Source organism: Acidovorax sp. GW101-11A03 (assembly GCF_059424825.1).
In genome coordinates, this window is the sequence record NZ_JBWKZU010000008.1 from 56,085 (window position 1) to 111,643 (window position 55,559).

The 55,559-nt window shown below is 67.6% G+C and carries 53 protein-coding genes (2 of these 53 cut by a window edge); 34 read left to right on the top strand and 19 right to left on the bottom strand.

Annotation, left to right across the window (positions count from 1 at the left end; genetic code table 11):
* The 6 genes from AC07Z7_RS05745 to AC07Z7_RS05770 form a co-directional block, all read left to right on the top strand.
* A protein-coding gene (locus AC07Z7_RS05745; RefSeq protein ID WP_494765625.1) for a DUF748 domain-containing protein crosses the window boundary here: on the top strand, nt 1-2,127 show its 3' portion. 1,728 nt of this gene lie to the left of the window's left edge; only the last 2,127 of its 3,855 coding nucleotides appear in the window; its start codon lies beyond the left edge, outside the window; it ends in the stop codon at nt 2,125-2,127.
* A 114-nt stretch (nt 2,128-2,241) separates the two neighbouring features.
* Nucleotides 2,242-4,494 (top strand): protein-disulfide reductase DsbD family protein, encoded by a 2,253-nt coding sequence (locus AC07Z7_RS05750; protein ID WP_494765626.1) that lies wholly within the window; start codon nt 2,242-2,244, stop codon nt 4,492-4,494.
* 46 nt (nt 4,495-4,540) lie between these two features.
* On the top strand, nt 4,541-5,149 hold the full coding sequence (locus tag AC07Z7_RS05755) for a thioredoxin family protein (protein ID WP_494765627.1): 609 nt from the start codon (nt 4,541-4,543) through the stop codon (nt 5,147-5,149).
* Nucleotides 5,150-5,232: 83 nt separating this feature from the next.
* A complete protein-coding gene (locus AC07Z7_RS05760) occupies nt 5,233-5,886 on the top strand; it encodes a hypothetical protein (RefSeq protein WP_494765628.1) in 654 nt (217 codons plus the stop codon).
* A gap of 57 nt (nt 5,887-5,943) precedes the next feature.
* Complete coding sequence (locus tag AC07Z7_RS05765; protein ID WP_494765629.1) at nt 5,944-6,459, top strand: CoA-binding protein; 516 nt, start codon at nt 5,944-5,946, stop codon at nt 6,457-6,459.
* A 61-nt stretch (nt 6,460-6,520) separates the two neighbouring features.
* On the top strand, nt 6,521-7,843 hold the full coding sequence (locus AC07Z7_RS05770; protein ID WP_494765630.1) for an O-acetylhomoserine aminocarboxypropyltransferase/cysteine synthase family protein: 1,323 nt from the start codon (nt 6,521-6,523) through the stop codon (nt 7,841-7,843).
* Nucleotides 7,844-7,855: 12 nt separating this feature from the next.
* Here the strand turns inward: AC07Z7_RS05770 and AC07Z7_RS05775 are convergent, their stop codons facing one another.
* Complete coding sequence (locus tag AC07Z7_RS05775) at nt 7,856-8,665, bottom strand: IclR family transcriptional regulator (RefSeq protein ID WP_494765631.1); 810 nt, start codon at nt 8,663-8,665, stop codon at nt 7,856-7,858.
* 142 nt (nt 8,666-8,807) lie between these two features.
* Between AC07Z7_RS05775 and AC07Z7_RS05780 the strand changes: the two genes are divergently transcribed.
* From AC07Z7_RS05780 to AC07Z7_RS05795, 4 genes are all read left to right on the top strand, one after another.
* On the top strand, nt 8,808-9,767 hold the full coding sequence (locus tag AC07Z7_RS05780; protein ID WP_343735621.1) for an MBL fold metallo-hydrolase: 960 nt from the start codon (nt 8,808-8,810) through the stop codon (nt 9,765-9,767).
* A gap of 27 nt (nt 9,768-9,794) precedes the next feature.
* On the top strand, nt 9,795-11,447 hold the full coding sequence (locus AC07Z7_RS05785; protein WP_494765632.1) for an FAD-dependent oxidoreductase: 1,653 nt from the start codon (nt 9,795-9,797) through the stop codon (nt 11,445-11,447).
* Nucleotides 11,448-11,473: 26 nt separating this feature from the next.
* The gene (locus AC07Z7_RS05790; RefSeq protein WP_015015947.1) at nt 11,474-11,731 is read left to right on the top strand and encodes a DUF2783 domain-containing protein; all 258 of its coding nucleotides are present in this window, start codon (nt 11,474-11,476) and stop codon (nt 11,729-11,731) included.
* 93 nt (nt 11,732-11,824) lie between these two features.
* Complete coding sequence (locus tag AC07Z7_RS05795; RefSeq protein ID WP_494765633.1) at nt 11,825-12,793, top strand: Bug family tripartite tricarboxylate transporter substrate binding protein; 969 nt, start codon at nt 11,825-11,827, stop codon at nt 12,791-12,793.
* A 125-nt stretch (nt 12,794-12,918) separates the two neighbouring features.
* Here AC07Z7_RS05795 and AC07Z7_RS05800 read toward each other — a convergent pair whose 3' ends face one another.
* Genes AC07Z7_RS05800 through AC07Z7_RS05810 form a run of 3 tightly spaced genes read right to left on the bottom strand, consistent with a single transcriptional unit; the run spans nt 12,919 to nt 14,613 of the window.
* Nucleotides 12,919-13,446: a DUF2062 domain-containing protein gene (locus tag AC07Z7_RS05800; protein ID WP_494765634.1), complete on the bottom strand. Its 528-nt coding sequence runs from the start codon at nt 13,444-13,446 to the stop codon at nt 12,919-12,921.
* 8 nt (nt 13,447-13,454) lie between these two features.
* On the bottom strand, nt 13,455-13,616 hold the full coding sequence (locus tag AC07Z7_RS05805; RefSeq protein WP_165773919.1) for a hypothetical protein: 162 nt from the start codon (nt 13,614-13,616) through the stop codon (nt 13,455-13,457).
* A gap of 16 nt (nt 13,617-13,632) precedes the next feature.
* On the bottom strand, nt 13,633-14,613 hold the full coding sequence (locus AC07Z7_RS05810) for a TerC family protein (RefSeq protein ID WP_252658794.1): 981 nt from the start codon (nt 14,611-14,613) through the stop codon (nt 13,633-13,635).
* 152 nt (nt 14,614-14,765) lie between these two features.
* Between AC07Z7_RS05810 and AC07Z7_RS05815 the strand changes: the two genes are divergently transcribed.
* On the top strand, nt 14,766-15,671 hold the full coding sequence (locus AC07Z7_RS05815; RefSeq protein WP_494765635.1) for a LysR family transcriptional regulator: 906 nt from the start codon (nt 14,766-14,768) through the stop codon (nt 15,669-15,671).
* A gap of 88 nt (nt 15,672-15,759) precedes the next feature.
* Here AC07Z7_RS05815 and AC07Z7_RS05820 read toward each other — a convergent pair whose 3' ends face one another.
* Both AC07Z7_RS05820 and AC07Z7_RS05825 read right to left on the bottom strand, forming a co-directional pair.
* Nucleotides 15,760-17,088: a sulfatase family protein gene (locus tag AC07Z7_RS05820; protein WP_494765636.1), complete on the bottom strand. Its 1,329-nt coding sequence runs from the start codon at nt 17,086-17,088 to the stop codon at nt 15,760-15,762.
* Nucleotides 17,085-18,038 (bottom strand): Bug family tripartite tricarboxylate transporter substrate binding protein, encoded by a 954-nt coding sequence (locus AC07Z7_RS05825; RefSeq protein WP_494765637.1) that lies wholly within the window; start codon nt 18,036-18,038, stop codon nt 17,085-17,087. Before AC07Z7_RS05825 ends, AC07Z7_RS05820 begins: the two co-directional genes overlap by 4 nt.
* A gap of 100 nt (nt 18,039-18,138) precedes the next feature.
* On the opposite strand from AC07Z7_RS05825, the gene AC07Z7_RS05830 reads away from it, so the two are divergent.
* From AC07Z7_RS05830 to hemE, 3 genes are all read left to right on the top strand, one after another.
* Nucleotides 18,139-18,717, top strand: coding sequence for a MarR family winged helix-turn-helix transcriptional regulator (locus AC07Z7_RS05830; RefSeq protein ID WP_494765638.1), 579 nt, complete (start codon nt 18,139-18,141; stop codon nt 18,715-18,717).
* 128 nt (nt 18,718-18,845) lie between these two features.
* On the top strand, nt 18,846-20,426 hold the full coding sequence (locus AC07Z7_RS05835) for an MFS transporter (protein WP_094290445.1): 1,581 nt from the start codon (nt 18,846-18,848) through the stop codon (nt 20,424-20,426).
* Between the two features lie 101 nt (nt 20,427-20,527).
* Nucleotides 20,528-21,643, top strand: coding sequence for a uroporphyrinogen decarboxylase (gene hemE, locus AC07Z7_RS05840; protein ID WP_494765639.1), 1,116 nt, complete (start codon nt 20,528-20,530; stop codon nt 21,641-21,643).
* Nucleotides 21,644-21,754: 111 nt separating this feature from the next.
* Here the strand turns inward: hemE and AC07Z7_RS05845 are convergent, their stop codons facing one another.
* On the bottom strand, nt 21,755-21,931 hold the full coding sequence (locus tag AC07Z7_RS05845) for a hypothetical protein (RefSeq protein WP_494765640.1): 177 nt from the start codon (nt 21,929-21,931) through the stop codon (nt 21,755-21,757).
* A 465-nt stretch (nt 21,932-22,396) separates the two neighbouring features.
* On the opposite strand from AC07Z7_RS05845, the gene priA reads away from it, so the two are divergent.
* The 3 genes from priA to rbp all read left to right on the top strand — a co-directional run bounded on the left by priA (nt 22,397) and on the right by rbp (nt 25,557).
* The gene (gene priA / locus AC07Z7_RS05850; protein ID WP_494765660.1) at nt 22,397-24,526 is read left to right on the top strand and encodes a replication restart helicase PriA; all 2,130 of its coding nucleotides are present in this window, start codon (nt 22,397-22,399) and stop codon (nt 24,524-24,526) included.
* 367 nt (nt 24,527-24,893) lie between these two features.
* On the top strand, nt 24,894-25,103 hold the full coding sequence (locus AC07Z7_RS05855; protein ID WP_462387761.1) for a hypothetical protein: 210 nt from the start codon (nt 24,894-24,896) through the stop codon (nt 25,101-25,103).
* Between the two features lie 118 nt (nt 25,104-25,221).
* Entirely contained in the window at nt 25,222-25,557 is a 336-nt protein-coding gene (gene rbp / locus AC07Z7_RS05860) for an RNA-binding regulator (protein WP_108616623.1), read from the top strand.
* Nucleotides 25,558-25,687: 130 nt separating this feature from the next.
* Here rbp and AC07Z7_RS05865 read toward each other — a convergent pair whose 3' ends face one another.
* Together AC07Z7_RS05865 and AC07Z7_RS05870 are read right to left on the bottom strand one after the other, a co-directional pair.
* On the bottom strand, nt 25,688-26,641 hold the full coding sequence (locus AC07Z7_RS05865) for an AEC family transporter (protein ID WP_094290314.1): 954 nt from the start codon (nt 26,639-26,641) through the stop codon (nt 25,688-25,690).
* Nucleotides 26,642-26,753: 112 nt separating this feature from the next.
* Nucleotides 26,754-28,040, bottom strand: a complete 1,287-nt coding sequence (locus tag AC07Z7_RS05870; protein WP_252658801.1) for an ABC transporter substrate-binding protein — start codon at nt 28,038-28,040, stop codon at nt 26,754-26,756.
* A gap of 319 nt (nt 28,041-28,359) precedes the next feature.
* Here AC07Z7_RS05870 and AC07Z7_RS05875 point away from each other — a divergent pair, with 319 nt between their 5' ends.
* The 4 genes from AC07Z7_RS05875 to AC07Z7_RS05890 all read left to right on the top strand — a co-directional run bounded on the left by AC07Z7_RS05875 (nt 28,360) and on the right by AC07Z7_RS05890 (nt 32,929).
* Nucleotides 28,360-30,435: an ATP-dependent helicase gene (locus AC07Z7_RS05875; RefSeq protein WP_094290315.1), complete on the top strand. Its 2,076-nt coding sequence runs from the start codon at nt 28,360-28,362 to the stop codon at nt 30,433-30,435.
* Nucleotides 30,436-30,441: 6 nt separating this feature from the next.
* Nucleotides 30,442-30,966 carry a hypothetical protein gene (locus tag AC07Z7_RS05880; protein WP_494765641.1) on the top strand — a complete coding sequence of 175 codons (525 nt, stop codon included), beginning with the start codon at nt 30,442-30,444 and terminating at the stop codon, nt 30,964-30,966.
* The gene (locus AC07Z7_RS05885) at nt 30,966-32,171 is read left to right on the top strand and encodes a phospholipase A (protein WP_494765642.1); all 1,206 of its coding nucleotides are present in this window, start codon (nt 30,966-30,968) and stop codon (nt 32,169-32,171) included. Before AC07Z7_RS05880 ends, AC07Z7_RS05885 begins: the two co-directional genes overlap by 1 nt.
* Nucleotides 32,172-32,539: 368 nt before the next feature.
* Nucleotides 32,540-32,929, top strand: a complete 390-nt coding sequence (locus AC07Z7_RS05890) for a hypothetical protein (RefSeq protein ID WP_252658805.1) — start codon at nt 32,540-32,542, stop codon at nt 32,927-32,929.
* A gap of 74 nt (nt 32,930-33,003) precedes the next feature.
* Here the strand turns inward: AC07Z7_RS05890 and AC07Z7_RS05895 are convergent, their stop codons facing one another.
* Nucleotides 33,004-33,483: a universal stress protein gene (locus AC07Z7_RS05895; protein ID WP_094290448.1), complete on the bottom strand. Its 480-nt coding sequence runs from the start codon at nt 33,481-33,483 to the stop codon at nt 33,004-33,006.
* A 113-nt stretch (nt 33,484-33,596) separates the two neighbouring features.
* Here AC07Z7_RS05895 and tgt point away from each other — a divergent pair, with 113 nt between their 5' ends.
* From tgt to AC07Z7_RS05915, 4 genes are all read left to right on the top strand, one after another.
* Nucleotides 33,597-34,769, top strand: coding sequence for a tRNA guanosine(34) transglycosylase Tgt (gene tgt, locus AC07Z7_RS05900; protein ID WP_094290449.1), 1,173 nt, complete (start codon nt 33,597-33,599; stop codon nt 34,767-34,769).
* A gap of 119 nt (nt 34,770-34,888) precedes the next feature.
* Nucleotides 34,889-35,356 (top strand): hypothetical protein, encoded by a 468-nt coding sequence (locus AC07Z7_RS05905; protein ID WP_240515737.1) that lies wholly within the window; start codon nt 34,889-34,891, stop codon nt 35,354-35,356.
* A 131-nt stretch (nt 35,357-35,487) separates the two neighbouring features.
* Nucleotides 35,488-36,630 carry a GGDEF domain-containing protein gene (locus tag AC07Z7_RS05910; RefSeq protein ID WP_494765643.1) on the top strand — a complete coding sequence of 381 codons (1,143 nt, stop codon included), beginning with the start codon at nt 35,488-35,490 and terminating at the stop codon, nt 36,628-36,630.
* A 240-nt stretch (nt 36,631-36,870) separates the two neighbouring features.
* The gene (locus AC07Z7_RS05915; protein WP_494765644.1) at nt 36,871-38,289 is read left to right on the top strand and encodes a GGDEF domain-containing protein; all 1,419 of its coding nucleotides are present in this window, start codon (nt 36,871-36,873) and stop codon (nt 38,287-38,289) included.
* Between the two features lie 175 nt (nt 38,290-38,464).
* On the opposite strand, the gene AC07Z7_RS05920 is transcribed toward AC07Z7_RS05915, so the two are convergent.
* The 5 genes from AC07Z7_RS05920 to AC07Z7_RS05940 form a co-directional block, all read right to left on the bottom strand.
* Complete coding sequence (locus AC07Z7_RS05920) at nt 38,465-39,892, bottom strand: FAD-binding oxidoreductase (protein ID WP_494765645.1); 1,428 nt, start codon at nt 39,890-39,892, stop codon at nt 38,465-38,467.
* A gap of 7 nt (nt 39,893-39,899) precedes the next feature.
* Complete coding sequence (locus AC07Z7_RS05925) at nt 39,900-40,955, bottom strand: serine endopeptidase (RefSeq protein ID WP_494765646.1); 1,056 nt, start codon at nt 40,953-40,955, stop codon at nt 39,900-39,902.
* A gap of 77 nt (nt 40,956-41,032) precedes the next feature.
* Entirely contained in the window at nt 41,033-41,827 is a 795-nt protein-coding gene (locus AC07Z7_RS05930; protein ID WP_494765661.1) for a DUF2145 domain-containing protein, read from the bottom strand.
* A gap of 71 nt (nt 41,828-41,898) precedes the next feature.
* Nucleotides 41,899-42,384: a hypothetical protein gene (locus AC07Z7_RS05935; protein WP_494765647.1), complete on the bottom strand. Its 486-nt coding sequence runs from the start codon at nt 42,382-42,384 to the stop codon at nt 41,899-41,901.
* 122 nt (nt 42,385-42,506) lie between these two features.
* Nucleotides 42,507-42,995, bottom strand: coding sequence for a YiaA/YiaB family inner membrane protein (locus tag AC07Z7_RS05940; RefSeq protein ID WP_494765648.1), 489 nt, complete (start codon nt 42,993-42,995; stop codon nt 42,507-42,509).
* 292 nt (nt 42,996-43,287) lie between these two features.
* On the opposite strand from AC07Z7_RS05940, the gene AC07Z7_RS05945 reads away from it, so the two are divergent.
* Nucleotides 43,288-44,469 carry a saccharopine dehydrogenase family protein gene (locus AC07Z7_RS05945; RefSeq protein WP_094290323.1) on the top strand — a complete coding sequence of 394 codons (1,182 nt, stop codon included), beginning with the start codon at nt 43,288-43,290 and terminating at the stop codon, nt 44,467-44,469.
* 103 nt (nt 44,470-44,572) lie between these two features.
* Nucleotides 44,573-45,475, top strand: a complete 903-nt coding sequence (locus AC07Z7_RS05950) for an EamA family transporter (RefSeq protein WP_494765662.1) — start codon at nt 44,573-44,575, stop codon at nt 45,473-45,475.
* Nucleotides 45,476-45,502: 27 nt separating this feature from the next.
* Here the strand turns inward: AC07Z7_RS05950 and AC07Z7_RS05955 are convergent, their stop codons facing one another.
* Complete coding sequence (locus AC07Z7_RS05955; protein WP_494765649.1) at nt 45,503-46,018, bottom strand: Lrp/AsnC family transcriptional regulator; 516 nt, start codon at nt 46,016-46,018, stop codon at nt 45,503-45,505.
* Between the two features lie 161 nt (nt 46,019-46,179).
* Between AC07Z7_RS05955 and AC07Z7_RS05960 the strand changes: the two genes are divergently transcribed.
* Complete coding sequence (locus tag AC07Z7_RS05960; RefSeq protein WP_494765650.1) at nt 46,180-47,196, top strand: 1-aminocyclopropane-1-carboxylate deaminase; 1,017 nt, start codon at nt 46,180-46,182, stop codon at nt 47,194-47,196.
* Nucleotides 47,197-47,291: 95 nt separating this feature from the next.
* On the opposite strand, the gene AC07Z7_RS05965 is transcribed toward AC07Z7_RS05960, so the two are convergent.
* On the bottom strand, nt 47,292-49,232 hold the full coding sequence (locus AC07Z7_RS05965) for an MFS transporter (protein WP_494765651.1): 1,941 nt from the start codon (nt 49,230-49,232) through the stop codon (nt 47,292-47,294).
* Nucleotides 49,233-49,287: 55 nt separating this feature from the next.
* Nucleotides 49,288-50,130: a hypothetical protein gene (locus tag AC07Z7_RS05970; RefSeq protein ID WP_494765652.1), complete on the bottom strand. Its 843-nt coding sequence runs from the start codon at nt 50,128-50,130 to the stop codon at nt 49,288-49,290.
* A gap of 152 nt (nt 50,131-50,282) precedes the next feature.
* Here AC07Z7_RS05970 and AC07Z7_RS05975 point away from each other — a divergent pair, with 152 nt between their 5' ends.
* From AC07Z7_RS05975 to AC07Z7_RS06000, 6 genes are all read left to right on the top strand, one after another.
* Nucleotides 50,283-51,014, top strand: coding sequence for a helix-turn-helix domain-containing protein (locus AC07Z7_RS05975; RefSeq protein WP_094290327.1), 732 nt, complete (start codon nt 50,283-50,285; stop codon nt 51,012-51,014).
* A gap of 180 nt (nt 51,015-51,194) precedes the next feature.
* A complete protein-coding gene (locus AC07Z7_RS05980; protein WP_494765653.1) occupies nt 51,195-52,052 on the top strand; it encodes a TetR/AcrR family transcriptional regulator in 858 nt (285 codons plus the stop codon).
* Entirely contained in the window at nt 52,049-52,624 is a 576-nt protein-coding gene (locus tag AC07Z7_RS05985) for a DUF2867 domain-containing protein (protein ID WP_494765654.1), read from the top strand. The genes AC07Z7_RS05980 and AC07Z7_RS05985 overlap by 4 nt, the downstream gene beginning before the upstream one ends.
* Entirely contained in the window at nt 52,611-53,951 is a 1,341-nt protein-coding gene (locus AC07Z7_RS05990; protein ID WP_494765655.1) for an ABC1 kinase family protein, read from the top strand. Before AC07Z7_RS05985 ends, AC07Z7_RS05990 begins: the two co-directional genes overlap by 14 nt.
* Before the next feature lie 44 nt (nt 53,952-53,995).
* The gene (locus tag AC07Z7_RS05995; RefSeq protein ID WP_094290331.1) at nt 53,996-54,376 is read left to right on the top strand and encodes a hypothetical protein; all 381 of its coding nucleotides are present in this window, start codon (nt 53,996-53,998) and stop codon (nt 54,374-54,376) included.
* A gap of 159 nt (nt 54,377-54,535) precedes the next feature.
* On the top strand, nt 54,536-54,991 hold the full coding sequence (locus AC07Z7_RS06000) for a hypothetical protein (RefSeq protein WP_252658821.1): 456 nt from the start codon (nt 54,536-54,538) through the stop codon (nt 54,989-54,991).
* A 12-nt stretch (nt 54,992-55,003) separates the two neighbouring features.
* Here the strand turns inward: AC07Z7_RS06000 and AC07Z7_RS06005 are convergent, their stop codons facing one another.
* Nucleotides 55,004-55,559 carry the 3' portion of a 2-keto-4-pentenoate hydratase gene (locus AC07Z7_RS06005; protein WP_494765656.1) on the bottom strand. 230 nt of this gene lie beyond the right edge of the window, so only the last 556 of its 786 coding nucleotides appear in the window; its start codon lies off the right edge, out of view; the stop codon is at nt 55,004-55,006.

Consider the following 55,559-nt stretch of genomic DNA (forward strand, 5'->3'; position numbering starts at 1 on the left):
AGCCAGCCGCAACTGGCGGTGGAGCGCGGCGCGGACGGGCGCTGGATGTTCGAGCGCTGGCTGAAGACGCCTCCGACTGCGCAAGGCAGCACAACGGCAACGGGGGCAACAGCCGACGCAGCCCCCGCCAGCAACGCCGCACCCTGGAAGCTGCGCGTGGCCGATTTCTCGGTGCAGGGCGGCACCGTCTCGCTGGCCGACAACGCCCAGCCACGGCCCGTGGCTCTGGACGTGACGGCCCTGGGCATCACCGCCCGCAACCTGGCCAGCGACGGCAGCAAACCCGAGGCCTTCACGCTCACCGCCCGCGCCGCCGCGCCCGGCAAGGGCAACAACAAGGCCGCGCCCGGCAAGATCGACTACCAGGGCACGCTGGCCCTGCAGCCCCTGGCGGCCCAGGGCCAGCTGGAGGCTACGCGCCTGCCGTTGCATGCGCTGGACGGCTACCTGGCCAGCCAGCTGTCGGTGGAGCTGCTGCGCGCCAACGTGGGCTACCGGGGCCAGGTGGCACTGGCGCAGTCCGACAAGGGCGTCAGCCTGCGCCTGGCGGGCGATGCGGTGGTCGAAGACCTGCAGGCCAACAGCACGGCCGCCTTCACCCCCAAGACCGAGGCCCAGGTGGGCGAGGAACTGCTGGCCTGGAAGAGCCTGAACCTGCGCGGCCTGGCCGTGGCCACCGCCCCCGGCACCGCGCCGCGCGTGGAGGTGAAGGAAACCAGCCTGGTGGACTTTTTTGCGCGCATTACCGTGAACGAGGTGGGCCGCATCAACCTGAGCGACATCGCAAAAACGCCTGAAGAAGCACGCGCCGCCAATGCGGCCAGTGCGTCGGCCAATACCAGCAGCGCCGCCGCCGCTGCATCCCCCCAGGCAGCGGCAAGCGCTGCGCCTGCAGCGCCAGCCGCCACTGCCCCGGCCTCCGCCGCCATCGCCCAGGCCAACCCGCTCGCCCCCGTGGTGCAGTTCGGCCCTGTGAGCCTGGTCAATGGCCGGGTGGCGTTTTCGGACTTTTTCATCAAGCCCAATTACGCAGCCAACCTCTCGGAGCTGACCGGCAAGCTCAGCGCGTTCTCGTCGCAGGCGCCCGGTGGCGATCCCGTGCTGGCCGACCTGGAACTGCGCGGTCGCGCCGAAGGCTCGGCCTCGCTCGAAATCACCGGCAAGCTCAACCCCCTGGCACAGCCCCTGGCGCTCGATATCACCGGCAAGGTGCGCGACCTGGAGCTGCCCCCACTCACGCCCTATGCCGTCAAGTACGCCGGGCATGGCATCGAACGCGGCAAGCTCAGCGTGGATGTGAACTACAAGGTGCTGCCCAACGGCCAGCTCACCGCCAGCAACCGGCTGGTGCTCAACCAGCTGACCTTTGGCGAGCCTGTGGAGGGCGCCCCCAACAGCCTGCCCGTGAAGCTGGCCGTGGCCCTGCTGGCCGACCGCCAGGGCGTGATCGACCTGGACCTGCCCATCAGCGGCTCGCTCAACGACCCCCAGTTCCGCATCGGCCCGGTGATCTTCAAGATCATCGTCAACCTCATCGGCAAGGCGCTGACCTCGCCCTTCAGCCTGCTGGCCAGCGCCTTTGGCGGCGGCGACGAGATGAGCCACGTGCCCTTTGCCCCCGGCAGCGCCACCCTCACGCCCGAGGCGCAGCAGAACCTGGACAAGGTGGCCAAGGCCCTGGCCGACCGCCCCACGCTCAAGATCACCGTGACCGGTACCGCCAGCCTGCAAGAAGAACGCGAAGGCCTGCAACGCGAAAGCCTGCAGCAACGGGTGCTGGCCGAAAAGCGCCGCGCGAGCCCTGCGGACACCAGCCCCGTGTCGGCCGCCGAATACCCCGCCCTGCTCAAGGAGGTGTACCGCCGCGCCGACATGCCCAAGCCGCGCAACCTGGTCGGCCTGGCCAAGGACCTCACCGTGCCCGAGATGGAAGCCCTGCTGCTGGCCAACCAGGCCGCCACCGAGGCCATGGCCGCCGAGCTGGCCACCCAGCGCGGCCAGGCGATCCGCGCCTATCTGGTGGCGCAGAAGCTGCCGGTGGAGCGGTTGTTCGTAGCGGCCCCCAAGGCTGGAAAACAGCCCGAAAAGTGGACACCCCGTGCGGATTTGAGCCTGGCGACACAATAGGCGGCTGGCTGGCGGAAGGTTTCGGTGAATCCCCCTCCACCAGTCTGATCGCCCCGCAGGCAGAGCACAGGGGCGCCGGAACCAAACCCGCCCTGCCCGCTCCCACACTGCACCATGCCTTCACGCCCGTTTTACCGCCTCGCAGTTACTCTGTTTTTGATAGCTGCAAGCGCTTTATGGACGGGCGCAAACGCCCAATTTGGCTCCAAAACTACCGGCCAAGGCACCAGCGTGGTCACCACGCCCTATGTGCGTGCCGAGCTGCTGGCCCATGCGCCCCAGGGCGTGGCGCCCGGCCAGCCGCTGTGGCTGGGCCTGCAGATCACCCACCAGCCCGAGTGGCACACCTACTGGAAGAACCCCGGCGACTCCGGCCTGCCCACCGACCTGGCCTGGACCTTGCCTGCCGGGCTGGACGCGGGCGAAATCGCCTGGCCCCTGCCCAAGAAGATTCCCATCGGCACGCTGGCCAACTACGGCTACGAAGGCACGGTGCTGCTGCCAGTGCCGGTGACGGTGGCCAGCACCTACGCCCCCGGCCCGCTGGCCAAGGACGCGACGATCAAATTGCGCGCCTCCTGGCTGGTATGCCGCAAGGAGTGCATTCCCGAAGAAGGCGAATTCACGCTGCAGTTGCCCATCCAGAGCACCACCGCGCTGAACGGCGCTGCATTCGACGCCGCCGCAAAGGCCCACCCCGGGCCCGTGCTGGCGGGTACCAACGGCATCGTGCCTGACAGCCAGGCGCAGCTCGCCGCCGAGGGCAACACCTTGAACGTCAGCGTGCAGGGCCTGCCCGTGGCGCTGCGTGGCAAGACGCTGGACCTGTTCCCCGAAACCGCCGAGGTCATCGACAACGCGGCAAGCTGGAAGCAGAGCTGGAACGGCAGCGTGTGGACCGCGCAGATTCCCTTGTCCGCCCAGCGCAGCGCCAGCCCCGGCCTGATGCCCGTGGTGCTGGCCGAGCAGTCGCCCGCACACGCCACCGGCCCCGACACCCGCACCGGCTACCGCGCCGAGCTGAAGGTGCTGGGCACCTGGCCGCCGGTTGCGTCAATGACGGCGGTATCCCCCGCACTGGAGGCTGCGCTCAAGGCGAATGAAGCGCAGGCAGGCGGCGCCGCAACCTCGGCTGCGGGCTCGGGCGCCTCCGCCCTCACCCTCTCCGCCGCGCTGCTGGGCGCCTTGCTCGGCGGGCTCATTCTCAACCTCATGCCCTGCGTGTTCCCGGTGCTGGCGATCAAGGTGGTGGGCTTCACCCAGCACGCGCAAGACCGGCGTGCACACCGGGTGAGCGGCATCGCCTACACGGCGGGCGTGGTGCTGTCGTTCATGCTGCTCGGCGCGCTCATGCTGGGCCTGCGCGCGGCGGGCGAGGCGGTGGGCTGGGGCTTTCAGCTGCAGTCCCCCGCCGTGGTGGCATCGCTGGCGGCGTTGTTCACGCTGATCGCGCTCAACCTCGCGGGCGTGTTCGAGTTCGGGCATTTCCTGCCGTCCTCGGTCGCCAGCCTGCAGGCGCGCCACCCGGTGGCCGACAGCTTCCTCACCGGCGTGCTGGCCGTGGCCGTGGCATCACCCTGCACCGCGCCGTTCATGGGCGCATCCCTGGGCCTCACGGCCACGTTGCCTGCGCCCCAGGCGCTGGCCGTGTTTGGGGCGCTGGGGCTGGGGCTGGCGCTGCCGTACCTTGTGGCCAGCTTTGTGCCCGCCGTGGCGCGCGCCCTGCCCCGCCCCGGCGCGTGGATGGACACCTTCCGCAAGCTGATGGCCTTCCCCATGCTGGCCACCGTGGTCTGGCTGGTGTGGGTGCTGGGCCAGCAAAGTGGCATCGACGGCGCGGGGGCGCTGCTGATCCTGCTGGTGGGCCTGTCGCTGGTGGTGTGGGCCCTGTCGCTGGCAGGCCGCGCGCGGGTGTGGATGGCCACGGTGTCCATCGCAGCCATGGCCTTGCTGGTCTGGGCCTTTGCGCCGCACATCACCCACATTCCCACCGCGCAGGCCGCCACGCCCTCCACGCAGGCCTCGGCCACTGGCTGGCAACCCTGGGCACCCGGCGCGGCCGAGCAGATCGTGGCCGGGGGCCGCCCCGTGTTTGTGGACTTCACCGCCGCCTGGTGCGTAACCTGCCAGTACAACAAGAAGACCACGCTGGCCGACGCCGACGTGCTGGCCGACCTGCAAGCCAAGAACGTCGCCCTGCTGCGCGCCGACTGGACGCGCCGCGACCCCGCCATCACGGCCGCCCTGGCGTCACTGGGCCGTAGCGGTGTGCCCGTGTACGTGTTCTACCGCCCCGGCAAGCCGCCGGTGGTGCTGACCGAGGTGCTCAGCGTGGACGAGGTGCGCGCCACCATCGCCCAGCTGTAGCCCTCCCTGCTTTCGACCACCCGCCAACCCTTCAGGAGACCCCGCCATGAAGCTGCTTCGCCGTACGTTGATCGCCACCGCTGCCCTCGTCGCTCTGGGCGCCCAGGCCGCCGCCACCGTGGGCCAGCCCGCGCCCGACTTCACGCTCAAGGACACATCCGGCAAAACCGTGCGCCTGTCGGACTTCAAAGGCAAACACGTGGTGCTGGAATGGACCAACCCCGGCTGCCCCTTTGTGCGCAAGCACTACGACAGCGGCAACATGCCCGCTACGCAAAAGGACGCCACAAGTAAGGGCGTGGTCTGGCTGTCCATCAACTCCACCGAAAAAGCCAGCAGCGACTACCTGGAGCCCGCCAAGCTCATGGCCTGGAAGCAGGAGCGCAAATCCGCCCCCACCGCCGTGCTGATGGACGAGGAAGGCACCGTGGGCAAGAGCTACGGCGCCCGCACCACACCGCACCTGTACATCGTCAACCCGCAGGGGCAGCTCATCTATGCGGGCGGCATCGACAGCATCCCCTCGGTCCGCCCGGCCGACATCGAGAAGGCTACCAACTATGTGAAGGTGGGGCTGGCGGAGGCGCTGGCGGGCAAGCCGATTTCGGCGGCGACGACGGCGCCGTATGGGTGCAGCATCAAGTACAAGTCCTGAGCCTGGGATTGGGCCACCGCCCACACTGCATGCAGTGCGCGGCGGCACTGTTGTGCATTGGCGGGCACCACTAAGATGCGGGCATGCACTGCGAACAATGTGGGCGTCCGCTCGCCAACCCGACCGCCATCTGCACGGCCTGCGACCAGGAGCTGTCCACCCCCACAGGCGGGGGGCGATACCGTTGCCCCGCATGCCACGGGCTCTTCGATGACTGGACCACCACCCTTTTGCCCCGCAACGCCCGCTGGTACACCCCCCCGCGTGAGTTAACAACCTGTCCACTCTGCAAAGAGGCATTGCAGTGGAAGCGAGATGCGGAACCTGCGCAGCTCTCTGCGAGTTTTCAGGGCATCGCCTTGGGCATGTTGGTGGCGCTCCCGAGCACCATACCCACTTCGCTCCTGAAGGGAGTCAAGGAACATCTGGGAACATGGTTTGCGATCCTGCTCTTTCTGCTGCTGATCGCGATGCTCTTCATCGCTGTTCGTCCGTCCATGCTGAACACGGGGGAAGGCGCCGGCCACTTTGTACCGGTGCAAGCGCCACCAGCGGGGAAGCCTCAATTTTGGGCGTGCTTGATCACCGTTGTGGCCATCACGACGAGCATCTGGACTGCCCCGCAGGCGGCCCAGCTACTCCTGTGGTGTGCCTGGTACGGGCTGGCTGCAGCGGGCTGTCTGGCCGTCGTCCTGTGGCGGCGCTCTGCCGAACGGCACCAGCGCTTGCAGACCTGACCCAGCGGCCCCGTCCCACACCAGCCTCCCACCCGCCTTTCATAGCCCATCGCCCCCATGCTCCGCACCCCCGACACCATCAGCACCCTGCGCCACCTGCTCACCGCCTGCCGCACCATTGCGGTGGTGGGCCTTTCACCGCAGTGGCACCGCCCCAGCTACTTCGCGGCCAAGTACATGCAGGCGCATGGCTACCGCATCGTGCCGGTCAACCCGCTGGTGGCGCGCGAGGGCGGGCAGATCCTGGGCGAGACGGCGTACGCCAGCGTGACCGAGGCGGCCGCCGCGCTGGCGGCGCAGGGGCAGAAGATCGACATGGTGGACTGCTTTCGCAAGAGCGAGGACATCCCGCCGCTGGCCGAAGAGGCCGTCGCCATCGGCGCCCAATGCCTGTGGCTACAGCTGGGCGTGTTCAACGAAGTGGCCGGGCAACGCGCCGAGGCCGCCGGGCTGCAGGTGATCCAGAACCGCTGCGTGAAGATCGAACACGCGCGGCTGTTTGGGGGCCTGGGCTGGATGGGCGTGAACACGCGCGTGATCAGTGCCAAGCGCCTGCGGCAGCTGCCTTACTAGCAATTTGATAGCTACAACCGCTTACCCATCGCGCGCAAACGGCCTTTTTTATTCATAAACCATGTCTTCCAACCCACCCTCCGGCGCCGACCGCGCCTTTGGCTTTGGCACCCGCGCCATCCACGCCGGCGCCCAGCCCGACCCGGTGACCGGCGCGCGCGCCACGCCCATCCACCAGACGACCAGCTTTGTGTTCGACAACGCCGAGCACGCGAGCAGCCTGTTCAATCTGCAGACCTTTGGCAATGTCTACAGCCGCATCAGCAACCCCACGGTGGCGGTGTTCGAGGAGCGCATCGCCAGCCTTGAAAACGGCCGCGCCGCGCTGGCCTGTGCCAGCGGCATGGCCGCGCAGATGGCGGCGCTGCTGGCCATCCTCAAGACCGGTGACCACATCCTGGCAGCCAGCACGCTCTACGGTGGTACGGTGGGGCAGCTGGGCGTGGGCTTCTCTCGCCTGGGCATTGAGACCACATTCGTGGACCCGGCCGACCCCGCAAACTTTGCGCGCGCCATGCGCCCCAACACCCGCGCCGTGTATGGCGAGACCATCGGCAACCCGCTGGTCAACGTGCTCGACATCTCCGCCGTGGCCGAGGTGGCGCATGCGCATGGCTTGCCGCTCATCATCGACAACACGGTGGCCAGCCCTTATCTGTGCAACCCGCTGGACCTAGGCGCTGACATCGTGGTGCACAGCGCCACCAAGTACATCGGCGGGCATGGCACGACCATGGGTGGTGTAGTGGTGGAGGGTGGCAAGTTCCCCTGGGACAACGGCAACTTCCCCGAAATGGTGGAGCCCAGCCGCGCCTACCACGGCGTGAAGTTCTACGAGACCTTTGGCGACTTTGGCTACACCATGAAGGCGCGCATGGAGGTCAACCGCACCTTTGGCGGCGTGCTCTCGCCCATGAACGCGTGGCAGCTGCTGCAGGGCGCCGAAACCCTGCACCTGCGCATGCGCGAGCACTGCCGCAATGCACTGGCCGTGGCGAAGTTTCTGCAAAGCCACCCGCAGGTGGCGTGGGTCAACTACCCGGGTCTGGCGGATTCGCCGTACTACAACCTGGCACAAAAGCAGTTCCGCGCGGTGGATGGCGCGCCGGGCGCCTCGGGCATCCTCACGTTTGGCGTGAAGGGCGGTGCAGCGGCGGGCGAGAAGTTCATCGACGCCTGCGAATTCTTAAGCCACCTGGCCAACATCGGCGACGCGAAGACGCTGGTGATTCACCCTGCATCGACCACGCACCGCCAGCTGAACGAAGAGGAGCTGGCCCGCGCGGGCGTGAGCGCAGACATGGTGCGGCTGTCGGTGGGGATTGAAGACCTGGACGACATCCTGTGGGACATCGACCAGGCGCTGGGGCGCGCAGCGGGCTGATCGCCCAACCGCCTACACAGGGCCGACCGGCGCCCCCAGGCGCTGCGACAAACTCCGCGCCGCCTCCCGCAGATGCTGCGCCGCCGGGCTGGCGGGCCCGGTCTGCAGCGTGGCGCTGGGGCCGATCACGGCGATGCACAGCACCAGCTGCCCGAACCCGTCGAACACCGGCGTTGCCAGCGCGCTGATCCCGGGCAGCAGCTGGTCAGTCACTTCGCTGATCTGGTGCTGGCGCACAGCCTCCAGCTCGGCCGCAAAGGCGGGCTCATCCAGCGCGCCCGCAAACCCTTCGGACGCCAGCGCAGCCGCAGCGCGCTCGCGCGGGCCGAAGGCCGCAAACACCTTGCCCGTGGCCGTGTGCCGCACCGAGGCCGTGGTGCCGTGGCGCATGGCCACGTACACGGCCGTGGGGCCTTCTTCCACACGAATGATGGTGGGGCCACTGTCGCCCCAGACCGAGGCCGACACGGTGTAGCCGATGCGCTGGGCCAGCGCGGGCAGCTCGGCAATGGCCAGGCGCACCGGGTCCACCTGCTGCAGGCTGATCAGGCCCAGCTGCATGGCCAAGGGGCCCAGGCCGTAGTGGCCGCTCACGGCGTCCTGCTCGATCAGGCCCAGCTTGCCAAAGCTCACCAGGTAGGGGTGGGCCTTGGCGGCCGTCATGTCCGCCGCGCGGGCCAGGTCCTTGAGCGCCATGCGCCGGCCGGTGCGTGCCAGCACCTTCAGCAGCTGGCCACCCACCTCCACGCTCTGGATGCCGCGCGGGCTGCGGGGCGTGTCTTCGTCGTCGGCGGGGGGCAGGTCGGGGGTCGTGGTGGGCATGGGGCGATTGTCCACGCAGCGCAGCATCCATCCGCACCTCGGGTTTACACCTAAACAAATGCGTTAGACATGAACGAATTTCTTGCCTAACATCAACGCATTCCGTTTAGATAAACGCATTCACCATTAACAAATCACCACCATGAGCACCGTCAAAACCTTTGCCTCCGCCGCCGACCTCGAAGTGAAGAAGGTGAGCTTCGACAAGCTCTCCGACCACGCCTATGCCTACACGGCCGAGGGCGACCCCAACACCGGCATCATCATTGGCGACGACGCGGTGATGGTCATCGACACCCAGGCCACGCCCGTGATGGCGCAGGACGTGATCCGCCGCATCCGCGAGGTGACGGACAAGCCCATCAAGTATGTGCTGCTGAGCCACTACCACGCGGTGCGCGTGCTGGGCGCCAGCGCCTACGGCGCCGAGCACATCATTGCCAGCGAGGACACGCGCGACCTGATCGTGGAGCGCGGCCAGTTCGACAAGGACAGCGAGATCGGCCGCTTTCCGCGCCTGTTCCAGAACGTGGAGAGCGTGCCCGACGGCCTGACCTGGCCGACCATGACCTTCAACAGGAAGATGACCCTGTGGCTGGGCAAGCTGGAGGTGCAGATCCTGCAGCTGGGCCGGGGCCATACCAAGGGCGACACGGTGGCCTGGCTGCCGCAGGAAAAGATCCTGTTCAGCGGCGACCTGGTGGAGTTCGACGCCACGCCATACGCAGGCGACGCGTACTTCCAGGACTGGCCGCAGACGCTGGACAACATTGCGGCCCTCAAGCCCGAGAAACTGGTGCCCGGCCGGGGCGCCGCGCTGCAGACACCTGAGCAGGTGCAGGCGGGCTTGGCGGGTACGCGCGCCTTCATCAGCGACCTGTACGAGAGCGTGAAGGCCAGTGCGGCCAAGGGCGAGGACCTGCGCAAGGTCTACGAGGCCACGTTTGCCAAGTTGCAGCCCAAGTATGGGCACTGGGTCATCTTCAACCACTGCATGCCGTTTGACGTGACCCGTGCGTACGACGAAGCCACGCAATACCCCGACCCACGCATCTGGACCGCCGAGCGCGACATCCAAATGTGGAAGGCTTTGGAAGGCTAGGCCGCTGAGGTTGGAGGAGACAAAAACATGAACCCCAGAGACATTCCCCCAGAGGCCTTCCACGCCAGCGGCGCCGAGGTGCAGGCCCTCGATTTTGGTTATGTGCGCTCGCCCGATCAGGACCGCACGACGCCCGCGCAGCACCCCGTCGTGGTCATTGGCGCGGGCCCGGTGGGCCTGTCGCTCGCCATCGACCTGGCCCAGCGCGGGCAGCGCGTGGTGGTGCTGGACAACGACCACAAGCTCTCCATCGGCTCACGCGCCATCTGCTTTGCCAAGCGCACGCTGGAGATCTGGGACCGCCTGGGTGTGGGCCAGCGCATGGTGGACAAGGGCGTGTCGTGGAACCTGGGCAAGGTGTTCCTCAAAGACGAACAGCTGTATGAATTCAATCTGCTGCCCGAAGAGGGCCACGAGCGCCCCGCCTTCATCAACCTGCAGCAGTACTACGCCGAGGCCTACCTGGTGGAGCGTGCGCTGCAGCTGCCGGGCATCGACATCCGCTGGCACAACAAGGTGACGGCGGTGCAAAGCCGCGCGGACGGCGCGCTGCTCAGCATTGACACGCCCGAGGGCGCGTACCAGATCGACGCGCAATGGCTGGTGGCCTGCGACGGCGCGCGCTCGCCCACGCGGCAGATGCTGGGACTGGAGAGCAAGGGGCGCATTTTTCAGGACCGCTTCCTGATCGCTGATGTGAAGCTGGCGGATGAGGCGAACTTCCCCACAGAGCGCTGGTTCTGGTTCGACCCACCCTTTCATCCCAACCAGAGCGTCCTGCTGCACCGCCAGCCCGACAACGTCTGGCGCATCGACTTCCAGCTGGGCTGGGACGCCGACCCCGAGGAAGAAAAGAAGCCCGAGAACATCATCCCGCGCGTGAGGGCGCTGCTGGGGGCGGATGCGCAGTTTGAGCTGGACTGGGCGAGCGTCTACACCTTTGCCTGCCTGCGCATGGACCAGTTCGTGCACGGCCGCGTCATCTTTGCGGGCGACAGCGCCCACGGCGTCTCGCCCTTTGGCGCGCGCGGCGCCAACAGTGGCGTGCAGGACGCCGAGAACCTGGCCTGGAAGCTGGACTGGGTGCTCCAGGGCCGCGCCAGCCAGGCACTGGTGAATACGTATGGATCAGAGCGCGAATACGCAGCCGATGAGAACCTGTGCAACTCTACGCGTGCCACCGACTTCATCACGCCCAAGAGCGAAGTGAGCCGCCTGTTCCGCGACGCGGCGCTGCACCTGGCGCGCGAGCATGCGTTTGCGCGGCGTATCGTGAACAGTGGCCGCCTGTCGGTGCCTGCCACGCTGCACCAGTCGCCACTGAACACGCCGGATACCGATCACTTCGCAGGCACCCAGGTGCCCGGCGCCGTGCTGCTGGACGCACCGCTGACGAAGCAAGGCCAATCCACCTGGCTGCTGCGCGAGCTGGGGCCGGATTTCACGCTGCTGGTGTTTGGCCCAGCCCCCACCTGGACGCGCGACCTGCCCGGTGTGAAGGTGCTGCAGATCGGCATCGACGTGATCGACCACCAGGCACTGGCCGCCCAGCGGCTGGATGCGCTGCCGCGCACCGTGTACCTGGTGCGGCCCGACCAGCATGTGTGCGCACGCTGGCGCACGCCCACCGAAGCAGCGGTGCGCAGCGCACTGGCGCGTGCAACGGTCGCAGCGGCCTGACCAGGAAGACGACAAGGAACATGCCCATGCTGAACACCCAACCGAACCTGCAGGCCTGCGACGACTTTTATGAAGCGCTGATTGCGGCGCACCAGGGCCTGTCCACGCCCGAGAGCCACGCCATGAACGCACGCCTGGTGCTGCTGCTGGCCAACCACATTGGCGACCAGGCCACGCTGCAGCACGCGCTGCAACTGGCGCGCGGCAGTGCCGTGCCCACGGCCGACCGGCGCACTACCCCGGCGATCACGCCGGTGGTGCCCACCCACGCGGTGGCGGCCTAGCCCGTCCCTTCTGCAATCACCACGACAGCACCGCGCAGACGGTGCGGGGTCCGACTCGACTTGAACTTTCACAACCACGGAGACAACACCACCATGCAGCGCAAACATTTCCTCACCACCCTGGCCGGACTGGCCCTGGCCACCACCCTCCCCCTGGCCCATGCCCAGGACACCAAACCGCTCGAATGGGTGGTGGGCTACGCCGCTGGCGGCGGCTCGGACATCGTGGCGCGCACGATTGCCGAATCGATGTCGGCCACGCTGGGCCGCCCCATCGTCATCAACAACAAGCCCGGAGCGGGCACCAACATCGCCGCTGAATACAGCGCGCGCAACAAGGACTACGGCAACCTCATTTTCTCGGCCGACTTCGCCACGCTGGCGGCCAACCCGTTTTTGTTCAGCAAGCTGAGCTACAACGCCGAGAAGGACTTCCAGCCCGTGGGCCTGCTGGTGCGCTTTCCGATGTTCCTGGTGGTGTCCAACAACGTGCCCGCCAAGAACTTGAAGGAGTTCATGGCCTGGGCTAAGGGTCAGCCCGATGGCGTGAACTGGGCGTCCGCCGGGCCGGGCAGCCCGCACCACCTGGTGGGCGAGCTGTTCCGCGAACAGAGCGGACTCAAGCTCACGCATGTGCCGTATCGCGGCGCAGCACCGGCCATCCAGGATGTGATCGGCGGCCAGGTGCCCGCGATGTGGATCGACAGCGCCACGGTGTACCCGTTCCTCAACACCGGCAAAGTGAAGGCCATTGGCGTGGCCAGCCCGCAGCGCGTGGGCACCATGCCGGAGGTGGCCACGATTTCCGAGCAAGGGCTGCAAGGGTTTGAGGGGTTCGCGTGGCAGGGCATCGTCACCCCCACAGGCACACCGGCCGATGTGGCAGCGAACTTCAGCAAGGCCCTGCAGACCGCGCTGGCCGACACCCGCACCAAGGCCCGGCTGCAGGCCCTGGGGGTGGAGCCCATGCCCGGCACGGCGGCGCAGATGGGCAGCTTTGCGCGCGCCGAGCGCGAGAAATGGGGGCGGGTCATCACCAAGGTGGGCGTAAAACTCGACTAACCCCCTGTGTCGCCTTCGGCGCCTTCCCCCAAGGGGGACGCCACCCGTGGCCTGGCAGAGCCAGTTCCACGGTGGCACTGGCGGGCGCTGCGCCTACACTGCGCGGCCCTGCCGCTGAACGGCACTCAGCGGCTGCGTGCCAGGCGCCGCTTGCGCTGCAGGGCAGGCGCCAGCCACAGCAGTTGCACCGTGGCATAGCCCAGCACCGCCATCACCAGGCCCACCAGCAGCGGTGCGCCCAGGGCCTGCATCCAGGTGCCCAGCGCCTGCACCGAGAAGTCTCCGCCCGGCACCACGCTGCCCCATGCAGGCAGGGTGTGGGTGCCAGGCATGACCAGCGCGCCCAGGTAGAACGCCAGCACATACAGCGGCACGGTGGTGAGCGGGTTGGTATAGAACGTGGCCACCCCACCCGCCACGATGTTGCCGCGCAGCCAGGCGCAGACCAGCAGCGTGCCCGGGATCTGCAGCGGCCCGGGGATCAGCCCGCAGAACATGCCCGCCGCCACCCCGCGCGCCAGTGGCTGGCGCTGAAAGCGGAACAGCGCACGCTGCTCCAGCCAGGGCTGGTAGCGCGCCAACCAGCCGCGCTCCAGGTGGGCGCGCGCCCGGGGTTCCAGCCCGCGCAGCCAGCGGCGCAAAGTGCAGAGCATCTGCATCGTCAGCCCCAGGCCAGCGCAGCGGCGGCACCGGCGCCGCACAGGGCCGACAGCCCCATCAGCAGCCGCACGTCGCGCCGTTCGTTGCCCGCCCGGTGGGCGATGACGGTGGCCGCGACCAGGCCCGCCAGCAGGAAAAGCAAAACAGAGTCGAAGAGTTCCATGGCGGGTGGCCCTGCGTCAGTCTTTGCGTGGCAGGGCCGGGGCGCCGTGGGCGCTTTCGCCCGAGCTGCGCAGCGACAGGAAGATCGAGCCAGCGATCAGCGACGCAGTCACCAGCAGGGCGTAGCCGATCGGGATCTTCACCAGGTCGATGAGCAGCATCTTGCCGCCGATGAACACCAGCACCAGCGCCAGGCCATAGGCCAGCAGGTGGAAACGGTTGGCCAGGTCGGCCAGCAGGAAGTACAGCGCACGCAGGCCCAGGATGGCGAAGATGTTGGCCGTGAGCACGATGAACGGGTCGCTGGTGATCGCGAAGATGGCCGGGATGCTGTCCACCGCAAAGATGATGTCGGTGGTGCCGATGAGCACCAGCACCACAAACAGCGGCGTGAAATGCTTGACCCCGTTGATCATGGTCGAGAGCTTTTCGCCATCGAACTGGTCGGTGATGCGGATGCGCTTCTTCAGGAACTTGAGCACCGGGTTGGTGGCGATGTCGGGCTCCTGGCCCGCAGCAAACCACATCTTCACGCCCGTGATGACCAGGAACGCACCGAACACATACAGCAGCCAGTGGAAGGTGGCCAGCAGCCAGGCACCGGCCAGGATCAGCAGCGTGCGCAGCACGATGGCGCCGATGATGCCGATGATGAGCGCACGCTTCTGGTACTGCGGCGGCACCGCGAAGTAGCTGAACAGCATCAGGAAGACGAAGATGTTGTCCACCGACAGGCTCTTCTCGACCAGGTAGCCGGTGATGAACTGCATCGACACCGTGTTGGCCACCTCGCGGCCCTGGCTGCCGTCCAGGTACCACCACAGGATGGCGACGAACACAAAGGCCAGCGAGAACCACAGCAGGCTCCAGCGCAGAGCTTCTTTCATCGTGACCTTGTGTGCGCCCTGGCGCTCCATCACCAAGAGGTCGATGGCAATGGCCACCACCACAAAGACGGCAAAACCCGTCCACATCCACCAGGTGCCTATTGTTTCCATGATCTTTCTCCAAAGGGGAATGCGTGGCCGGGCGCCCCACCCGGCAACAGACCCGCACTGTAGGGATGCAGTGGATTCTTAAAAACCTGTCATATTGGTAGCATTGGTTCGGTTTTTACGAACCAAACCTGTTTCTCCCCCGAAAGGCGCCCATGAGCCAGAGCTTCAACTACCGCCACCTTTTCTACTTCTGGGTGGTGGCCAAGGAGGGCGGCATTGCCCGCGCCGCCGAGCGGCTGGACATGGCCGTGCAGACCATCAGTGCCCAGGTGCGCGAACTGGAGAAGGCCCTGGGCGTGAGCCTGCTGCGCACCGAGGGCCGCAACCTGGTGCTGACCGACGCGGGCGTGGCTGCGCTGCACGAGGCCGACCACATCTTCGCTTTAGGCGAGCTGCTGCCCGTGCGCGTGCGCGAGGCCGCCAGCGGCCAGACGCTGCGCCTGAACCTGGGCATCTCCGACGGCATCGCCAAGCTGGCCGTGCACCGGCTGCTGACTCCCGTGCTGGACGAGCCGCACCTGCGCCTGCTGTGCCACGAGGGCGAGTTTCAGCCCCTCTTGGGCGAGCTGGTGCTGCACAAATTGGACGCCGTGCTGGCCGACCGCGCCGCGCCCCCCAACCCCGCCCTGCGCACCACCAGCCAGTTGCTGGGCAGCAGCGCCATCGCCTGGTACGCGCCACCGCTGTGGGCCGAGGCGGCGGCCAACAACTTCCCCCACAGCCTGGCCGTGGTGCCCGTGCTGCTGCCCACCGACCACGCCGCCATGCGCGCGCGCATCGACCACTGGCTGGAACGCGAGCGCATCCGCCCGCGCATCGCTGGCGAGTTTGAAGACAGCGCGCTGCTGAGCACCTTTGCCGCCACCGGCATGGGCGTGATGCCCGCGCCGGTCTCCCTGGGCGAGCACCTGGCCACCACACACGGCCTGGTGCAGGTGGGCACCACGCCCGACGTGCAGGAGCAGTTCCACCTGATCTACAGCGCCCGCAAGGTGATGCACCCGCTGCTCACGCGGCTGCTGGAGGCAGGGAAAAGTGGAATGCTATTAAATTTATAGCTTAAAAGGCATAGCCATCAGGCGGTGAAGGCCAAAAATTGCCTCAACACTGGCCCCTGCGGACGAACATGCACAGCGGCCCGGGGACTCACCGGCCCGGCATGTCCTTGACCGAGTAGCCCAGGCTCACGGTCGCGTCCTCCGGAATGGCGGGCATGGATGCATTCCACGCCTCCCACGCGGCGCGCATGGCCTGCAGGCGTTCGGGCTCCACAGGCGCGCGGTTGGCGCGCTCGCGTTCGTCGTCGGCCAGGTTGAACAGGTAGTCGTTGCCGTCCACGCGCAGGTACTTCCAGTCGCCCTGGCGCATGGCGCGCTGGCCCCGGTGGTTCATGCGCCAGAACAGCGGGGGCTCATCCTGCACGCTGACATCGCGCAGCAGCGGCATCAGCGAGCGGCCGTCCAGCGGGTAGTCCGCATGCGCGGCGGCCCCGCCGGCGTCGAGCATGGTGGCCGACCAGTCCATGGTCATGCAGGTCTGCGCACTCACGCCGCCGGGGGCGATCACGGCGGGCCAGTGCGCGATCCAGGGCACGCGGATGCCGCCTTCGGTCAGGTCCATCTTGCCGCCCACCAGGGGCCAGTTGTCCGAGAAGCGCTCGCCGCCGTTATCGCTGGTGAACACGACCAGCGTGTCGCGCGCCAGGCCCTGCTTTTCCAGCAGCGCCATGATGCGGCCGATGCCTTCGTCCATGTGGTGGATCATGCGGCGGTAGGTCTCGATGTTGCCGCCGTGCAGATGGAACAGGTTGCCCTTGACCTCCTGCGCCAGCGCCTCGTCGTCGCGGGTCTCCCACGGCCAGTGGGGCGCGGTGTAGTGCAGGCTCAGAAAGAACGGCGTGCCGTCCTTGGCGCCCTCCGCCATGCGCTGCACATAGTCGAGCGCGTGGTCGGTGATGAGGTCGGTGAGGTAGCCGTCCTGCTGCTTTTCTTCCTCGCCCAGGTACAGGTCGTGCGTGCCGTTGGAACTGCAGTGGGTGAAGTAATCCACCCCGCCCGACATGGGCCCGAAGAACTCTTCATAGCCCGAGCGCAGCGGCCCGAACGCGGGTGGGTAGCCCAGGTGCCACTTGCCCATCAGCGCCGTGCGGTAGCCCGCTGCACGCAGCAGCGAGGGTAGCGTGGGGTGCTCGGGCGGCAGGCCCAGCGTGGTGCTGCCCCGGCTCTTGCTGTTGATGGGCTCCTCGGCTGCGCCACGCAGGCGGTACTGGTAGCGCGCCGTCATCAGCGCAAAACGCGTGGGCGAGCAGACGGGGGAATTGGAGTAGCCCTGCGTGAGCTTGAGGCCGTTGGCCGCCAGCTGATCGAGCACCGGCGACACCGGGCCAAAGGCTGCGTCGCGGCCACCATAGCAGCCCAGGTCGGCATAGCCGAGGTCGTCGGCGACGATGAAGATGATGTTGGGGCGGGTGGTCATGGTTTGAAGCCCGAGCGCTGTACCACCGGCGCCCATTGCGCGCGGTAGGCCTTGAGCATGGCTTCGGTCTGCGCCATGGTCGCCACCACGGGCTCCATCTTGGCGGTCTCGAACTTGCGCTGGGTGTCGGGGTCCTTCATCACTTCATGGATCAGCCTCGCCAGGCGCTCGGCCTGCGCTTTGGGCATGCCCATGGGCGCGAAGAAGGTGTTCCAGCCAGTCGCTGCCAGATCCAAACCGCTTTCCTTGAAGGTGGGGATCTTTCCATCCAGCGCACTGCGCTTGGCACCCGACACCGCCAGGATGCGGATCTTGCCGGCCTCGTGCTGCGGCAGCAGGGTGTCAAACGTGTCGAACGCCACAGGCACCTGGCCGCCCAGCAGGTCATTGAGCAGAGGCGCCGAGCCCCGGTAGCCCACCACCTCGGCGCGCACCTTGGCGGCGTCGCCCACCATCAGGCCAAAAAAGTGCGGCAGGCTGCCCGTGGCGGGCACACCGAAGTTGGCCTTGTCCGGGTTGGCCTTGAGCCAGGCCATGAGGTGCGGCAGCTCCTTGACCGGCACGGCGCTGCCCACGGCCACGCCAAATTCGTAGCTGTTGACATGGCTCACGGGGCGGAAGTCGCGCTCAGGGTCATAGCCCGCGTCGGGGAACACCAGGGGTGCCACCAGCATCACGGCGGGGTTGGCCAGCAGCAGCGTGGGCTGGTTGGCAGGCGCGGCTTTGACGGCCTGGGCCGACAGGCGGCCGCCCGCGCCGGTCTTGTTTTCCACGATCACGGGCGTGCCGAGCTTGCTACCCAGCTTGTCGGCCACGATGCGGGCCACGCGGTCGGTGGAGCCGCCGGGGGCGTAGCCCACCACGATCCGCAGCGGTGCTTCCTGTGCCTGGGCCAGTGTGGCGCACAGGGCGAGTGTGGCGGTCAGCACAAAAGCAAGGGGTTTGCGCATGGTCGAAATCTCCAGGGGCGATGGCAGGGCCCGCGCAGCCGCGCAGGGGGATGGATGGCCGGACTGTATTGGCCACACAATCAATTGATCTAATCAATTGATGCCCGGAAATACCCTGATGCCCGCGCCTGCTCCGGCCCCCTCACCCCCCACCCCATCCACTCCGCCCGGCCACCGGTTGGCCCACCCGCAGGCGGCCAACGACCTGCTCATGTACCGCCTGAACCGCCTGCTGGCTGTGGCAGGCAGCCTGGTGGTGCGGCTGTGCGAGGGCGGCTACGGCATCACCCGGCGCGAGTGGGGGTTGCTCATGATGCTGGCGCAACACCCCGGCATGCCCCCGGCCGAGCTGGCCCAGCGCCTGGGCCTGGACCGCGCCCGCACCTCGCGTGCCATTACCTCGCTGCTGGCCAAGAAGCTCATCACCCGCAATGCCATGCCCGGCGACCGCCGCCAGGCCGTGCTGAGCCTCACGCCCGCAGGCCAGACGGTGCACGATGGCCTGTTCCCGCAGGTCAAGGCGCTCAACCAGGATCTGCTGGCCGGGCTCAGCGCCGAGGCGGTGGCGGGCCTGGACCAGGCCCTGGCCGACATGCAGCAGCGCGCCGAGGCGCTGGTCGCCACCCGCACCGATGTGCCGCGCACCTACCGGCTGCGCGGCGGCCGGCATGTGGATTGAGGGGCATCTCCCACAGGCCGCCCCAAAACGGGGAACCGGCGATATCCTCCAACACGCCCTGCAACACCCCTGCAGGGTTGCCCCCGCGCTTCCCGTCCGACCACGACCCACGCCCTACCGCCCGCCCCATGTCCCAGCACTCGACCTCTTTGTGGAGCCCCCTGCGCCAACCCGCGTTCCGGGGCCTGTGGATTTGTGGCGGCATCTTTTTTGTGGGCAGCGGCATGCAGACCATGGCAGCCGCCTGGCTCATGGTGGAGCTGACGGGCTCGTCCTTTCTGGCCGCGCTGGTGCAGACGGCCGTGTTCATGCCCATGTTCCTGCTCGCATTGCCCGCCGGGGTGCTGGCCGATACCACCGACCGGCGGCGCCTGGTCTCGGGCGCGCTGCTGGCGCAGGCGGGGGCCAGTGCGCTGCTCACGCTGCTGGTGCTCGGCGGCTGGGGCGGGTCGGCCTCGGTGCTGTTTTTGGTGTTTGTGTGCGGCTGCTGCACGGCGGTGCTCACGCCCGCGTGGAATTCCTCGGTCATTGACCCCGTGCCACGTGACGAGTGGCCCCAGGCCATCACCGCCGTGAGCATTGCCTACAACGCGGCGCGTGCCGTGGGGCCCACGCTGGCGGGTCTGGTGTTTGCACAGCTGGGCGCGGGCTGGGTGTTTGCCATCACCGTGACCACAACGCTGGTGATGTGGGACTCCATCCGCCGCTGGCCGCCCAAGGCGCACCCGCCCTCCAAGCTGCCCGCCGAGCGCCTGTGGGGCGGCACGCTGAGCGGGCTGCGCTTTGCCTGGCATTCGCGCATGATCCTGGCGCAGCTGGTGCGTGTGATGGCCTTCAGCGCCGCAGGTTCGGCCCTGTGGGCGCTGCTGCCGGTGATTGCGCAGCGCCTGGGCACGGGGGCGCCGGGCTTTGGGCTGCTGATGGGCTGCCTGGGCACGGGGGCCGTGGCCGTGGGCCTGGTGCTGGGGCGGCTGCGCGCGCGTTTTGGCATGGAAGCCATCGTGGGCGCAGGCGGCATCGTGTTTGGTGCGGCCATGCTGGTGGCGGCACTCACCAAGATCACGGCGGTGGTCTACATCGCCATGCTGTTTGCGGGCGCGGCCTGGATGTCGGCCATGTCCACCTTCAACACCGCCACCCAGGCCAGCGCGCCGCAGTGGGTGCGCTCGCGCGCCGTGGCCATGCACATGGTGGCGGCGCTGGGCGCGTTTGCGATGGGCTCGGCGTTCTGGGGCGCGGCGTCGGACATCCTGGGCCTCACGCCCACGCTGTGTGTGGCTGCCGCGTTGATGGGCGTGGGCTTGCTGCTGGCGCGCCCCATGCCGCTGCGCATGGGGGCCCTGCACGAGGTGACCCAGGCCACGCCCTGGGATGAACTCTTCATCGAGGCCGAACCCCTGCCCGAAGCAGGCCCCGTGGCGGTGGAGGTGGGCTACCGCATCGCGCCCGGCACCGACGCCGCCTTCCTCGACACCATCAGCCGCATGAAGGCCCCGCGCCGGCGAGACGGAGCCACCTTCTGGCGCGTGTACAAGGACCTGGGCGAGCCCTCGCGCTATGTGGAGCGCTTCATCGTCGAGTCCTGGGCCGACTACCTGCACCAGCGCGCCCGCGCCACCATGGCCGACCAGGCGCTGGAGACGGAAGTGCGGGCGTTCTTGGCGCCCGGCGAAGTCGTGCGCATGTCGCACTACATCGCGGAGCGGTAGGCGCCCTTGAGCCGACCCTCGGTGGTTTCGGCTTGATGCGCGTCAATTTCTACCGCCAAATCGGGGGGCGAGGCTGGCGGTCGGCCTGCGACAATCGCCAGATGACCTTCGCCCCCCTTGCCAACGACACCTTCCTGCGTGCCTGCCGCCGTCAGGCCACCGACTACACGCCCCTGTGGCTCATGCGCCAGGCGGGGCGCTATCTGCCGGAGTACAAGGCCACGCGCGCCCAGGCGGGCAGCTTCATGGGGCTGGCTACCAATGTTCAGTACGCCACCGAAGTGACCCTGCAGCCGCTGGAGCGTTTTCCGCTCGACGCGGCCATCCTGTTCAGCGACATCCTCACCGTGCCCGACGCCATGGGCCTGGGCCTGTCGTTTGCCGAGGGCGAAGGCCCGCGCTTTGCCAAGGTGGTGCGCGACGAGGCCGCCGTGGCCGAACTCGCCGTGCCCGACATGGACAAGCTGCGCTATGTGTTCGACGCCGTCACCAGCATCCGCAAGGCGCTCAATGGCCGCGTGCCACTCATCGGCTTCTCGGGCAGCCCCTGGACCCTGGCCTGCTACATGGTCGAAGGCAAGGGATCGGACGACTACCGCCTGGTCAAGACGCTGATGTACAGCCGCCCCGACCTGATGCACCGCATCCTGGCCGTGAATGCCGACAGCGTGGCCGCGTACCTCAACGCCCAGATCGACGCGGGCGCCCAGGCCGTGATGATCTTTGACAGCTGGGGCGGCGTGCTGGCCGACGGCGCCTTCCAGGAATTCAGCCTGGCCTATACCAAGCGGGTGCTGGCACAACTGAAGCGCACGGGCGTGGATGGCACGGACGTGCCGCGCATCGTGTTCACCAAGGGCGGCGGCATCTGGCTGCCAGACATGAAGGACATCGACTGCGAGGTGCTGGGCCTGGACTGGACGGCCAACCTGGGCCAGGCGCGCGCCATCGTCGGTGGGCAGGTCGGCGGCCCTGGCAAGGCGCTGCAGGGCAACATCGACCCCAATGTGCTGTTTGCACCGCCTGCGCAGATTGCACAACAGGTGCGCCATGTACTCGACAGCTTTGGCACACCCCACACCGATCGCAGCACCACCGGCCCCACGCACATCTTCAACCTGGGCCACGGCATCAGCCAGTTCACCCCGCCCGAGCATGTGGCCGCGTTGGTGGAGGCCGTGCACAGCCACTCGCGGGCGCAGCGCCAGCCGCGCTAAAGGCAGGCTGGGGCCTGCGCAGCCGCCGCAGCTGCGAGCCATTCTCTGCAAGCAAAAGGCGAGCAGGCCCCATGCACCAAAACCCCACAGCCCCGCACCCGAAGGGCTGACTTATGCACAAAACTGGAGCAGCACTGCCACCCGATGGCGCACCATGCATGGCACCATGGCGGCACCGGAAAGATTCGCAACAAACGCGTAAGTGATTGATTTCAAAGGATCTGCATCCCCTGCTTTTTTGATGGGCATTCCAGCCAAACCGCCGTCTTTCAAGGACTTGCGTGACAAACGCAGGGGATATCAACAAAGTTATCCACAGAAATTCTGGATTTCTTGCAAATCCCTTGTCAAATCAAGCACTTGCAGGCCAAACCGCAAAAATACCTGAACACGCAGGGCACCGGCTAGCACAAATTTGGGGCTGATCCGGGTCTTGACGCCAAAGTGATGTTCGACTTATGCACACAAATCTTGATGCGGCGCAACATTTTCCCGCCACCCGGCCCTATCACAGAAAATGCACCCAAATTTCTTCAGATGATTGATTCATAAGGATTTTTTCGCGCTGCCAGTTTTGTGGGCATTCTGTTCGGCGCCAGTATTCATGCGGGTTGGCGGGGTGTGCAGACAGGATGTCAACAAAGTTATCCACAGAAAGACGGGATTACTCACAGCACACGCCAAATCAAGCACTTAGCCACCAAACCTCTACAGCTCCTCCACAAGCCCCCGTAACTGCCATAGCCAGTGCCTATCCACACCGCCATCGTCCACGTTGCATTGCATACCCCGTCGCACAGCGGCGTGGGGGACCTGCTCAGCTACGCCAGCGCGCAGCCCCTGCCGCCGGGCACGCTGGTGCGGGTGCCGCTGGGCAAACGCGAGGTGCTGGGCGTGGTGTGGGATGCCGCCGAGGCCACAGGCGAGCTGCCTGAAGGGGCTGCCATGCGGCCGGTGGCCGGCGTGCTGGAGGGTGTGGAGCCACTCGCGCTGCCCTGGCGCCGCCTGGTAGCCTTTGCCGCACGCTACTACCAGCGCGCCCTGGGCGAGGTGGCGCTGGCCGCCCTGCCCCCCCAGCTGCGCGACCTGCAGCCCGACCAGCTGGCGCGGCGGCTCAAGCGCCCCGCCAAGGCACCGGACCAGGATGGCAGCGAAAACGCTATTCAAACAATAGCACTCACCGCAGAACAGGAGCGCGCAAGGGCCCGAATTTCCTCAGAATCCGGCCCCTTCTTGCTGTTTGGCAGCACCGGCAGCGGCAAGACCGAGGTCTACCTGCGCTGCGTGCAGGAGGCGCTGGAGGCTGACCCCACCGCGCAGGCGCTGGTCATGGTGCCCGAGATCAACCTCACGCCCCAGCTCGAAGAACGCTTCACCACCCGCTTCGCGCCGCGCTTTGGCAGCCAGGCCGTGGTCTCGCTGCACAGCGGCATGACCAACCCGCAGCGCCTCAAAAGCTGGCTGACCGCCCACAGCGGCGCGGCGCGCATCGTGCTGGGCACCCGCATGGCGGTGTTTGCCAGCCTGCCGGGCCTGAAGATCATCGTGGTGGACGAGGAGCACGACCCGAGCTACAAGCAGCAGGAGGGCGCGCGGTATTCGGCGCGCGACCTGGCCATCTGGCGCGGGCGCGAGCAGGGCGCCAAGGTGCTGCTGGGCTCGGCCACGCCGTCGCTGGAGAGCTGGCACGCCAGCGACCCGGCCGTGGGCCGCTACGTGCGGCTGGCCATGCCCAGCCGCATCGGCGCGGGCGGAGGGGCAGATAGGGGCGCGGGCGCCCCGGCCCGCGTGCGCCGTGTGGACATGAACCAGCAGCCGCGCCGCGCGATCTTCAGCGCGCCGCTGCTGGCCGCCATCACCGAGCGTGTGGCGCGCGGCGAGCAGAGCATGGTGCTGCTCAACCGCCGGGGCTATGCCCCCGTGCTGCACTGCGCCGACTGCGGCTGGAAAAGCGACTGCCCGCACTGCAGCGCGCACCAGGTGTTCCACAAGACCGACCGCACCCTGCGCTGCCACCACTGCGGCTACACCGTGCGCGTGCCACGCGCCTGCCCCACCTGCGGCAGCCCCGACATCCACTCCATGGGCCGGGGCACCGAGCAGCTCGAAGAACAGCTTGGCGCGCTGCTCTCCGAAGTGCTGCGGCCCGACCGCACGCCTGCGCGCATCGCCCGCATCGACGCCGACACCACCAAGGCCAAGGGCGCGCTGGAGGCGCAGCTGGCCCAGGTGCATGCGGGCGAGGTGGATGTGCTCGTGGGCACGCAGATGATTGCCAAGGGCCACGACTTCCGGCGCATCACGCTGGTGGCCGCCGTGCAGCCTGACGGAGCGCTGTTCAGCAGCGACTTCCGCGCGCCCGAGCGGCTGTTTGCGCTGCTCATGCAGGCGGCAGGCCGCGCCGGGCGCGACGCCGCGTACATGGCAGCCCAGGGTACGCAGTGCGAGATGTGGGTGCAGACCTTCCACCCCCAGCACACCGTGTACGAGGCGCTGCGCAAACACGACTACGAGGCCTTTGCCGCCCAGCAGCTGAAAGAGCGCGAAGAGGCCGCCATGCCCCCGTTCGCCTTCCAGGCCCTGGTACGCGCCGACGCGCGCACGCAGGAGGTGGCCCAGGGCTTCCTCACCGCCGCCACGGCTGCTGCACACGCGGCAGGCCTGCCGGGGCTGGACGCGGTGACGCTGTTCCCCCCCGTGCCGCTGACCATCCAGCGGGTGGCCAACGTGGAGCGCGCCCAGATGCTGATGGAGAGCGGGAGCCGCGCCGCCCTGCAGCGTTTTCTGGCCGCCTGGCAGCCCGTGCTGCAGGCCACACGCAGTGCGCCCGAGCACAAGGGGCTGGTGCGCTGGCTGGTGGATGTGGATCCGCTCGTGATTTGAGGCTTTTTGGCGCCCTGCCGCTCATTACACAAGCGCAATCAGCTATCAAATAGATAGCACTCAGCCCCTGGAGCGAAGGGCTTGCAGAGCCCCGAACACCCAATTTTTAAAACCAAAAATAATATTAATTTGAATTTAAATATAAATTCAAATATACTTCGGACTGTTGCAGTCATGGGCCTTGCTTCGGCCAGTCACCGCAACGTCTGCCCCGGGTGCATTCCGCCCCTTGCAGACGCTTCCTTGGCGACCTTCGTCGCCCCGTGGGTCTGTAGAGCTGCAGCCCACCGCGTTCCTTGCTGCTCACGCAGGCCACCGTTGCGGCCCGCGATCCTGATTGATCCAGATTTCACAGCCTGCCATTTCCATGGGCCCCTACGTCGTTTCGCCCACGACACACCCTACCGACTGCGGCCGCTTTCGCGCCTCCTTCTCGGTCCACCGCTCCCAGGGCAACGGCAGCTACTGCCGCGTGTTCCGTTTTGACAAAGCCTTCGCCTCGCGCGAAGCCGCACGGCTTTTTGCCGTCACGCAGGGCTGGCTGCAAACCAGCATGCAGCACCCACCCCAATGCTGATGGCCTGCGGCCTGACGCAACTGCCATCCCCCATGCCTCCGCTGCGGATTTCCCTTCCGCAGCGCAGAACCCCAACGGTGCGCGAATCGTTGCGCGCCATTTTCAGAAAGGCTCTTCCATGAGCAGCAAAATCTATGTGGGCAACCTGCCCTATTCCGTGACCGATGCCAGCCTGAACAGCAACTTTGCCGAGTTCGGCGGCGTGTCGTCTGCCAAGGTCATGATGGACCGTGACACGGGTCGCTCCAAAGGCTTCGGCTTTGTGGAGATGGCCAATGCTGACGTGGCCCAGGCCGCCATCAAGGCGCTGCACGGCATGTCCGTGGACGGCCGCTCGATCGTGGTGAACCTGGCCCGCCCACGCGAAGAGCGCAGTGATGCTGGCGGCTACACCGCCAGCAAGCGCGCAGATGTGGGCTACGGCACGGGTGGCCACGGTGGCGGCCGCTACTGAACCCGGCAGCCTCAACAAAAAAACCGGCTCACCTGAGCCGGTTTTTTTTTCGCCCCAGCGCAAGATATCAGGCTTTTTCAGGCCTCTGCGCGCATGGGGTGGTCGCAAATAGCTACAAAATAAATAGCAATCAGGTCAACAGCGCCACCGCCGCCGAAAAGCTCAAGAACGCCAGCGCCGTGCTCACCAGGATGATGCGCGCCACGCGCCCGTTGTTGGCGCCGAACTTCTCGGCCAGCAGCGACACATTGCTGGCACTGGGCAATGCGGCCAGCAGCACCAGCACCGTGAGCGCAAACGGAGTGAGCGGCACACCCACCGCGATGGCAGCCGTGCCCACGGCCCACACCAGCAGCGGGTGCACCAAGAGCTTGGCCAGCGCCACGGGCACGTAGTCGCGCGCGGGCACCTGCTCGTGCTGGTTCATCTGTGAACGCGCCAGCACGGCGCCAATGGTGAACAGCGCCACGGGCGATGCCGCGTCGGCCAGCATGGCAATGGTCTTGTCCACCGGGCCAGGCAACTGGAACTGCAGGGCCGAGGCCAGCGCCCCCAGGGCAATCGACCAGGGCATGGGATTGGTCGCCATGCCCTTGAAGGCATTCTTCAGCGCCACCCCCACGCCATGCGTGCCTGCGCCATCCAGGCGCGAGAGCGCAATGCACAGCGAGCTGGTGATGACCATGTCCACCACGATGGTGACGATGGCCGGGCCCGCACTCTGCGCGCCCAGCAGCGCCACCAAGAGCGGCACGCCCATGAAGCCGGTGTTGGGGAAGGCGGCCACCAGCGCGCCAAAAGCCGCGTCGTTCCAGCCGATGTGCGCCTTGCGCGTGAGCGCCACCGTGGCCCCCACCATCACCAGCGCACACAGCACATAGACGCCCGCCACGGCCGGGTCGAGCAGCTGGGCGATGGGTGTGCTCGCGCCGAAGCGGTACAGCATGCAGGGCAGCGCAAAGTACAGCACGAAGGCGTTGAGCCCCGGGATGGCCGGTTGCGGCAGCACGCCGCGCCGTGCGGCGAGATAGCCGCAGAGCACGAGCGCGAAGAAGGGGAAGGTGATGAGGAGGACGGAGAGCACGGCACGATTGTCCTGGCTGCGACTGCAGCCAGGGCCTGCGGCGCCCGGCGTGGTCAGCGCAAAGTCAGGTGGGTGGGCTCGCGGGTCGCGAGCGCAGGCACCCGCTTTTTTGTTATTGCTTGCGCTGGATGATCAGGTTGCGCTTGGCATCCTCGGGGTAGGCAAAGGTGATGGCACCGTTCTTGACCATGCCCATGACCAGCATGTTGCGCGTGATCGCATCCTTGTCCTGCGCGCTGAAGGGCTTGTCGTAGGTGGTGACCACGCCGTAGTAGGTCTTCATCTTGCCCTCCAGCGATTCCTTGATGGCCTTGCCGTTCAGGTTGCCGTCGCGGATGCCGAGGAAGGAGTACATCAGCAGGTAGGTGGCGTCGTAGGCATTGGCCGCCGCCATGGGCACAGCCACCTTGCCCTGGAACTTGCGGGTGTAGCCCGACAGGAAGGACGCACGGCGCTCGTTGCTGGGCTCGGCGATGAAGGTCTGCACCATGAGCGCACCCTCGGCCGCATCCTTGGCGCCTTCGAGGAAGAACGGGAAGGACAGCGGCCACGGCCCGACCTGCGGCACCTTCCAGCCCAGCGCCTTCTTGCCGTTGGCGATGGTGGCGTTCTCCGGCCCCACGGTGTAGCTGTAGACCACGTTGGCGCCCGCGTTGCGCGCCGCCGTGAGCTCGGCCGTGAGGTCCTTCACACCCAGGTCAAAACGCGCCACATGCACGGGCTTGAGGTTCTTGGCCGCCAGCGCGGCCACCACGTCGTTGTAGCCGCCTTCGCCATAGCCAGTCTTGTCGGCAAAGATGGCGACCTTGTCCCAACCGCGTTTGACGATGTCGTCCACCAGGAAAGGTGCCTGGATCGCGTCGCGCGCCTGCACGCGGAAGATGTAGCTGTCGGGCGCGGGGTACTTGGCCGTCACGGCCGTGCCCGTGGAGCAAGGCACGATGAGCGGGCTCTTGGCGTCCTGGAACAGGTCGATGGCCTTGAGCGCCACGCCGGTGTTGCAAAAGCCGATGGTGGCGACCACCTTCTCGGCCAGCAGCTCCTGCGAGACCTTGCGGCCCTGGTCAGGGTTGGCCGTGTCGTCCTTGACGACCAGCTCCAGCGGGCGGCCCAGGTAGCCGCCCACGGCGTTGATCTCGTCCACCGCCAGCTTGATGCCGTTGAGCATGGGCACGCCAAAGTCAGCCGACGGCCCGGTGAACGGCCCCACCACGCCGATGCGCACGGGCGCGGTGCTGCCGATCTGGGCCTGCGCCGGGGCCAGGGCCCCACCGGCCAGCAGGACTGTGGCCACCACCGCCGCAACCGCCACCGGCCGCCAGGCGCGAGCGGGCGGCCGGGGACGGCCGGGGCCCGATGGCGCAAACGGAATGGCGGCGGAAAAAGCGAAAGAGATCATGGGCGTGCGACCGGGGCATGGAGTGGGGGAAACACCGCCCGTGGAGCGGGCGGGGGGTCGCAGCCAGTATCAAATTGCAAAAACAAAGCCCCTAGCGGGGTTTCCCGGAGCGTCGGGGCCCCGTGCCCTGCGGCGCCTCCGGCCCGTCAGCGCCTTGTCAGCCCGGCGCAGAGCCCCCGGGCCGGTGGCTGGCAAGGGAATGGTACGGGCGCGCCGGTATCATTGCGCGCTTCGCCGCCGGGCCCGCCCCTGTGGCCGACGCCCCGGCCCGCCCCCCGACTCCCCTTCCCTTTTTCTGCGTCCCGCGCCCCCTGCCCCCATGTCTGCCGGTCTCAATCTCGCCCAGCTCCAGGCTGTCCACTACACCGACGGGGCCTGCCTGGTGCTGGCGGGCGCGGGCTCGGGCAAGACGCGGGTGATCACCATGAAGATCGCCCACATGATCGAAAAAGGCATGGACCCCAAGCGCATTGCGGCCATCACCTTCACGAACAAGGCGGCGTCGGAAATGCGCGAGCGCGCCGGGCACTTGATCGGCAAACGCGCCAAGGATGTGCTGATCTGCACCTTCCACGCGCTGGGCGTGCGCATGGTGCGCGAAGACGGCCATGTGCTGGGCCTCAAGCCGCAGTTCAGCATCCTGGATGCCGACGATGTGACGGGCATCCTGAAGGAGGCCTCAGGCGGCACCACCGACATGGCCACCGCGCGCCAGTGGCAGTGGGTGATCAGCAAGTGGAAGAACATGGGCCTGACCTCGGCCGAGGCGCTGGCCCAGGCGGCGGACGACAACGAACGCATCATCGCCACGCTGATGGCGCGCTATGAAGAGCGCCTGGCGGCCTACCAGAGCGTGGACTTTGACGACCTGATCGGCATGCCGCTGCGCCTGCTGCGCGACTTCCCCGAAGTGCGCGCCAAGTGGCAGGCGGCGCTCTCGCATGTGCTGGTGGACGAATACCAGGACACCAACGCCACGCAGTACGAGCTGCTCAAGCTGCTGGTGGGCCCCAACGGCCACTTCACCGCCGTGGGCGACGATGACCAGTCCATCTACGGCTGGCGCGGTGCGACGCTGGACAACCTCAAGAAGCTGCCGGTCGATTACCCGCACCTCAAGGTCATCAAGCTGGAGCAGAACTACCGCTCCACCAGCGCCATCCTGCGCGCGGCCAACAACGTGATCGGGCCCAACCCCAAGCTCTTTCCCAAGACGCTGTTCAGCGAGCTGGGCGAGGGCGAGCCGGTGCGCGTGATCGACGCCGACAACGAGGAGCACGAGGCCGAGCGCGCCGTGGCCCGCATCCAGAGCCTGCGCGCGGCCAGCAATCCGCCGCCGGACTGGAAAAACTTCGCCATCCTGTACCGCGCCAACCACCAGGCCAAGCCGTTTGAAAAAGCGCTGCGCAAGGCCAACATCCCCTACAAGGTCTCGGGCGGCACGAGCTTTTTCGACCGCGCCGAAATCAAGGACCTGTGCGCCTGGTTCCGCCTGTGGATCAACAACGACGACGACCCGGCGTTTCTGCGCGCCATCACCACGCCCAAGCGTGGCATCGGCCACACCACGCTGGCGGCGCTGGGCGCATTTGCCACGCAGCACAAGCAGAGCATGTTCGGCGCGCTGTTCAACGGCATGCTGCCCGCCGCGGTGCCCAAGCGCGCCATGGACGGCCTGCACGAGTTCGGCCGCTACATCAACTACCTGGAATACAGCGCGCGCCGCGTGCATGGCGCCGAGGAGTCGCGCACCTTTTTGAACGACTGGCTCAAGGAGATCGGCTACGAGCAGCACCTCTATGACAACGAGGACAGCGAGAAGGTGGCCGCCGCGCGCTGGAGCAATGTGATGGAGTTCTGCGACTGGATGGCCCAGCGCGCGGGCGGGCAGATCGACGACACGGCTGGTGCCGTGGTCGCCAAGGAGACCAAGAGCCTGCTGGAGGTGTCGCAGACCATCGCCCTGCTCTCCACCATCAGCGAGCGCGAGAAGGAGCAGGACATGGTCGTGCTCTCGACCCTGCACGCGAGCAAGGGGCTGGAATGGCCCCATGTGGTGCTGGTGGGCGTGACCGAGGGCATGCTGCCCTTCAAGCTCGACGACGACGAAGGCCGCCAGCAGAAGGTGAGCGACGACACGCTGCAGCGCTTGCAGGAAGAGCGCCGCCTGATGTACGTGGGCATCACCCGCGCCCAGCGCACCCTGGCCGTGAGCTGGACCAAGAAGCGCAAGAAGGGCCGCGAGATGGTGTCTGCCCAGCCCAGCCGCTTCATTGCCGAAATGGGCCTGGACAAGACCACCGCGCGCGAAGACCCGCGCGAAAAACTCAAGGCCCTGCGCGCCGAGTTTGCCGCCAAGAAGGCGCTGGCCGCTGGCGCGCCCCCTGCTGCCTGAGAAGGTATGAACGAACCCGCCATGCCCCGCACACGCCCCTCCCTCCTGCCGCAGCTTGCCTTGTCAATTGCTATTATTTTGATAGCTATCGGCGCTTATCCAGCGCGCGCAGATGGCAAAAAAGACTCAAAGACCAGCACCGCCTGCCCGGCCGCCGCCGACATGGACCACCAGCACCTGCAAGGCCGCTGGCTGGCCGAGCTGCGGGCCCCGGCCGCAGAGGGCGCCACCCCGCCACCACCCACCACCGCCGTGCTGCAGCTGGGCCCCCACCCCGAGCTGGCACAGAGTGTGCGGGGCACCACGCAGCGCGGCAGCACCACGGCCCAGGTCAGCGGCGACGTGGACGATGGCGACCTGACTCTGGAAGAATCGATCAACGGCACGAACATCAGCGCCACCTGGACAGGCCGGGTGGTGGATGGAAGTTGCGGCAAGGAAATACGCGGAACATGGAACAACGCCCACCCCACGCCCTCGGCTCCCGCAGCCATTCCGTTTGTGATGCGCCGGCAGGCGGGGTGGCAGTGATGCCCACCATCCACACGCCCACCCGGGCAGCCACCGCCTTGGGCCCCCTGCACCACACGGCAGCCCTGGTGCTTTCGGCCTTGGCCACCCTGGCCCCCGCAGGCGCCGTGTGGGCGCAGGCTGCGCCCGCCCCGGGTGCCGACAGCGCCTGGCGCCGCTGCACGGCGCTGCCCGGCGACAACCAGGCGCGCCTGGCCTGTTTTGACCAGTGGGCCGCCGAGCAGACCTGGAAAGCGCCCGGCGCCTCGGCAGCCGACGCCGCCGCCACCACAACCGCCGTGCCCACCCCCGTGGACACCACGCTGCCCGCCACCCGCATCATCGAGGTGGCGCGCACCGAAGGCTGCCGCGACCCGCAGTACAGCGACCTCTCGCGCTTCTGGGAGCTGGAGTCGGGCAGCGACTGCGGCACCTTCAGCTTCCGGGGTTACCGCCCGATCACGGTGTCGGTGGTGGCATCCAGCAATGTGAACCGCCAGCCCACTTCGGACGCGCCCGACCATTCGGCCCTGACCTCCACGCCCTACCGCCGCACCGAGAACCGCATCCAGCTGTCGGTGCGCACCAAGATTGCCCAGGGCCTGCTCACGCAGGGGCATCCCACGCTCAAGGATTCGGTGTGGTTTGGCTATTCGCAGCAGTCGTACTGGCAGCTGTTCACGCCCCAGATCTCGCGCCCCTTCCGCACCACAGACCACGAGCCCGAGGTGATGTATGTCTACCCCACCACGGCGCAGCTGCCGCTGGGCTGGAAGTGGCGCTACAGCGGCGTTGGCCTGGTGCACCAGTCCAACGGCCAGAGCAACCCGCTGTCGCGCAGCTGGAACCGCGTCTACCTGATGACCGGCATGGAGCTGGACAACCGCTGGAGTGTGAACGCCAAGGTCTGGAAGCGTTTGTCTGAAAGCGCCGACAGCGACGACAACCCCGGCATCAGCGACTACGTCGGCCGGGGCGAGCTGGCGGTGTTCTGGAACGCCAACAAGGACAACACCCTGGGCGCCACCGTGCGCCACACCCTCGCGCGCAGCGACCGGGGCTCGGTGCGGCTGGAATGGATGCAGACCCTGGGCAGTGGCCTGTGGGGCGGCAAGAGCAACCTGCGCCTGCACACCGCGCTGTTCAGCGGCTATGGCGACAGCATGATCGACTACAACCGCAAGCGCACAGTGTTCAGTGTGGGGTTGAGTCTGGTGGACTTCTAGAGGTCATCCCCCTGAGGCGCTGCGCGCCTTCCCCCTTCTCTCGAATGGCTGCGCCATTCGGGAAGGGGGACGCAGCCCTCGCTGCGGGGCGGCCCTTGCTTGGCTGCCCTCGCCTGGTGCGTGCCGGTTTCGGAGACTGCGTGCACTGCCAAGAGCGGCAGAACAGCCTTCGGGCGCCACTCACAACTCGTTACGACATCATCCTCAAGTTTTTCAAAACGGCGCCGAGGCACCGCCACAATGGCACGCGCAACGACACCGGCAGGGCGCAGCCGCCACACACCCGATAAGCGCGGCTTTTTGGCCGCAATACCGGCCATTGCCTTGTGCGTGCACCCTCGAAAATGCGCCCAGAGAGGAACACACCCATGGACATGCAATACCAGCTCAAGGCAGGCAGCTACTACCTGTATGACATGCGCGAGGCGCCCAGCGCCGTCACGGGTGAACGCCGCTTCAAGCTCAAGACCGACACGGTGGCCATTGCGTTCGATGTGCACACGGGCGAGGTGCACCAGCATGGCAGCCCCACGCGCATCCAGTCGTGGGCCAACAACACGCGCCGCCGCCTGCGTGCGGCCGGGGCGCAGGACGTGGCCAACGACATCGTGGTGGTGTCGGGCCCGCTGCCCGTGGACGAACTCAACAAATGCCTGTGGGTGCGTGGCTATGTGCGCCGCATGTTCTCGCGCCTGGCGACCCTGCCCCATGGCAAGCTGCAGCGGCCGGCGGCCGAGCCGTTTCGCAAGGCGGCCTGAGCCTCCCGCTTTTTATCCGTTCCCCTCAGGGCCGCACACAGCGGCCCTGGTCGTTTTGGAGGCACCGAAGCGCCTCAGGCTTCGGCGTCCTCGGCCACGTCGCTGTCCACGGCCTCCAGCACCTCGGCATGTTTGACGATGGTCACGGGCACCGGGCTGGCGTGGGCCACCTCCTGCGACACCGACCCCAGCAGCGCGCTGGTGATGGCGCCCTGGCCCTTGGCACCAATGACCACCATGTCGCAGCCCGAGCGCTCGATCATGTCCACCAGCGTGTGCGCCACATCGCCCACCCCCACATCGGTTTCGTAGGGCACGCCCGCCGCCTCCAGCAGCGCGCGCGCGGGGGCCATCAGGTGCTCGCCCGCCTCCAGGCTGGCGGCGGCGATCAGGTCGGGGTCGCGCGTGGTGACCAGCTCGTACAGCGTGGCAGGCTCCTGCACGTTGGCCAGCACCATGGTGGCCTGCAGGCCCTGGCGCACCAGGGTCAGCGCGTGGTGCACGCCGTCCAGGGAGAGTTCAGAGCCATCCACTGCGATGAGGATCTTGAGCATGGTGTTCTCCTTGAGTGAGTCAGTGCAGACCAGTGTAGCGACGGCCTGCGCAAACGCCAGTCCATACCCTTGAAGCAGACCAGGCAAGCCCGTCTGGGACAATGCGCCCCATCATGCTGCAGTTCGAACTCCTCAAAACCGACCCCTCCAGCCACGCACGCCGTGGCCAGCTCACGCTCAACCACGGCGTGGTGCAGACCCCCATCTTCATGCCCGTAGGCACCTATGGCACCGTCAAGGGCGTGATGCCGCGCAGCCTGCACGACATGGGCGCGCAGATCATTTTGGGCAACACCTTCCACCTGTGGATGCGCCCGGGGCTTGACGTGATGCAGAGCTTTGGCGGCCTGCACGGCTTTGAAAAGTGGGACAAGCCCATCCTCACCGACTCGGGCGGTTTCCAGGTCTGGAGCCTGGGCGCCATGCGCAAGATCACCGAAGAAGGCGTGACCTTTGCCAGCCCCGTCAACGGCGACAAGCTCTTCATGTCGCCCGAGGTGAGCATGCAGATCCAGACCACGCTCAACTCCGACATCGTGATGCAGCTCGACGAGTGCACACCCTACGAGACCAAGGGCCACAAGACCACCGAAGCCGAGGCGCGCAAGAGCATGGAAATGAGCCTGCGCTGGGCCAAGCGCAGCCAGGACGAGTTCCACCGCCTGAACAACCCCAACGCGCTCTTCGGCATCGTGCAGGGCGGCATGTACAAGAACCTGCGCCAGGAGTCGCTGGAGCGCCTGGTCGAGATGGATTTCCCCGGTTACGCCGTGGGCGGCGTGAGCGTGGGCGAGCCCAAGGACGAGATGCTGGACATCATGGCCCACACGCCGCACCGCCTGCCTGCGCACAAGCCCCGCTACCTGATGGGCGTGGGCACGCCCGAAGACCTGGTCCAGGGCGTGGCCGACGGCGTGGACATGTTCGACTGCGTGATGCCCACCCGCAACGCGCGCAACGGCACCATGTTCACGCGCTTTGGCGACCTGAAGATCCGCAACGCCCGCCACAAGGCCGACCACAAGCCCATGGACACCAGCTGCACCTGCTACGCCTGCGCGGGCAGCTCCGGCGTGTCGTGGGACAACGGCGGGCGCGAAGGCTTCAGTCGTGCCTACCTGCACCACCTGGACCGCTGCGGCGAGATGCTGGGTCCCATGCTCACCACCGTGCACAACCTGCACTACTACCTGAACCTGATGCGCGAGGTGCGCGAGTCGCTGGAGGCGGGCACTTTTGCCCAGTTCCGCGCGCAGTTCAAGGCCGACCGGGCGCGTGGCGTGTAAGGGCGCAGCCTGGGATGCAATAGCTATATATTTGATAGCTTAAAAGACAATCCCAACAGGCGCAGAAGGCCAAAATCATTCAGAAAATACTGCACTCCCTGCTGCGCTGGCCCGGTCGCGTGGCGGCGGGCCTGGCCAGCGGTGTGCTGGCGCTTCTCATCCTGTTCGAAGAATGGGGCTGGGTGCCGCTGCAGCAGCTGCTGGCGCGCATCGGCCGCTGGCCGGGTCTGCGCTGGATCGAGGGCCGCGTGCGCGCCCTGCCGCCCTGGGCGGCCGTGGCGCTGTTTGTGCTGCCCACGCTGCTGCTGTTGCCCGTCAAGCTGCTCGCGCTGTGGGCCATCGGGCGCGGGCATGTGGTGCTGGGCATGCTCGTGATCGTGCTGGCCAAGGTGGTCGGCACGGCGGTGGTGGCGCGGCTGTTCACCCTCACCCAGCCCGCGCTGATGCAGCTGCGCTGGTTCGCCTGGGCCTATGCGCAGGGGATGCGCGCCAAGCACGCGGTGCTGGCCCGCGCCCGCGCCACCTGGGCCTGGCGCATGGCGCGGGTGGTCCAGCGGCAGTGGAAGAAGCGGTGGCGCCTGCGCTGAGGACCCGCCCCCGGAACCCGCACTGCGCCGCGCTGGCGCCTGTCACCTCCTTCGGTCACCATACGGGAGACCGGGCCCGCCCGGCCTGATCCGCCCCTACCACTGCCACCACACCACCGCCACGCAGCGCCATGGGTTTACAGCTTGACCTCCCCACCGTCCTCCTGCTCTACAAGACCGCCCTGGTGGCAGGGGCGCTGAGCATTTTTCACGTCAGCCGCCATTCGTGCCGCCCCCGGGGGTTCAGGCCCCTGGCGGCGGCCTATCTGCTGCTGGCCATTGGCGCCGAGCTGGCGGGCCAGGGCGAGTACCAGATGCTGCCCCTGTGGCTGTGGGCCCACACCAGCCTGCTGCTGGGCACGCTGGGATATGCGCTCTTCTGGGCCGGTGTGCGGGCTTTGAGCGGGCGCCGGCGGATCCCGCTTCCGGTGCTGGCCGCCGTCCCCGGCGGCTGGCTGGCGCTGGGCATCACCACGCAGTTTCCGCTCGACAACCTGCTGCGCGCAGGCGCGTTCCACCTGACTGCGGCCGTGGCCCTGCTCGCATCCGCCCATGAGGTATGGCGCGACCGCCACACCGAGCCGCTGCCCTCGCGCGGGCTGCTGGCCGGGCTGTTGCTGGCCAGCGCGGGCATCTTTGCGCTGCAGCTGTTCCTGATCGCCACGCAGGCCACCAGCCCGCTGGGTTTTGCCCGCGCGTTCTATGTGCTGATGTTCTGCCACTTCGGGGTGGCGCTTGTGGTGTCATCCCTGTCCAACGAGCGCGCCGAGGTGCGGCTGCAGAAGGTGGCGCAGACCGACACGCTCACCGGCATCGGCAATCGCCGCTGGGCCATGTCCATGCTGCCCGCGCAGTTGCCGGTGGGCAGCGCCATTGCGCAGCTCGACCTGGACCACTTCAAGCACATCAACGACCACTTCGGCCATGCGGCGGGTGACCGCGTGCTGCAGGCGGCTGCCGAGGCGCTGGGCAACCAGTTGCGCGGGTCGGACCTGCTGGCCCGCTGGGGCGGCGAAGAGTTCCTGGTCTACCTGCCGGACGCCCCCACCGACCACGCCACCGCCGTGGCCCAGCGCCTGTGCTCCGCCGTGGCGCAGATCGAGCTGTCAGAGCGGGGCGTGAGGATCCCCGTCACCGTGAGCATCGGCCTGGCCTGCGTGACCCGCGGCGGCGGCCCCTGGGCCGACTGGCTGGGCGCGGCCGACCAGGCGCTGTACGACGCCAAACGCGCAGGCCGCAACCGGATGGTGGTGGCGCCAGAGCGCCGCGCCTGAACCCGGCTGCAGCCGTGCGCCGGGCTGCGATTGATCTAATTTTGATAGCAACACAACCAATACCATCGGGCGCAAGTGGCCGAATATTCGCCACAAACACACGACAAAACCACAGGGCAAGGCCCGCAGGCTGTTGGCAATTGTCAACAAATGTTTCAACATACCAAGGCGCCCAGCAGCCCGCCCACCGGCTGCGGAGACAATCCACCACCGCTCAGCGCCCGCCCCTCCCCCGCCACCATGCTCCGCACCCTTGCTCCCTCCCGGCCCATAGCGCCTGCGCTGGCCTGGCTGGCCCTGGGGCTGCTGATTTTTGGCGCCTGCCTGGTGGGCATCTTTGCGCGGCCCATCGGGTTCCTGTCAGCGTTCTGGCCCGCCAATGCGCTGCTGCTGGGCCTGCTGGTGCGCTACCCCCACCTGGCCCGGCCACCCGCCTGGGCGGCGGCGGCGGTGGGCTACGTGGCGGCCGACCTGGTGACCGGCAGCGCCTGGGGCATGGCCCTGTGGCTCAATGCTGCCAACCTGCTTGGCGCCACGGCGGGCTGGCTGGTGCTGCGGAGGCTGGACGAACGCATCCGGCGCCTGCAGCGCACGGTGTCGGCGCTGTACCTGCTGCTGGCAGCGCTGGTGGCCAGCACCGTGGGGGCACTGGCGGGCTGCGGCGCCGCGCCGGTGTACTTCAACGCGCCCTGGACGGACCTGCTCTCGCTGTGGTTCAGCACCGAGCTGATGAACTACATGCTCATCGTGCCCGTGGTGCTGGCCGCACCGCGCGCCGACGACCCTCCCCAGGCCACGCAGGGCGGCCTGCAAGGTATGTCGCTGCTCTGGCGCGCGGCGCCCATCAGCTCGCTGCTGCTGGCCGAGGGCATCCGCACCGTGATCGGCGGGCCGGGCATGCTGGCCTTTGTGGTGCCGGGGCTGCTGTGGTGCGCGCTCAGCTACAGCGCCTTCACCGCCAGCCTCTTGTCGCTGGTGGTGTGCCTGTGGACCATGGCGGGCGTGGCCACGGGTGTGCTCAACTTCACGCCCGCCCATGCGGGCGATGTGTTCTCGCTGCGCGTGGGCGTCACCCTGCTGGCGCTGGGGCCGCTGGCCGTGGCCTGTGCCAGCGCTGCGCGCGCCGAGGCCCTGCGCCGCCTCGACCACGCCGTGCGCCACGACGACCTGACCGGCGTGCTCGCGCGCCGCGCGCTGCTCAAGCAGGGCGCGCGCCTGCTGGCCAGCCACCAGCACGAGTCCGCCGGGGTAGCGGTGCTGATGCTGGACGTGGACCATTTCAAGCAGGTGAACGACCAGCACGGGCATGGTGCGGGCGACCAGTTGCTCATCGGCATTGCCCAGGCCATGGCGCGCGAGCTGCGCCCGCAAGACCTGCTGGGCCGCCTGGGCGGCGAGGAGTTTGCGGCAGTGCTGCCCGAGGTGTCGCCTGCCGAAGCCCACGCCATGGCCGAGCGCCTGCGCAGCGCGGTGGAACAGCAACCTTTTGCCACCGCCCCCGGCGGCCAGGGCCCCACCCAGCGCGCCACAGTCAGCGTTGGCCTGGTGCACAGCGCCACGATGGGCGGCAACGCCGACATGGACACGCTGCTGCTGGCCGCCGACGCCGCGCTCTACCGCGCCAAGGCCGAGGGGCGCAACCGGGTGGCGCTGGCCTGAACCACCGCCCCAGGGATGTCCTGCATAACCCTCGCGGGGCGGTGGTAGTGCGGATCGGGATGGGGCGCAAGGCGTCTTTTTGCAGCCAATAGCCCAGCTATTGGCAAGAAAAGCAACGCAGCGAACCGCCCGAGGCCGCGCTATCACCGACCGCAGGGAGTTATGCAGGACATCCCTACAGGTACTGCGCCCAGAGCATGTTGCGCATGCGCCCCGTGGGGTCCCACACCGCCTTGGTGGCGCGAAACCGGTCGGCCTGCGGGTAGGCCGCTGCAAACTGCGCCGGTGTGGCATGGCGCTGGTACGGCAGGTAGTAGGTGCCGCCGTGCTGCAGGGCCAGGTCGATCAGCGCACGCGTCCACAGGCCCACGCCCTCCTGCGCCTGGGCGCTGGTGCCCTGCTTGAAATACAGCACCCACGAAAACACCTCCTCACGCGCCCAGGCCATCACGGCATCCGGGTCGGGCGGCGCGTGGCGCACCGAGATGTTGAGCACCTGCGCCCCATGATGCTGCAGGATGCGGGCCAGGCCCCGCGTGAAGGCCGCGAAGCGGGCCACCGGCACAAAATATTCCTGCAGCACATAGGTGGACTGCGCGCGGCTGGCGGGCTCCAGCGAGGCGGCGTCCAGGCTGGCCTCGCGGTTGCGCCACACCACCGGCTGGCCGCGCAGCAGCGCCGGGCGCACCACCTTGTGCTGCAGCTGGTGGCCGCCCGGCAGCTCGGTCAGGGCCCAGATCACGGTTTTGTCCAGGTCGTAGCGCTGGCCGCGTGGCATCAGGCGTTCGGGCACCGTCACGGGCTTGTCGGTGGTCGCCCAGGTCACGGCGGTGGCGCGGTCAAAGTGCGGGGGCAGCAGGTCGGCGTTGTGCATCACGGCGCGGGTGTTGGCGCGCACCTTGGCGGCGAAGAAGCCGGGGTAGTCGTCCAGCGCCACCTGGGCCACACTGCGCTCCATCGCGGTGTTGGGGTCCAGGTCCAGCTCCACCTCGGTGATCACACCCAGCCCGCCATAGCCGCCCAGGGCCGCGCGGAACAGGTCGGGGTGCTGCTGGCGGCTGGCTTCGCGCACCTCGCCGCTGGCCAGCACGATCTGCAGCGCCCGCACCGATGCGCCGATGGGGCCATGCCCCACGTAGCGCCCATGCACATTGACCGACACCGACCCGCCCACGGTGAAGTTCGAATAACTTTGCATGGTCCGCACCGCGAGGTCGTGCGGGTCCAGGTGGTCCTGCAGATCGCGCCAGCGCATGCCCGCCTGCACGCGCACCGTGCGGGCAGGGGCATCCAGCCACACCAGGGCGTTCATGCGGCGCATGTCGATGTGCAGGCCACCCTCCACTCCAATCTGCCCGCCCATGCTGTAGCGCCCGCCCCCCACGGCCACGGCACCGGGCCAGTGCTGCACGGCCTGCACCACCTCCTGCACCTGGGTGGGCACCACCACCCGTGCCACCCGCACAGGGTACAGGCGGGTCACGTTCTCGATGAGTGTGCCGGGGGCGCTGTGGGCGGACCAGGGCACAGCACCCAGCAGGCCTGCAGCGGCCAAGGCGCCCAGCAGTTCACGGCGGCGCAGCCCCTGGGACACGGTGCCCACCACCGCCTCAGTCTTCGCGCGCCAGCTTGACGCCGGCACCTGTGCCGCAGGCGTGGCAAAACCGTGCGAACGCGCTCTTGCGGGTGCTGCAATGGCCGCAGTGGTCAAACAGGCCGATGCCGCAGTGCGGGCAGAAGTCGATCTTCTCGTTCTTCAAATCCACGGGCCGCTCGCAGCCCGGGCAGACGTTCTTCGCCAGGCGGGCCAGGGCCACGTCATAGCTCAGCTCCTTGCGGCGCTCCCGGTCGGGCAAGGCCTCGGCCAGCTTCTGGCGCTCCAGGTAGCGGTTGAGCGCCTGGATGGCATAGCGCCCCACCACGGCCGTCACCGCAATGCCCACCACGTAGCGCACGTAGCCGCCATAGCTGGGCAGGTAGGGCACCAGTTCGACGAAGAAGGCAAACAGCGCAAAGAAGATGAAGCCCCACACAAATGGCCAGTAGGTGCCCTTGCGCTTCTTCACGAACAGCCAGCCCGCCACCGCCAGCAGGGGCAGCGTGAGGGCCAGCCGGTAGAGGAACACGCGCAGCTCGACCTTGCGGCGCTCGGCGTTGAGCTTGACGTAGCCATCGGACTCCATGCGGCTCAGCTGCTCCTGCCGGGCGGCCGCCGCCTGGCGGGCATCGAGCGCGGCCTGCTGCTGGGCCTCGACCGCCTGCTGGGCCTTGCGTTCGGCGAGCTTGAGCACGTCCAGCGCCTGGGTGCGCGCGATCACCTCAGGGTCCTGGTCAGCGCGCTGCGTGGCACTGCGCGTGGACAGCCAGTTGTTGAAGCTGTCCCTCTCGGCCTGCACCTCGCTGCGCACCTTGCTGCGCTGCAGCTGGGCCTGCTCCAGCGCGGTCTGCGCGTCCTGCTCGGCCTGGCGCGCGGCCTTGACCTCGGCGCGGAGCTTGTCGGCAGCGGTTTTGTCGAGGAAGTCATCCACCCGCAGCGGGGTTTCGACCTTGGGCAGATCGCCCACGATGGTGCCGCCCAGGCCGATGAGAAAGCTGGCAAACACCAGCGCCACCAGCCACAGGCCCCGGCGGAACCACTTTTCGGACAAACGCAGTGATTTGCTCATGGTGACTGCTCTCCTCAAATACTACTGATTTGATAGCTAAAACCGCTTACCAGGCAGGCGCAGAGGCCGGTTTTTACTCAGTTTTTCAGCACCAGCACCACCGCAGGCGCTGCCAGCTGGGTGCGCTGCAGCCAGGCCAGCACCGAGTCCACAGTGACGGTCTCGATGCGGTCCGAGAAGCGCTTCTCGCCCGGATGGTCGTCAAATGCAATGTTGGCCGACCCGACCCGCCCGCCCATGCGCGTGAGCGGCCCGAGCTTGAGCGCCGTGGGCTCATAGCCCTTGAACTGCAGCCAGGCCTGTGCCTGGTCGCGCGCACGCACGGTGGTGGGCTCCATGGCCATCGCCAGTGTCTCCAGCGCCCACTGGTTGGACTGCTGGTACTTGCGGCCCCAGGCATAGCTGACCATGCTGTAGGGCTGGTGCTGCAGCGCCTTGGTGCGGCCCTTGTCCTGCAGCACGGCCAGCAGGCGCTGCTGCACCTCGGGCGTGGGCACGGCGTACACGGCCTCGTAGCGCCACAGGTCGTCCAGGAAGAACTCGCCCAGGCCCTGGCGGTACAGATAGCCCACCGCCGTGCCACATTCGTTGAGCTTGTGCGCCACGCGCCAAGGGCCTTCGGCCGTCTTGTAGGCCCAGCCCATGTGCGAGTAGCGCAGGCCATATTTGGAGAGGTCCTGCCCCGCACGGGCCAGCGCCACCACCTGCGCGCCCGACCTGGCATGCTCGGCATCGAGCGCGGCCGAGGTCTGCTCGGCCAGCTTCATGCCACGCTCGATCACCTGCGGGGGCACGGGCTTGCGGGATTCGCACGAGCGGCCCGCATGGGCCGGGGTGGCGGCCAGCAGCGCGACCCCAGCGAGGAACACCATGCCCACCACGGCAGGGATGCGCTGCGCTGGACTGCGGCCAAAGGTCAAGGTTTTCACCATCGTGCCACTCCTCAAAGACGTTCGTTGTGCAGCAACGCACGGCCGATGGCGTTGGGCACAAAGGCAATCGCCTCGCCCGCTGCCGACAGGATCACACCCGTGCCGATCACGCTGCAGGTGACCACCGTGCCCACAGCGTAGGCCGAGCCCGCCACGCCACGGCCGACCACTTCCACGCTCACCTGGGCGCCGTCCGAGGCGCGCTCCAGCAGGTACACCGTGCCCACGGCCGAGGCCTCCACCGCCCGCACCGTCAGCACCGCGCCGCCCACCGACAGCGCCGCCGGCACTGTCACCACCGCACCGGCGGCGGCCGAAGCCACCGACGCCGTGCCCACCACCGAGGCCACCGGCAACATCGACAGCGCGGCAGAAGCCTCGCTCTGCGCCCTGGCTGGATTGGCAACCACCAGGGCTGCACACACCACCCCAGCTGCCAGCAGGGCACGGGGCAGGCGTGCCGCAGAGCCCCACGAAGAAAACATGGCATTCATCATCATTCACTCCTCAAAATGCGGCCCCACCACGCACCCAGGATGCGGGAGAAACCGGGTCGAAAACCAGAAAGAAAATTTGCCGGTACAGGCAGCGATGCGCCGCCTGCGTACATCCGATGCGATCAGTTCGCGCTGTTGCCGTTGACGGCTGCCTGGGCAGCTTCGCGGCGGCCCTGCAGACGGGCTTCCATAAGGTCCGCCTCGTGGCGGTCGCGCAGCATCTTGGCCAGCGTGAAGGCGGTGGTGATCAGGTAGAGCCAGCTCACGCCCAGAAACGCCTTGTAGGTCACGTTGATGTCCATGCTCAGCAGGCCCCAGCCCGTGAGGCCCATGGCCACCGCAAAGCCACCCCACACCACCAGCTTCCACAGGGGGGTGTCGCCACCGCCCCGGCGCGAAGCGCCTGCGTTGTCCCGCACAAACTTGGCCAGCACAAATGCGGCCGAGAGGCAGAACACATACCCCATCACCATGAACGCCTGCTCCAACTGTTCGCCAGGCAGCCATGCCAGGCCCACGGCGCACAGAAAAACCGCGATGCCAAACGAGACCCACACCTGCAGTTGCCAGGCCTTGGTGTCACGCTGAACAACGATGGGAGAAGAAGACATTGCTGTGGTGCCCCGGGGGGCGTTGGTTGAACACGGGGCGAATGGTGCCCAGACGTAACTTGCGTGTCTGCATTGAACCGTAACAGTGGCTACCCGCAGCCTGACCGGTATCGTTTAGCGGTACTTTTTCTCAGTTTGACCGCAAGAATCCGTTGTTTACGCCCTACGGATGGGCAACCCCGCACCTGCGCGACACGGGCCGCCGCCCCTGCCCAAGACAATGGCAGCACCCTGCGTGGCAGCCCCGAATGCCATGCGCGCCTGCTTGTTTTGATGGACGGAGACCCACCCCATGACCAAACCCTTTGACCTCGTCGTGCACGGCGCCACCGGCTTCACCGGCCGCCTGGTGATCGAATACCTGCTGCAACGCTACCCCGCAGGCAGCGGCCTGCGCTGGGCCATGGGCGGGCGCAATGCCGACAAGCTGGCCGCCGTGCGTGATGAAGTGGGCGCGCCGGCCGACACCCCGCTGGTCGTGACCGACACCAGCAACCCCGCCAGCCTGCAGGCACTGATGGACACCACGCGCCTGGTGCTGACCACCGTGGGCCCGTACCAGCTGTATGGCAACGAACTTGTGGCCGCCTGCGCGAAGGCCGGTGTGGACTATGTGGACCTGTGTGGCGAGCCCGCCTGGATGCGCCAGATGATCGACGCGCACGAAGCCACCGCCAAGGCCAGTGGCGCACGGATCGTGTTCTCGTGCGGGTTCGACTCCATTCCGTTCGACCTGGGCGTGTTCCTGCTGCAAAAGGAGTTTGCCCAGCGCTTCGGCCACCCCGCCCCGCGCGTGCGCGGCCGGGTGCGCAAGATGAAGGGCACCTTCTCTGGGGGCACGGCCGCCAGCCTCAAGGCCACCATGGCCGCAGCTGCCACCAACCCCGCGGTGCTGGATCTGCTGAAGAACCCGTTCTCTCTCACACCCGGGTTTGAAGGGCCGCGCCAGCCCACCGGCCACAAACCCATGGTGGACGAGGCGCTCGGCGATGGCGTTTGGGTGGCGCCGTTCGTGATGGCCGCCATCAACACGCGCAATGTGCACCGCTCCAACTTCCTGCTGCGGCACGCCTACGGCACCGACTTTGTCTACGACGAAATGCTCATCACCGGCCCCGGTGAAAAGGGCGAGGCCATCGCCAACGCGGTGGCGGGCGACAAGTCGCTGGGCTCGGACAAAGGCCCCAAGCCCGGCGAAGGCCCATCGCGCGAAGAGCGTGAGAACGGCTTTTACGACGTACTGTTCCTGGGCACCGACGCCGCAGGCAACACCCTGCGCGTGGGCGTGAAGGGCGACCGCGACCCGGGCTATGGTTCCACATCCAAGATGATCACCGAGGCCGCCGTATGCCTGCTGCAGGATGCCACGGCGACCCCGGGTGGCATCTGGACCACGGCGCCTGCGCTGGGTGACAAGCTGATCGCGCGGCTGCAGGCCAACGCGGGGCTGGGCTTCGCGGTCGAATCGGCATAACGCCCCAGGCGCCGCCGGTTTGTCTTTTTTTGCATCAGGGCGGTCCTGAAACGCACGGCTGCCCGCCCTGCAGTCCCGCAAAATGCAGGGCATGAACACCGCCCTGCGCCCCCGCGACCTTGCCCTGGCCCTGCTCGTCATCGTGGTCTGGGGCCTCAACTTCGCCGTCATCAAAGTCGGTGTGGCCGATGTGCCGCCCATGCTGCTGGGTGCTCTGCGCTACCTGCTCGCGGCCTTCCCGGCGCTGCTGTTCGTCAAGCCGCCCAAGGTGCCGCTCCGGCTGTACCTGCTGTACGGCATGACCATGGCCGTGGGCCAGTTTGCGCTGCTGTTCACGGCCATCCACATCGGCATGCCTTCGGGCCTGGCCTCGCTGGTGCTGCAAGCGCAGTCGTTTTTCACGCTGCTGCTGGCCGCCTGGTGGCTGCGCGAGAAATGGCAGGGCAACCAGGTGGCAGGCCTGGCGCTGGCGGGTGTGGGGCTGGTGTTGATCGGCAGCGCGCATGGCGCCTCGATGCCGCTGGCGGGTTTTGCGCTGACCGTGGCGGCCGCTGCGCTGTGGGGCTGCGGCAATATCGTCACGCGTGCCGTGGGGCGCTATGGGCCGATGAACCAGTTTGCCTTCATCGTCTGGTCCAGCGTGGTGGCTCCGCTGCCGTTTGTGGCCCTGGCGCTGGTGATGGACGGCCCCGGCGCCGTGATGGCAGCGGTGCAGCACCTGTCGCTCACATCGATGGCTGCCGTGGCCTACATCGCCTGGATCTCCACGTTGCTGGGCTTTGGCCTGTGGACCTCTCTCATGTCGCGCTACCCCGTGAACCGCGTGGCGCCCTTCACGCTGCTGGTGCCGGTGGTGGGGCTGACCACGGGCTGGGTGGTGTTTGGCGAACAGCTGCTGCCCGTGCACTTTGCGGGCGCCGGGCTCTTGATGGCAGGGCTGGTGGTCAACGTGTTTGGCGGCCCGGCCTGGGCGGCCGTGATGGGGCGGCTGCGCGGGGCGCAGTAAGACCGGCTCAAGAAAAGTGGCGTTGCGCTACACCGCCAGCGGCAGCTCGGTGGTCGAAAGGACATTGCGCAACACCATGAACGAGCGCACCTGCCGCACCCCCGGCAGGTAGAGCAACTGCTCGGCATGCAGACGGTTGAAGCTGTCGTTGTCGCGCGTGCGCACCAGCATGAAGTAGTCGAACTCGCCGGTGACCACATGGCATTCCATGCAACCGGACACCTTGGCCGCCGCCTTTTCAAACTCGGCAAATGAATCGGGCGTGGAGCGGTCCAGCACCACGCCAATCATCACCAGCATGCCCGCGCCCACGGCCTGGGGGTTGAGCAACGCCACCACCTTGTCGATGAGCCCCAGGCGCCTGAGGCGCTCCACGCGGCGCAGGCAGGCAGGGGGGCTCAGGTGCACCTTCTCGGCCAGTGCCACATTGGACAGCGACGCGTCGCGCTGCAGCTGGCGCAGGATGGCTTTGTCGGTGCGGTCCAGCTCGGCCGAGACATCGGCCTGCGGCACATTCTTGGGACGAACTTTTGTTGCGCACATTGTTTGTTTAAAGAAATATTGATCGCCATCATTTTGGTCCAGAAACAAATATCTCCGAAATTTGGCCAAACTTTGCAACCACGTGATGCGCGTGTTTTTCTACGATGAAGGCACTGCAAGCCCTGTGCTTGCACCCCTTCTTCATCGACCGGAACACCGCCATGAACCTGCAGAAATTTGCCCGCCACCCGCTGACCTTTGGTCCCTCCCCCATCACGCCCCTCAACCGCCTGTCGGCCCACCTGGGCGGCAAGGTGCACCTGTATGCCAAGCGCGAGGACTGCAACTCCGGCTTGGCCTTTGGCGGCAACAAGACGCGCAAGCTCGAATACCTGATCCCTGAAGCCATCGCGGGCGGCTACGACACGCTGGTGTCCATCGGCGGCATCCAGTCCAACCAGACGCGCCAGGTGGCCGCCGTGGCCGCGCACCTGGGCATGAAGTGCGTGCTGGTGCAGGAGAACTGGGTCAACTACTCTGACGCCGTGTACGACCGCGTGGGCAACATCGAGATGAGCCGCATCATGGGCGCCGATGTGCGCCTGGACGCAGCGGGTTTTGACATCGGCATCCGCCCCAGCTGGGAGCAGGCCATGGAGGACGTGAAGAAGGCCGGTGGCAAGCCCTTCCCCATCCCGGCGGGCTGCTCCGAGCACCCGTACGGCGGCCTGGGCTTTGTGGGCTTTGCCGAAGAGGTGCGCCAGCAGGAGAAAGAACTGGGATTCCAGTTCGACTACATCGTCGTGTGCTCGGTCACGGGCAGCACGCAGGCGGGCATGGTGGTGGGCTTTGCGGCCGACGGCCGGGCGCGCAAGGTGATCGGCATCGACGCGTCGGCCAAGCCCGCGCAGACCCATGCGCAGATCCTGCGCATCGCCCAGAACACCGCAAAGCTCGTGGAGCTGGGCCAGGAACTCACCGCCGAGGACGTGGTGCTGGACACGCGCTACGGCGGCCCCGAGTACGGCCTGCCGAGCGAAGGCACGCTCGAAGCCATCCGCCTGTGCGCACGCAAGGAAGGCATGCTCACCGACCCGGTGTACGAAGGCAAGTCCATGCACGGCATGATCGACATGGTGCGCAACGGCGAATTCCCTGACGGCTCCCGCGTGCTGTACGCGCACCTGGGAGGGGTGCCGGCGCTCAACGCCTACAGCTTTCTTTTTCGCAACGGCTGATCACCCCCACACCACGGCGCGTGAAGAGCAGGAGCGCCTGGCCCGGCTGGCCGGGCTCTCGCTGATCTGAAGCGCCCCGCACTGGGGCTGGCGGATCAGGCCGTGAGCAGCTTCTGCACCCGCTCGCGCAGCAGCGTGGGCTGCACCTCGGTTGGGGCCACGGCAGAGCCCACATTCAGGCCCACCCGGCTGTAAAAGCCCCGGCGGAACGGTCGCACCATCGCGCCGCCTTGTTCAATGCGGCTGAAGTAGGAGCCCCACAGGTTGGTCAGCGCCATGGGGACCACCGGGGCCTCGACCCCCTCGGCCTTCGCCCGCTCGATGATCTTCATGATGCCGCCCTTGAACTCCTGCAGCTGCCCGTCCTTGGTGATGCCGCCTTCGGGGAAGATGGCGAGCAGGTCGCCCTCGCGCAGCACCTGGGCGGCACGGTCAAAGGCGGCTTCATAGGTCTTCGGGTCTTCCTTGTAGGGCGCAATCGGGATCGCCTTGGCCAGGCGGAACAGCCAGCCCAGCACCGGCACGCGGAAGATGCGGTGGTCCATCACGAAGTAGATGGGGCGGGGGCTGGCCGCCATGAGCAGCACGGCATCGACAAAACTCACGTGGTTGCAGGCCAGGATGGCCGCGCCCGCCGAAGGCAGGTTCTCATCGCCCTGCACCTTGAAGCGGTACACAAACCGCGACGACACCCAGGCGATGAAGCGCAGCAGGTACTCGGGCACCAGCATGAAGATGTAGAACGCCACCACCGCGTTGGCGATGCCGGTGAACAGGAAGATCTGCGGCACCGTGAAGCCCGCGCCCAGCATGGCGCCCGCGATGAGCGAGCTGGCGATCATGAACAGCGCGTTGAGGATGTTGTTGGCCGCGATGATGCGCGCGCGGTGTGTGGGCTGGCTGCGCATCTGGATCAGTGCGTACATGGGCACGCTGTACAGGCCCGCAAACAGGCTGAGCAGCAGCAGGTCCATCATCACGCGCCAGTGGGCGCCCTGGGCCATGAAGGCGGCCAGGCCCATGATGTCAGACGGAGGCAGGCTGCGCGACGCAAAGTACAGATCGATGGAAAACACGCTCATGCCGATGGCGCCCAGCGGCACCAGGCCGATCTCCACATGGCGGCGCGACAACACCTCGCACAGCAGCGAGCCGATGCCGATGCCAATCGAGAACACCACCAGCAGCAGCGAAGCCACTTGCTCGTTGCCATGCAGCACGTTCTTGGCCAGGCTCGGGAACTGGCTCAGGAACACCGCGCCGAAGAACCACATCCAGCTGATGCCCAGCAGCGAGCGGAACACCACGATGTTGCCGTGCGCGAGCTTGAGGTTGCGCCAGGTTTCGGTGAAGGGGTTCCAGTTGATGGTGAGGCCCGGGTCGGTGGCGGGCACCGAGGGGATGAAATGCGCCACCGCGCGCCCGGCCAGCGCCGCCAGCACGCAGGCCACCGCCACCGTGGTGTGGCCGATGCCAGGGATGGCCACCAAAAGGCCCCCCGCCACATTGCCCAGCAGGATGGCCACAAAGGTGCCCATCTCGACCATGCCGTTGCCCCCCGTAAGTTCGCGCTCGCTGAGCACCTGGGGCATGTAGGCGAACTTGACGGGGCCAAACAGCGTGGAATGCACGCCCATGAGGAAGGTGCACAGCAGCAGCACAGGCACATTGTTCGCAATGAAGCCCACGGCCGCCACCAGCATGATGGCGATCTCCATGTTCTTCACGAAGCGGATCATCTTCGTCTTGTCGTACTTGTCGGTGAGTTGCCCCGAGGTGGCCGAGAACAGCAAGAACGGCAGGATGAACAGCGCACCGATCACCAGCCCGGCCATGGCGGGCGGCAGCCAGTCCACGCTGAGCTGGTAGGTCACCATCACGGTGAACGCAAACTTGAACAGGTTGTCGTTGGCCGCGCCGGAGAATTGTGTCCAGAAGAACGGGGCGAACCGCCGCTGGCGCAGCAGGGCAAACTGGTTCGGGTCCTCATGCGTGGACGCTGGCGCCAGGCTGGTGGACGGGGTTTCGGGGTGCATGCGTTTCTCCTCGTTTCCGATGGGTTGGCTTGTTGGAATTTTCCGCGCCCGCGCTTCACACCCGTGAACTGCGGGCGACACCCACGGCGTGGGCGCCATTCTGCACAAACAACGTGACCTGCGGCCCGCCCGGTGCCCGGCGCGGGTGCCGCGCCGCAAGGGCCGTCAGCACGGGCCAGGCCGCGCCTGCGGCAAACAGGTGCTTGAGGCTGTGCCCCGACACCGCCTGGTAGGTAGCGTCAAACACCGCGTGGTCTGCCGCCTCGAACAGCTTGGCCACGGCATACAGGCCGATGACCGCGCCCAGGTGCATCGCCAGTGCGCCATCGCGCCGGGGCAAACACGCCAGGGCCAGCACCACCAGCATGCCGCCCAGCTGCACCACAGCCCAGGGCAGCAGGTTGCCGGTGTGCGCCCACCAGGCCACGGCCAGCGGCCCGGCCAGCAGCACCACACCGGCGGCGGCCCACCCGGCGCGCGCACTCACGCGGCCGGTGGCCGCCAGCCCCAGCAGGCCCGCAAACGGCAGCACCATGCCCAGCCGGTCCCACAGCAGGCCCGCGTCGTGCGGCTGCCCGTGGTACAGCATGGAGCCTGCTGCCGTGCACAGCAGTCCCGCAAAAAACAGCCCGGCCAGCCACCGCGACGCCACATCCAGTCCCACCGCCCGGCGCAGCATCACCAGCCCCCACACACCCGCCAGGGCAAAGGGCAGATTGCTCAGCACATCAAGCGCGCAAGGGATGCCCAGCCACGCACGCTGGTCGGCAAACGCGTGCTGGTGTTCGCTGGCGGGCAGCACCGGCCCCCAGACGGCCAGGGCGAACAAGGCAGCGGCGCCCAACAACAGGCCAGTCTCGGCCCGGTTGAGAGGAGTTGCGGAAGAAAACAACGGCATGGCGGAATTCCTGCGGAGTTGGAATGCCGCGCAGTGTGGGCAGGCCATCGCGTCTGGGCCCCGTAAAAGTCGCACAAAGGGCTACCCACGCCACTTTGGGTATTGATAATTGATACCCAACACCCACCCCTACCCGCCAACCGCCCCCAGCCATGAGCACCACCGCCGACCTCGTCACCGCCCTGAAAAAGGAACTGAAAACCGCGCAGATGACCTACGCCGACCTGGCCCAGGCGCTGGGCATGGCCGAGTCCAGCGTCAAGCGCATGCTGGCCAAGGGCGACATGCCGCTGTCACGCATCGACGCGATCTGCCGCGCGCTGGCGCTGGACTTTGCCGACCTGGCGCGGCGCGTGGCCGATGCGCAGCCGCTGCTCAAGGAACTGAGCCAGGAGCAGGAAAAAGCCGTGGTGGGCGACAAGAAGCTGCTGCTGATGGCGATCTGCGTGCTCAGCCAGTGGACGCTGGAGCAGGTCGTGGCCACCTATCGCCTCACCGAGGCCGAGGGCATCAAATACCTCGCGCAGCTCGACCGCATCGGCATCATCGAGCTGCGGCCGCTCAACCGCTACCGCCTCAAGCTGGCCAAGACCTTCCGCTGGCGCCCGCATGGCCCGGTGATGAACTACTTCCGCGAGCACGCGCTGCTCGACTACTTTGCGGGCGGCTTTGACGGCACGGGCGAAGGCGTGCTGCTGGTGCACGGCAACATCAGCCGCAGCCTGGCCCCCGCCTTCATGGAGCGCATGCAGCGCGTAGCCCAGGACTTTGCCCAGCAGCACCTGGCCGACCAGAAGCTGCCCGAACGCGAGCGCGAGGGCTACACCCTGCTGCTGGCCATGCGCAGCTGGGAGTTCGAGGCGTTCTCCAGCATGCGCAGATAGCCAGATGCTCACTTATTGATAGCTTAACCCGCTTTACCACGGCGCGGAGAAGGCCAAAAAAGGCAAGAAAAGGAACCCACAGACTGTCTAAAGAAGCCACAGCGCTCCACAAGACTTGACGTCACAAAGAGAAAAAACTATTCTTTAAATAACAAATTTTGTTAATTTAAAGATAGTTAAATGAAAACCACCCGCCAGCAACAAGACGCCACGCGCCGCCAGATCGTGGCCAGCGCGGTGGATCTCATGACCCGCCAGGGCTTCGATGGCACGACGATGAAGGACATCGCGCGCGCCGCAGGCATTGGCGATGCGACCATCTACAAATACTTCCCCACCAAGGACCGCATCGTGGTCGGCTACCTGGACGACACCGTCCAGCAGGCGCTGGCCGACACACTGCAGACCCCGGGGTTTGACGGCTACGGCCTGCAGGAAAAGCTGCAGCGACTGACCGACGCGGTGCTGGAGCGCCTGCTGGCCGACCGCGAGTTCGTGGCCCAGGTGCGCGGGCTGGCGCGGCGCTCGCCGCTGTCGATGCTGGCCGAGCCCCTGGCTGCGCGCCAGGGCCTGCGCGATGCGGTGAGCAGTTTTCTGGAAGCCGCCGAGGCCAGCGGCGAGATCGAGCCCTGCGACTTCAAGGGCCTGGCGGGCAGCCTCTACACCGACTACCTTGCGGGCGTGGTGAGCTACTGGCTGGCCGACACCTCCGACGAGTTCGCCGACACCACGCAGCTGGTGGACCTGTCGCTGGGCGTGCTGGTGCAGGCGCTGCGCGTGGGCCTGGTCAACCGCGTGGCGCAGCTGGGCGGCTTTGTGCTGCGCAGCCAGATGGCGCGCATGGCCCAGCACGGCAGCGGCCTGCTGGGCATGCTGCAACTGGCGCGGCAGACGCTGGGCAGTGCCCCGCCACACGCATCCCCCGCCCAGCGCAGCCCTGAGCCCCCGGCGCCACCCCCACGCCGCGCCAAACGTGCACCCAGCGCCCCGACCGCAACGAAGCCCGCCACGCCCCGCAAGAGGAAGAGCGCCCCATGACCTCGCCCACAGCCACCGCCGCCCCCACCACCGCGCGCGCCACCCAGGTGCCACCCGGCACGGCCATCCACGCCACCCTGCCCGGGGCCGATTTTTTTGATGCCTACGAGGTGGCCGACCGGCACCCCGCGCGCTCGGCCCTGCAGTCGTGGCTGGACGTGGCGGCCCGCACCCCGGCATGGACGCGCGCCCTCATGTTCGTGCGCAACAAGGCCGTGCGCCTGGTGGGCCTGAAGGACCTGGGCCAGTTGGACGACGGCTACCCGCCCGCCAGCGGCCGCCCTCTGCGCGACGCGCGCAGCTACCGCGTGGGCGACCGCGTGGGCATCTTCCGCATCCGGCACCTGAGCGACACCGAGGTGGTGATGGGCCAGGACGACAAGCACCTGGACGTGCAGGTGTCCATCTGCAAACAGCCCGCCGCCCCCGGCGCCGCGCCCCGGGTGGTGCTGAGCACGGTGGTGCACATCCACAACACACTGGGCCATGCCTACATGGCGGTGATCACGCCCATCCACCGCGTCATTGCACGCGGCACGGCGCAGCGCCTGGCAGACCATGGCCAAAGCTAAAGCGGAGGCCCCGCGCACCGGCAAGCTGGCGCGCAGCGCCATCACCGGGCTGGCAGCGGCACGCATCGGCATGGCCGAGCTTTCGCACCGCACACGCAAGCGCTCGGCCCAGGCGCAGGCCGAGCACGAGGCCGCGCTGGGCCGCATCCTGTTTGGCGCGCTGGGGCAGTTGCGGGGCTCGGCGCTCAAGGTGTCGCAGTTGCTCAGCATGCACCCGCAGCTGCTGCCCGAGGGCGTGCGGCGCGAGCTGGCCCGCGCCCACCACCAGGCTCCGCCGCTCAACCGCGCGCTGGTCGGCCGCGTGTTCCGCCAGGCGTTCGGGCAAGAGCCCGAGGCGCTGTTCGAGCACTTCGAGCCCACCGCATTTGCCGCAGCCAGCCTGGGCCAGGTGCACCGCGCACAGCTGGCGGGCCACGGCACGGTGGCCGTGAAGGTGCAGTACCCCGGCATCGCCGCCACCATTGCCAGCGACATGCAGCTCATGCGCGCCGCGCTGCGCGCGCTGGCCCACACCGACATGCCCCTGCCCACCGACACGGTGATGGACAGCGTGATGACCGAGATCGAGGCCACGCTGCTGCGCGAGGTGGACTACCTGCAGGAGGCCGAACAGCTGCTGTGGTTTGCCCAGCACGCGGCGCGGCCGGGGGTGATGATGGCGCAACCCATCCTCTCGCACACCCGCGCCCAGGTGCTCACACAGCAGTTTGTGCCCGGCCAGCCGCTGCAGGCATGGCTGGCCACCCAGCCCACGCAGGCGCAGCGCGACCAGGCCGGGCAGCACCTGTGGGACTGGTTCATGCACTGCATTTTTGTGCTGGGGCGGGTGCATGCAGACCCCCACCCGGGCAACTTTGTGTTTGCGCCTGATGGCACGGTGGGCGTGCTGGACTTTGGCTGCACACGCAGCCTGTCCGCAGGGTTTCGCGCGCAGGTCCGGCAGGCCTGGTCCGCCCTGCTGCGGCCCCCAGACGACCCGCAGCGCCATGCACGGGTGCTGCAGGCCTACCAGGCCCTGGGCCTGGCCGGGGCCGACATGAGCCTGCCCACCTACCGCACCGACCTGGCCCCCGTGCTGGCCGAGATGCAGGCCTGGCAGATCGAGCCCTTCACAGAGGCCGTGTTCGACTTTGGCACCAAAACCCCACCGCCGCTGACGCCCCCCGCCGACCAGCGCATGCTGGGCCGCCACCTGCAACAGGTGCCCAGCGAAATGCCCGCGTTCGAGCGCATGTGGATGGGCCTGATGCACCTGCTCACGCAGCTGGGCGCGCGGGTGCACACCCGGGGGGCGCACTGGCTCGCCCCCGCCGGCGCCAACCCCTGACCGCCCCCTTCACGAACAAACCAGACACCGGGAGGAGAAGAAACATGAATACATCGCTGGTCCTTGCCGCCGTGGGCCTGGCCCTGGTGGGCGCCGTCCATTCCGTGCTCGGAGAAATCCTCGTGTTCCGCTCGCTGCGCCTGCGCGGCGTCGTGCCCACCGGCGGCCAGCCCGTGCTGCGCGAGCAGCATGTGCGCATCCTCTGGGGCAGCTGGCACCTGGTGACGGTGCTGGGCTGGGCCTTTAGTGCCCTGCTGTGGCGCCTGGGGACGGTGCCTGTGGACGCGGGCCTGGGCGCCTGGGTAGCCGATGTGGCGGCGGGCGCCACGCTGGCCTGCGGGCTGCTGGTGTTTTTTGCCACCGAGGGGCGGCACCCCGCCTGGGTGGCGCTGATGCTGCTGGCGGTGGTGATCTGGTGGCGCTGAGCCCCAGCGCGAGCGTGACAAAAATCACACGCCTCCCAGGTGCCGCCGCCCCAGGAAACACAACTTCACAAGACTTCGCAATCCGACTACACCGGCTTGACGCAGGGCCCGCAGCATGAAGGCTCCGGTTCCGACAGGGACCATTTTGAGGAGTTCACCATGGCCCGCAATGCACTCGCCGCTGTATCCATCGCCCTGCTGACGCTGGCTGCCGCCACGGCAGCGCACGCGCAGCACACCAGCGCCACCGTTGTCATCGGTGCGGACGCACCCCGCTACCACGGCCCTGCGCCGGTGGTGGTGCAGTACCAGGCGCCCCCGCCTCCCCGCTACGAAGCCGTGCCGCATCCGCGCCGGGGCATGGTCTGGGTGCCCGGCCACTGGGAGTGGCGCGGCCACCGCCATGTCTGGCAACACGGCCACTGGGTGAAGGCCCGCCCGGGCTACCACTACCGCGAACCGCGCTGGGTGGAACATGGCGGCCGCTGGAACATGCAGCCCGGCGGCTGGGACCGCGACGGTGACGGTGTGCCCAACCGGCACGACCGGGACCGCGATGGCGATGGCGTGTCCAACCGCCACGACCGCAGCCCCGACAACCCGTACCGCCGCTGACTGGCACGCAGGTCAGTCGAACACCAGCTCAGCCCGGCCCAGGCCCGGGAAATCCGCCACCACCCGTGTGCCCGGCGCCACCAGCACGGTGCCGGTGCACGAGCCCGTCGTTACCCACTGGCCCGCGCGCAGCCCGCCCAGGCTGTGCGCGCCCCCGTTGGCCAGCCAGGCCAGCAGCCGCTGCGGATCGCCCGCCGGGTTGCCCCAGGTGGCGTGCTGCACGGCCACCGATTCGTTGACCCACAGGTCCACCCCCTGCGCCAGCGGCTGCACTGCCGCCACATCGGCCGTCCCGGTGCCCACCACCAGCGCGCCATGGCAGGCCTGGTCGGCCAGACGGCACCATTCGTCCTGCCGGGCCCAGGCGGCAAAACGCGTGTCGCACACCTCGATGGCAGCACGCACCGACACCAGGGCCGCGCGCACCTCGGCAGGGCTGTAGGGCGTTGCGCGCGGAGGCAGGTCGGCGCCCAGTTCGTAGACCAGTTCCGCCTCCACCCCGAGCACCGCAAAACCGGCAGCGGGCAGGTGCACCGCAGCGTGCGCGGCCTGCGCCACCCACACCGAA

What these genes read in the sequence shown, in the direction of transcription:
- AC07Z7_RS05750 (WP_494765626.1), top strand. Translation starts at nt 2,242, where the DNA reads ATGCCTTCACGCCCGTTTTACCGCCTCGCAGTTACTCTGTTTTTGATA.
- AC07Z7_RS05755 (WP_494765627.1), top strand. Translation starts at nt 4,541, where the DNA reads ATGAAGCTGCTTCGCCGTACGTTGATCGCCACCGCTGCCCTCGTCGCT.
- AC07Z7_RS05760 (WP_494765628.1), top strand. Translation starts at nt 5,233, where the DNA reads ATGCACTGCGAACAATGTGGGCGTCCGCTCGCCAACCCGACCGCCATC.
- AC07Z7_RS05765 (WP_494765629.1), top strand. Translation starts at nt 5,944, where the DNA reads ATGCTCCGCACCCCCGACACCATCAGCACCCTGCGCCACCTGCTCACC.
- AC07Z7_RS05770 (WP_494765630.1), top strand. Translation starts at nt 6,521, where the DNA reads ATGTCTTCCAACCCACCCTCCGGCGCCGACCGCGCCTTTGGCTTTGGC.
- AC07Z7_RS05775 (WP_494765631.1), bottom strand. Translation starts at nt 8,665, where the DNA reads ATGCCCACCACGACCCCCGACCTGCCCCCCGCCGACGACGAAGACACG.
- AC07Z7_RS05780 (WP_343735621.1), top strand. Translation starts at nt 8,808, where the DNA reads ATGAGCACCGTCAAAACCTTTGCCTCCGCCGCCGACCTCGAAGTGAAG.
- AC07Z7_RS05785 (WP_494765632.1), top strand. Translation starts at nt 9,795, where the DNA reads ATGAACCCCAGAGACATTCCCCCAGAGGCCTTCCACGCCAGCGGCGCC.
- AC07Z7_RS05790 (WP_015015947.1), top strand. Translation starts at nt 11,474, where the DNA reads ATGCTGAACACCCAACCGAACCTGCAGGCCTGCGACGACTTTTATGAA.
- AC07Z7_RS05795 (WP_494765633.1), top strand. Translation starts at nt 11,825, where the DNA reads ATGCAGCGCAAACATTTCCTCACCACCCTGGCCGGACTGGCCCTGGCC.
- AC07Z7_RS05800 (WP_494765634.1), bottom strand. Translation starts at nt 13,446, where the DNA reads ATGCTCTGCACTTTGCGCCGCTGGCTGCGCGGGCTGGAACCCCGGGCG.
- AC07Z7_RS05805 (WP_165773919.1), bottom strand. Translation starts at nt 13,616, where the DNA reads ATGGAACTCTTCGACTCTGTTTTGCTTTTCCTGCTGGCGGGCCTGGTC.
- AC07Z7_RS05810 (WP_252658794.1), bottom strand. Translation starts at nt 14,613, where the DNA reads ATGGAAACAATAGGCACCTGGTGGATGTGGACGGGTTTTGCCGTCTTT.
- AC07Z7_RS05815 (WP_494765635.1), top strand. Translation starts at nt 14,766, where the DNA reads ATGAGCCAGAGCTTCAACTACCGCCACCTTTTCTACTTCTGGGTGGTG.
- AC07Z7_RS05820 (WP_494765636.1), bottom strand. Translation starts at nt 17,088, where the DNA reads ATGACCACCCGCCCCAACATCATCTTCATCGTCGCCGACGACCTCGGC.
- AC07Z7_RS05825 (WP_494765637.1), bottom strand. Translation starts at nt 18,038, where the DNA reads ATGCGCAAACCCCTTGCTTTTGTGCTGACCGCCACACTCGCCCTGTGC.
- AC07Z7_RS05830 (WP_494765638.1), top strand. Translation starts at nt 18,139, where the DNA reads ATGCCCGGAAATACCCTGATGCCCGCGCCTGCTCCGGCCCCCTCACCC.
- AC07Z7_RS05835 (WP_094290445.1), top strand. Translation starts at nt 18,846, where the DNA reads ATGTCCCAGCACTCGACCTCTTTGTGGAGCCCCCTGCGCCAACCCGCG.
- hemE (WP_494765639.1), top strand. Translation starts at nt 20,528, where the DNA reads ATGACCTTCGCCCCCCTTGCCAACGACACCTTCCTGCGTGCCTGCCGC.
- AC07Z7_RS05855 (WP_462387761.1), top strand. Translation starts at nt 24,894, where the DNA reads ATGGGCCCCTACGTCGTTTCGCCCACGACACACCCTACCGACTGCGGC.
- rbp (WP_108616623.1), top strand. Translation starts at nt 25,222, where the DNA reads ATGAGCAGCAAAATCTATGTGGGCAACCTGCCCTATTCCGTGACCGAT.
- AC07Z7_RS05870 (WP_252658801.1), bottom strand. Translation starts at nt 28,040, where the DNA reads ATGATCTCTTTCGCTTTTTCCGCCGCCATTCCGTTTGCGCCATCGGGC.
- AC07Z7_RS05875 (WP_094290315.1), top strand. Translation starts at nt 28,360, where the DNA reads ATGTCTGCCGGTCTCAATCTCGCCCAGCTCCAGGCTGTCCACTACACC.
- AC07Z7_RS05880 (WP_494765641.1), top strand. Translation starts at nt 30,442, where the DNA reads ATGAACGAACCCGCCATGCCCCGCACACGCCCCTCCCTCCTGCCGCAG.
- AC07Z7_RS05885 (WP_494765642.1), top strand. Translation starts at nt 30,966, where the DNA reads ATGCCCACCATCCACACGCCCACCCGGGCAGCCACCGCCTTGGGCCCC.
- AC07Z7_RS05890 (WP_252658805.1), top strand. Translation starts at nt 32,540, where the DNA reads ATGGACATGCAATACCAGCTCAAGGCAGGCAGCTACTACCTGTATGAC.
- AC07Z7_RS05895 (WP_094290448.1), bottom strand. Translation starts at nt 33,483, where the DNA reads ATGCTCAAGATCCTCATCGCAGTGGATGGCTCTGAACTCTCCCTGGAC.
- tgt (WP_094290449.1), top strand. Translation starts at nt 33,597, where the DNA reads ATGCTGCAGTTCGAACTCCTCAAAACCGACCCCTCCAGCCACGCACGC.
- AC07Z7_RS05910 (WP_494765643.1), top strand. Translation starts at nt 35,488, where the DNA reads ATGGGTTTACAGCTTGACCTCCCCACCGTCCTCCTGCTCTACAAGACC.
- AC07Z7_RS05915 (WP_494765644.1), top strand. Translation starts at nt 36,871, where the DNA reads ATGCTCCGCACCCTTGCTCCCTCCCGGCCCATAGCGCCTGCGCTGGCC.
- AC07Z7_RS05925 (WP_494765646.1), bottom strand. Translation starts at nt 40,955, where the DNA reads ATGAGCAAATCACTGCGTTTGTCCGAAAAGTGGTTCCGCCGGGGCCTG.
- AC07Z7_RS05930 (WP_494765661.1), bottom strand. Translation starts at nt 41,827, where the DNA reads ATGGTGTTCCTCGCTGGGGTCGCGCTGCTGGCCGCCACCCCGGCCCAT.
- AC07Z7_RS05935 (WP_494765647.1), bottom strand. Translation starts at nt 42,384, where the DNA reads ATGATGAATGCCATGTTTTCTTCGTGGGGCTCTGCGGCACGCCTGCCC.
- AC07Z7_RS05940 (WP_494765648.1), bottom strand. Translation starts at nt 42,995, where the DNA reads ATGTCTTCTTCTCCCATCGTTGTTCAGCGTGACACCAAGGCCTGGCAA.
- AC07Z7_RS05945 (WP_094290323.1), top strand. Translation starts at nt 43,288, where the DNA reads ATGACCAAACCCTTTGACCTCGTCGTGCACGGCGCCACCGGCTTCACC.
- AC07Z7_RS05955 (WP_494765649.1), bottom strand. Translation starts at nt 46,018, where the DNA reads ATGTGCGCAACAAAAGTTCGTCCCAAGAATGTGCCGCAGGCCGATGTC.
- AC07Z7_RS05960 (WP_494765650.1), top strand. Translation starts at nt 46,180, where the DNA reads ATGAACCTGCAGAAATTTGCCCGCCACCCGCTGACCTTTGGTCCCTCC.
- AC07Z7_RS05965 (WP_494765651.1), bottom strand. Translation starts at nt 49,232, where the DNA reads ATGCACCCCGAAACCCCGTCCACCAGCCTGGCGCCAGCGTCCACGCAT.
- AC07Z7_RS05970 (WP_494765652.1), bottom strand. Translation starts at nt 50,130, where the DNA reads ATGCCGTTGTTTTCTTCCGCAACTCCTCTCAACCGGGCCGAGACTGGC.
- AC07Z7_RS05975 (WP_094290327.1), top strand. Translation starts at nt 50,283, where the DNA reads ATGAGCACCACCGCCGACCTCGTCACCGCCCTGAAAAAGGAACTGAAA.
- AC07Z7_RS05980 (WP_494765653.1), top strand. Translation starts at nt 51,195, where the DNA reads ATGAAAACCACCCGCCAGCAACAAGACGCCACGCGCCGCCAGATCGTG.
- AC07Z7_RS05985 (WP_494765654.1), top strand. Translation starts at nt 52,049, where the DNA reads ATGACCTCGCCCACAGCCACCGCCGCCCCCACCACCGCGCGCGCCACC.
- AC07Z7_RS05990 (WP_494765655.1), top strand. Translation starts at nt 52,611, where the DNA reads ATGGCCAAAGCTAAAGCGGAGGCCCCGCGCACCGGCAAGCTGGCGCGC.
- AC07Z7_RS05995 (WP_094290331.1), top strand. Translation starts at nt 53,996, where the DNA reads ATGAATACATCGCTGGTCCTTGCCGCCGTGGGCCTGGCCCTGGTGGGC.
- AC07Z7_RS06000 (WP_252658821.1), top strand. Translation starts at nt 54,536, where the DNA reads ATGGCCCGCAATGCACTCGCCGCTGTATCCATCGCCCTGCTGACGCTG.